Genomic DNA, 57,671 nt, shown 5'->3' with positions numbered 1-57,671 from the left:
CGATGTGTCATTGCCAACATTAAGAAATTGGCGAAGGGATGGGTAGTTGGAATTAAGTTTGCTAGTTCCATTGAGATGACTCACGAACTAAAAACAGAGTTACTGGAGCAATCCTTTCTAACCAGTAACGTCTGAACTTACTGCTCGCTAAAGCGCGTCGCCTCAAAGCTGTTGAGTATTCTGTGAACCGTATAGGTCACAAGCAGCGTCGCAACAATAGCAAACAAAATACTGCTCACGCGATACAGCGCACTGAACATTAAGTCACCATCCGGAGTAAGATATTGGCCGAACAAAATGCCTAATGTGGTTAAACCGCCAAATCCGGCTCCCGAGCCGCTAGACTCTTTCACGTGCATATAGCTGAACATCATAGCCCCAATCCAAAGCAATGGGACGATAAACAATAAAGTATCCGACCAATCGTATAATACAAGTTGTCCGACGATACCAAAGGTCACCCCCATCAAGGTTCCCATTGCTCTTTTTCGCGCATACCCTAAAGCACCGTTCCAATGCATAGGAAACAATAAAAGCAAGGTTGTCGCCTGAGCAGACATAGAGTCACTGAGGTCAAATAGCTGGAATACAAGGAAAGACATTGTAGCGATACTCGCCCCCATAAGGGCTTCATGACGCATTCGATGACTCTGTTTAGGCTGCGACGGTTTCGCTGGTGGCTGACGAGGTTCCGCATCGGGAATCAAAAATGTCACCACATAAGCAACGATCACTGAAATAACATTCGCTTGCAGGTTGCTAAATATTAGGTCATTTAAGTCAGTGGTTGGATAACTAGCAAAATGCAGCATGATGCTTAAGCTCAGTACGCTGTTCGCTCCAAATAAGAATAAGCTCCCTTTTGACATACAGGCGAATTTATATAGGAACAACCCGAATGCAATGATTGTCATCATGCCTGGGTGCCCACCAAATAACCCACCAAGCACCCCAACTTCTAATCCACACACAACCGCTGAAAAAATCAGTTGTCGTGCGGCATGTAGACTCATGACTGGCACCATTCCAAGTAACAGCATCGGGGTTACAGTAAAGAATACGCCATAGTTCCAACCAAATACTTTACATAAAGTGAAACCAATAGTCGCACCAGTTGCAATGCGCAAACACTGACGGAAGTCGTTTTCCGACATGGGGTGGTCCCATAACTTCATATCGCCTCCTCGTTAATAAATATAATGAAGAAGACTCAAGAATTGGATCTGGCACCTCGCTAACCAACCAGATAACGAGTTTTCTGGCAACAACTGCACGGTTGCTCGTGCCCCTGCTGGAAATGCGCGCTGCTGAGGTTCATCGATAGCTAAATGTAAACGTAAGCGCTGCGCATCTCTCACCCAACGGTTTGAGTCAGTTGGTGTTGCTAAGCGACCATCCGCATCGAATTGACCCGAGCTGACCCCGGCATCCACACTCGTAATACGAGCTTCAAATACATCACCAGGTAAGCTATCAAAAGCCACTAACGCACGGCTGTTCTGATTAAAGTGTCGTAAACTCTTTTCACGAAAGTCGGCAATGATATCCACGTCATCGGAGACTAAAGCGACAAGAGGTGTACCAGCTGCCGCATAGGCCCCCGTCTCCAGCTGCAAGTTAGCGACAACGCCATCATGTTCCGCCGAGACTTGAGTGTAAGACAGATTAAGTTCCGCTTGTTTTAGCTGGTTTTGCGCCACGCGGATATTCACATTCGTCGCGCCTAAATCACCGCGGTTTACTTCCAACTCTTTTAAACGAGCACGTGCGGCCAGTAAGTTCGCTTTAGCTGCCGTTGCACTGCTCTGTGCGTCATCGCGCTGCTGTTGCGAAGTACCATTACGGTGAAACAGAGTATTAAGACGTTTTGCTTCGCGAACTTTTTGTTCCGCCACGATTTTGCTCGCTTCAACGTCTGCTTTTGCCGCAGCAATAGAAGCATCAAGTTGTTCGTTGTTTTGAATCACACGCTCAAGGTTAAGTTGAGCCTTTTCTACGGCGAGCTGATAAGGCTGGGGATCAATCTGAAATAGTAGATCGCCTTGGCTTATTTCTTGGTTGTTGGCAACATAAAGATGCGTAATCTGCCCACTCACACGGGGGGCCACTTTAGTTACCACACGCGTTGCCATTGCCTGAGGCGTCAACGGCATGGCGAGATCTGCAACTAGAAAATAGGCAAAGACAAGGACAAACGCGACGCAAGAATATTTGATCCAACGTGCGAATTTTTGATCTGGAGTCATAGGCGTTTACTTCTCTTTTTATTCGGTTTTCTGACTTATTCGCTAAGTGAATCAAGCGCATTGTGAGCAATCTGATCAAGAATCAATGAAAGCTGCTGAAGTTCCTGGTCGTTGATGTCCGTTAGGAGCTTGCTTCGAACTTGAAGAATCCGAGCCTCCATTTGCTTTAGTAGGGTTTTCCCCTCTTCTGTGAGGCTAACAATACGTGCTCGCTTATCGTGTTCACAGCAATGGCGAGTGATCAGAGATTGCTCTTCTAATAATTTTAATGTTCGCATCAACGACGCTAACTCGATCTCAAGCGCTTCAGCCAAATGCTTCTGACTGATGTTGTCACCCATTCGATAAAGCTTCCATAACGCAGTCCAACGCGGATACGTCAGGTTTAAAGGCTCTAACTCGCGATCTGCAACCATTTTCCACAAACGAGCAACACGAGATAATTTTTCAGCCAGAGAAAGGTCTCGCAAACTGTTGATGTCTTGAATCATAAGATCTACTCAATTACTTAGCGTGCTAAGCAATATAAAATAGTTAGCACGCTAAGTAAATATCTTTTTGTGATTGAAATCACGCTGGGTGTGTCAGTGAAGGGGCAGAAATCTAAGTAACACAACACTATGTTTGAATTTGAAATGCAGCGATGTACACAACAAACGTCGAGACCAATAAAGTCTGATTTGTATAAGAGTAAAAGGGTCAGATACAAAAAAGCACAACCCACAGTCATGGTGTTGTGCTTTTCAGATAATGAATAATTGGGTTATCCCGTAGTGAGCCAATTATTCATGTTCGCTCGACTAAGAACCGCTGCTTAAAATCCACAAATGCTTCATGGAGCGCATTTTCTTTAATCGGCTTGAGAAGCACGTAATTCGCACCCGATTCCATAAAGGCGTCACTGGTTTCTTTCGCGGTGTCAGCAGTACACGCATAAATTGGCGTGCCTAGTTTTAGCTTTTGTCGGATCTCTTTGGTCGTTTCAATTCCACCAAGATGCGGAAGTTGGTTGTCCATCAGTATCAAATCGTAAGTATGATCTTTTAAGAATTCCATTGCTTCTAACCCATCTTTCGCCCAATCAACCTGCATTTTGTACTTGTTACAAAACGCTTTTAGAATGAATGCGTTAGTATGGTTATCCTCTACCAACAACACTTTGAGACTCTCTGCAAATAGTTCACCTGGCTTAACTCGCAAACTCGAATCAAGAGGGGTGAGTACTCGCTCACGATCTTTCACTGGCATTGTAATGACAAAAGTCGTTCCTAAGCCTTTCTGACTGCGGACTTGAACATCACCTTCCAGCATGTCGACAAGGCTCTTCACAATGGTCAGCCCTAAGCCACTGCCACCGTATTCTCGAGTCGTTGTTGCTTCTTCTTGAACAAAAGGTTCGAACATTTGGTCGAGTTTGTCAGACTCGATGCCGATACCTGTATCCGTAATTTCCACGACCAGCACGCTATTGTCAGCACCATAGAACTGCTCCAGTTCAGCATGCAAGCGCACGCTACCCGAGGGCGTAAACTTTACTGAGTTACTGACTAGGTTGAATAAAATTTGGTTCAGACGAACTTGGTCAGTAAAGATTTCAACATTGGGATCTATTTTGTTTTCAATGACAAGGTTGACGCCTTTACTTTCACAAATAGGACGATAAATGTTTTCTAACGTTCGAATTGTATCAGTGAAAGAAAACGGGTGCTTTTGGATATTAAACTTACCCTGCTCAATCTTCGAAAAGTCCAAAATATCATTCAAAACAGCAAGTAAGTGCTCACCACTATGTCGAAGTACGTCAATTTGGTTATTCTGCTCTTCTGTTTCCACAGAGTCTTTTAGCAATTGAGCAACCCCTAAAATTCCATTGATTGGCGTTCGGATCTCATGGCTCATTTTAGCCAGAAAGTCGGCACGGGCTTGAGCAGATTTCTCTGCTTCTTTGCGCGCCAAGTTACTCTGTTTTTCCGCCTCAATTAGCGTGGTTATATCCTGACCTTGAACAATAATACCGCTAATATCTCCATCAACTCGAATCGGCGATAAGTTCCAGCGATATACTTTGTCTCCAATTGGCACATTAACGCCTGTCAACGTAGCTCCCTGAGCCGCCATGCGAAGGTGTGGCATCAACTTTTCTTTGAAACCTTTGAACACTGGGTGCATGGTTTCAATATCGTTTTCCATGACTAACTCTTTGCGTGCTGCCGGATTGATTTGGATAAGTACACCCGATTCAGACCACACCATAATAGGTGATAACGCAAAGTTAAACAGGTCTCGGAAAGACCGCTTTTGTGCTTCAAGCTCTTCAAAAGTGTTTTCTAGTGTCGAACCAATATGATCGAATTCCTCAATATCTGACCCCTCAAAACGCTCAAATCCTTTTTCTTCACGAGCCGAGCGGGTATATGCCATCAGGGATCCTAACTCTTCAACTACTCGATTCTCGATCCATTCTTTAGTCATTAGCGCAATCATAACCATACCGATAACTGAGGCTAGCATTGCTAGCAGGTGTTGGATTTGCAATGTCACCACGCTCTGATTGTCTTGCACAGTAAGCAAGCACAAGTCAGTCTCGGCGGCATTTACCTCAATAGGGGTTTTGATGATAAATAATTGGTCAAGCTTGTGCTGGGACTCTCGTCGTTTGAGTACGTCAAATATTTGATAAGCCTCATCTCCTACTAATGAGCTTGCCAATGGTGTGTTGTTAGCGACCAACACAACATTGTCGACGTTGCCTTCATTTTTTAACCTTTCCATCAACCCAAAGTTATTATCTAAAACAACAACATTGTAAGAGTACCCCATCACTTCACCGGTTTTAGGTTGTAAAACGGGTACACGACGAAGTAAAAGATGGCGAGTTCCCATCGGGGTCTGTGAGGGTAGATAATACCAGTTGTTGCTAAAGGTCACTTGACTGGCAAGTCGGCTAAGTATCAGGTTGTTGATGCCATAGAAATGCGCGTTGCCATCGTCCCAAATAATACCTTGATGATCGGTTAGGAAACGAAACTCCGGTGTATGGGAAGGATCACTCTGGTCAATACTCATGAAAAAGTAATTGAGTGCCTCTTCATCACGTTCTGTATAAAAATCCAATACAACATCACTTTTCGAATTGCTGTTGTGATGAATCTGAATCGCTGCAAAATGGCTATCAAAAATGTTCAGGATCAGGGCAGAGGTCTGCTGCTTGGTTCGGTCGACTTCCTGCCAAATAATCTGCTTCGAGAAGTAATAACTCTGAACAAAGATGCCTAGAATGATCGGAGCAAGTACGAGAATAATTATTTTGGTAATAAGCGTCGACAGTGAGCGACGCTTTCTTGTTTTTGATGTAGTTGTCATCAATTATCTGAGTATCTAAATGCACGTTTTCTTAATGCTTCAATTCTTTCTGGAGAGTCCGATTTGGTAACGACTTCAAAATCACCAGAGTAAACAGTGGGAACTGGCTTTCCTTCTAAATCCCACTTAATGGCCTCAGCCATTGCAATACCTGTATCATCGTTCATACGCATAACGGTAACGTCTAACTCCCCTTTAGAAAGCGCCTCTAACTCTGCTGAACCGCCGCCCCAACCATTGATCATGACATCATCACGACCTAACTCTTTAAGAGCGTCAACAGCACCTAATGCTACATCGGTAGAACACGCGTAAATGAAGTCAACGTCCGGATACTTCTCCAAACTGGCTTTTGCAGCTTCATACCCAGATTGCTTTGTTGCTTTGGTGTAGTAAGCAGATTGTAGTTCAAATTGATTATCGCGGTTCACTTGGTTGATAAAAGTGTTGCCTCTGATGTCACTAATGTAGCCCTCTGAGAAGTAGAGAACACTATAGTGGCTATGTTTAGGGAAACGCTTGCCAAACTCAACGGCCAATTCACGACTTCCTTCTGCGTGGTCGAAACCAACATAAAGAAACGGCTGATGATGTTCCCAATCCCTAACAGGTGTGGTGATATTTTGTAAAATTAACTTGGTTTTCTTTGAATCTAAGACATGCTCAACAAACTTACGATGTCTTGTGGTATCTAGAGTAAAGATCAAGTAATCGGAGTTGCTTTTCAGCGCCTCCATTAAAGACAAACTTTGCTGCTTTATATCTGCATTAGGACGAGTAAACACTTGATTTAGCTGATAGTCGATATCAAGCTTATCTAGGCGTTTTTCAAACGCGTCGATGTTTCGAATCCAATAATCAGAGATCTGCTGCCCTGGATAAACAACAGAAATTTTCAGTGGACGCTTTTTGTCTTTTGCTACGGGTACAGGGGTTTCTCTTACCACTTCAGCCAACGCACTAGTTAGCTGCTTCTGTTGTGGAAACTGGTCTAAAAACTCTTGATATGCCCAATACCCATTAAGAACTTGGGTGGCCTGCACATTCGGCGCAAAAGCGGCCATTGAAATCAGGGAGAATACTAACGCTTTTTTCATCTACTGCTCTTTTAGCTTTTTTATGAGCCTAATTCAGCTCTATTCATTACCTAGCCGAGTCATCCTATACTCTTGTAATCTACCTTCCTCTTAGTGCCTGTTTCAATAGTAAATTAGTTCTTGGTCTGAGTGGATGCAAATGAAAGTACATTGAGTCGCTTCCTTTGTCTCGATGACGCAAAGACATTTCGCGCTTTTCATATTCAGGACCTGTAAACAGAACACCAGCCCATTATGCGTCAGTTTATTCCTACATGGTACTCCAAAAACAAAAAGAAACCGCCAATGTGGCATGGGCGGTTTCCGTGTATCTTTGCGTAGCAAGGGCTTATCAGAGTGCCACTATCTCTAACATCATTTGTTGATGTTCGTCGACGACAATATTTGCTTTTGACATAACGAGCAGCTCTTTTTTCGCTTTAGTTAGTTGCTTAATATAGTACTCTGCTCGCATGGCAAGCGTCTTTGAGTCAAAATCCAATGACCATTCCAATACCAAAGGGCCTTTTCCCTTCAAAGCTTTCGCTCCTTTTCCGGTTTGGTGCTGATTGAATCTTCGTTCAACATCATTGGTAACACCACAATACAACGCGTTGCGGTTATTTCGTATCAGGTAGACACTCCAACGCTGCGTTGTATTTTCCATCATGAAAGCAGTGACTCAACCTTAGCTTTTAATTCATCCAGCTCTTCTTTCAGCTGAGCGACTTCGAGCTCTAGCTGACTTACTCGATCGGAGCTCGAGCTTGCAGCAGACACAGGCGCTGCAAGTTCGGACGCATCAACATCACCACAGAACAAATGCATATAACGCGACTCCCGCTTACCAGCCTCACGTGGTAATTTGACCACTAATGGTCCTTTCTCTTCACTTGCTAAATGCTCAAGGACCATTTCCACTTCTTTTACATCATGAAATGTCGCGAGACGATTAGTACGAGTACGAATTTCCCCAGGTGTTTGAGCACCGCGCAAAAGCATACAGCATACAATGCCCTTCTCCTGCTCTGTCAGCTTTAAATCACCAAATTCCGTATTACAGAAACGGTGTTGATACTTGCTGACGCGGCTGTTGAACGCACTTTCGTCACTGACGAGCCTGCGCTCAATAAGAGCATCAACGGCATCGAGTACGTCTGACTCTGAGAGTGACATCACGGGATCACGGTTGCTTTTTTGATTACACGCGTTGGTTAATGCGTTTAGGCTGAGGGGGTAAAGATCTGGGGTAGTGACTTCTTTTTCGATCAAGCAACCAATAACTCGTGCTTCAATTGCCGTTAGCTCAACTTTCATAATGCATTTCCTTATTATTTTTGCATTTGACTTTGTACCTAAATCGCTTCGAAATCATACGCCATAAATTCACACAGCAGTGCAAGAAGCGTTAGCGGTTCAGGTGTTGGTGTCAGGCTAAAGCATAGCTTAAGACCTGACACCCCTTACGAATAGGGTCAGGTATCAATGCTCCGAGAGAATCGGCACTCTCGTCAAATTGCCATCTTGGTCGACCATCATTATTTTTGAACGATTAAGCTCAACTTCGATGATTTCGAGTTGCTCGCGTGCGTTGATATACGCCGTTTTTAACTTTTCAGCCACAGAGCGAGTGACTTGCTCATTATCTTGACTATTTACTTGCTCCGCAGTGTTACCAGAGTCCATATCAAGTTCATCATTTTGCATTCAATGGTGTTGATAATATAGTGAAGGCCACGTTATGACAATGAATCGATGGATTCTACGATGCTGGCCAAAACTCGAAGAAAGCAGCACGATTATATGGACACAGCGCAATTGGTTGAGAAATGTTCAACTCTGCATTGCTATTGATCTAAAGACTGTTATGCCACTGGATGTTGTGCTTTAATCGAGGAAGATATTCATAAAATTAGGAAAGAGAACTATGAGTAGCGTATTTGAAATCGTTAACCAAGCTCGTCGTAAAAACAAACTAAAACGTGAGCTTCTTGATAACGAGAAGAAAGTTCGTGATAACCGTAAACGTGTTGATCTTCTAGAAAACCTTCTAGACTACATCAAACCAGAAATGACTCACGATGAAATCGTCGCAATCATCAAAAATATGAAAGCAGACTATGAAGATCGTGTTGATGACCACATCATTAAAAGCGCTGAGATCTCTAAAGCACGTCGTGACATCAGCCGTCGCATTCGTGAGCTGACTGAAGAAGACAAGCAAACTAGCGGCAAAAAATAAACGCGTAAGCTAGATTTTCGAACCCCGAGCAAGAATATCTTCCTCGGGGTTTATTTTTGTCTCTAAACTAACCGCCGTGTACAATCAATCTAACTCTTATTCCTAACGCATTCAGCTTTCTATGTCTTCAACTACGACAAGTACACAACCAACGCTTGCAAAACAATTATTTACGATGACCTGGCCAATGCTATTTGGCGTTCTGTCTTTAATGAGCTTTCAGCTTGTGGATAGTGCGTTTATCGGTCAGCTCGGCGTTTTACCGTTAGCCGCTCAAGGTTTCACTCTGCCTTTGCAAATGGTCATTATCGGTATTCAAGTCGGTCTAGGGATCGCAACGACAGCGGTCATTTCTAAAGCTCTTGGGGCGAATGAAAGTCGGTATGCCAAACAACTTGGCGGATTGGTATTGATGATCGGCTCAATTGGTGTCGCTATTTTTGGCGGGCTAATTTGGCTTTTGCGCTACCCCATTTTAGCTCTATTAAGCGCTCCAGAATCTGTTATGCCGATAATCGACAGTTACTGGCCTTGGTGGTTATTAAGCTCATGGACTGGTGCAGTTTTGTATTTTTACTACAGTATCTGCCGAGCTAATGGCAATACAATGTTACCTGGCACAATGATGATGATAACCAGCGGCGTGAACCTTGTGCTCGATCCGCTATTTATTTTCACGTTTGACTTGGGTATTAACGGAGCGGCAATAGCAACCATCGTCGCTTTTGGGTTTGGTATTTTAGTCGTCGCTCCTCGCGTGAAAAAGAATCACTGGGCAACGACACAATGGCAAGATCTTAACGTAGCCAAAAGTGTTGCATCTATCGGTAACATTATGGGCCCTGCGATGATTAGCCAACTGCTGCCACCGTTGTCTTCCATGCTAGCAACAAAATTATTGGCAAGCTTTGGAACCGCAGCAGTCGCCGCTTGGGCGCTTGGTTCACGCTATGAGTTCTTTGCTATCGTTTCGGTCTTGGCGCTGACAATGTCTATGCCTCCAATGGTTGGACGCTTACTTGGGGCAAAGAACTATGAAGATATCCAAAGGCTCGTCAGTATTGCCGTAAAATTCATTCTAGGTTTCCAACTTTTGATTGCTGCCATTACATTTGCCGTCGCAAACCCACTCGCATTATTGATGACAAGTGATGTGCAAGTGGAGCAAGTCTTGGAAATGCATTTACTGATAGTGCCGATCAGTTTGGGTTCATTAGGGGTTTGTATGCTAATGGTTTCTCTTTGTAATGCATTAGGCAAATCTTACACCGCGCTCACCATTTCAGCGCTGCGCTTGTTTGTCTTTTTCCTACCGTGCTTGTGGGTTGGCGCTCAAATGGATGGAATCCGAGGTTTACTCTTAGGCGCTTGTATCGGCAACCTGTTAGCTGGTGTTTCCGCATACCTAACCTATCGCCAAACCATACGCAAACTCGCAGGCGCGCAAGCCAACGCACAACAATGAATAATCAGAACTAAGCCCCTGAAGTGGGGCTTTATCGTTTTGACGCCTTGTCTAAGTTGAAATGTTAGCTAGGCGAGTTTTAATTCACTAAAGAGCTCAAATAACTGGTTCGATTTATACGGCTTAGGTAAATAAGCATCCATGCCTGCCGCAAAACAGTTGTGGATGTCTTCTTCCAAAACACTCGCAGTGAGTGCGATAATCATCGTTTTTTCACGTCCTGCTTTCTTTTCCCAACGACGAATTTCTTTCGTCGCGGTCAGTCCATCCATCACGGGCATCATGCAGTCCATTAAAATTGCATCGAATTCTTCTCCCTTTGTGATGGCTTCTAACGCTTCTTGACCGTTGCTTGTTATCAAATAGTCATAACCTGCTTTATCCAGAAAAAAACTCGCTATTTTCTGGTTCATCAAATTATCCTCCGCAATTAAGATCCTCCGATGAGAGCGCGACGCTCGATATTCAGAGCTGACAACATTATTGGTGACATTGTCACTTGATATAGTCTTTTCAACCTTAGCTAAATCATCAATGACATGCTTAAATCGATTGCCAAGGAAAGGTAATGTGAGTACGGCATGTACTTTTTCTGCATTTTCGTAGGGAGTGGATAAATGATGCTGGCAAATAATCACACGGCGAAGATCGTAATTAAATGATAGATTATCCAAGATTTCATCGGTATTAGCGTCGTTACTGTGGCACAGAAATATGACATCAAAGTCATCATTTATCGCTTGCACTTCATTCACATTATTAACACCAAAGAGATTGATTTTCGCTAAGCGACACTCTTTTAATACTTGGTCGGCGTAGTCGTAATTTGAGCAGATCAAAAGCCCTTTATTAATCATCTCCGAACGCCAGCCAAACACCGGAATTGCTTCAACCTCAATCGAGAATTCAAAGCATGTGCCCACTCCTTTTGTAGATGTTGCTACGAGCTTGCCCCCCATCATCGACACAAGCTGACAACAAATTGCCAAACCCAACCCTGTGCCGCCAAATTGCCTCGACACTCCTTCATCTTCCTGAGTAAAGGGTTCAAAAATCGTGGTTAACTTATCTTGATCAATGCCTATTCCGGTATCTTCTACTTTAAACTTCAGCACTCCACGTTCTTTCTCAAGTAACTCCTCATAACTAACATCAACGCATACATGCCCACTTTCGGTAAACTTAACCGCATTCGATACCAGATTCGTAACTACCTGTTTGACACGATGATCATCGACCATCACGCGAATGGGGATATTTTCAGCTAAATTAATACCTAACTTTAGCTGTTTAGATGTTGCTTTGGATTGGAATAAAATCATCGACTGATACACGACTTCTCGGATATCCGCTTCTACTAGTGACAGCTCCAATCGTCCAGACTCGATTTTAGAGAGATCCAATATATCGTTAAGTAAAGTAAGCAGTGTTTGAGATGAGGAGTCAATGTCATCAACAACTTCTTGTTGATGCGAAGACAACTCACTTTGAGAGAGTATTTCTGTCATGCCCATGATCCCGTTAAGGGGCGTGCGTATTTCATGTGACATGTTGGCAAGAAACACAGATTTTGCACGATTAGCCGATACTGCTGACTCTTTTGCATGCAGTATTTCTTCAGTTTGTCTCTGCATTTCTTCAACCACTCGATTCACTTGCTGAGCAAAAATGGTCAGTTCATCACTTCCATCAACTTTGACTTTTGTTTGCTTCTCTTCGGAGTTGATCAACGCGTTTAAAGTATGAATGATCGCATCGAGTTTGCTGTTAACGCGGAACCAAGTACTAAATCCGAGCCAACAAAGCAGGATAACCACTAAGGCAACGCCAAAACTGATCATGGCTATATTGGCCTTTTGTTCATGAACCTGCGTGAGAAGCGACTGCTCAGTTTGTTTGGTGAACCCATCGATGAGCACTTGTAAGCGCTGCACACGAAAATCGAGTTCTTTTAAATACGCGGCGTAGTCACTTTGTGACATGTCTCCTGATATTAATTGTCCGCGAGACGCCAAGTTTCTCTGATATCTCGGCGAAGTAAACAAGCCAAGCAATTTATCCACTTGCTCGTATGACCCACCTAAGTTTAAAAACGCATCCAAATTTTGCTGCTGTCGGTCAATCGCCTGATAAAACATACTTTGACTTAGCCGACTCTTAGGGTCTTGGACTAAACGGTTCGTCAGCCAAGCTTCTTTCTGTGTCCAAAAAGAGAGCTGAGCAAGGTAGGCAATAAAATTTTGCATGCGAATGCCATCGTCACTGCCATACCATTGATGATTTTGCAACAAAGAGCGCGACATATTTTGGAGCTGTTGAAATGCCCAATCACCCAGGTCGTCCATCTCACTCAATCTACCTGACAATACCCCCAGCATGGCTTCTTTCAGTTCATCAGCATACTCAGCAGTATTAGGGTTACTCACAAACTTTTGATGCAAAGAAGAAATAACTTCACCTTGTTCTTCAATATTAATGGCTGCAGAGACTTGAAGATCAGGCTGTCGGCGTACTTTCTCTATGGAGTAAATAAAGTGGGAGGCCTTGGATATCAATTGGAAACCTTGAATATTGCTAACCGTTTGATTGAGACGGCTCACGCGCAACGCATTATCAGAAAACTGCTGAACTGCAAATACCACGATTACCACAGCGGGTAATAGTGCGAGGAGTGCTAAGCGTGTTTTTATTGATAATCTCAACATCCATCAGCCTAATGGTTGATTTCATCCGTTTATTTAATATTAGACTAGTTTCCCGCATTGAAAGGCATATACGACATTGTTACTTTCAAACAACATTCACCTACCTAGATTATGGTTATTGTGAGTGTTTTATCATCGGCTAATGAAGTGGCAATTGTGATTCAAGTCATATTTTTTGATCTTAAAGTTGGATGCAAACAATAAAGTTTCACTCACAACTAAGAGTCGCCTCACTTTTCAGGAAATCATCTATTGTATGTTTACCTATTGAGTTGCCTTATCGAGTCAAATCACACAAAAATGCAAAATATCCATTTTTGTCAACAAAACTAATTTGAAAGCAAACGTTATCATCGCAAAAAAAGTAAGTTACTTTCTAAATGTCAATACGTGAAAACCACTGCTTTAGTCACATTAATCCACCACTAACGTCCCCTTAAGTAGTGTTTTACACTGGATTTAATTTTCCTAGCAGAATAAGGACTCCGACCTTAGAATCCGCACACACAACTATTACAACCCGATTACATAACCCACCACACTCTTGCACGCTGCCGAAGAGGCAACAGCAGAGAGTATGGTTAGCCCCCAAAACGTGAAAGGTCTAATACAACAATGAGTCCAGAGAAATATCTCCAAGACTGGCAAACTAGCCAAACGATTGCTGAATCTATTTCCCCTCTAATTGGTAAGCTATATCGTCAAAAAGGAATCGAAGTGGTTCTGTTTGGTAAAACGCTTATTAATGCTACTACTATAGACATTCTCAAAACTCATCGCGTTGCAAGACGTTATACCGGTAACCCACTTTCGCTTGAGCACACGATGCCTATTATTCAAGCGCTTTGTGAAATGAGCATTTCTTCATGCCGTGTCGATGTTGGCCAATTGGCAACTATGTACTGGAATGAACATGACGATACAAGCTCTCTAAACGATTTCCTTATCACTGCACTTGATGGCGCTCGCGACGCAGATTCTTCATTGAAAGCGCGTGATGTGGTTCTTTACGGGTTCGGTCGCATTGGTCGACTACTTACTCGCCTTCTCATTGAGAAAAGTGGTCCAGGTTACCCACTAAGACTACGTGCGATTGTGGTTCGTGGCGGTAAAAAAGGCGATTTGGAGAAGCGTGCTAGCCTGCTGCGTCGTGACTCAGTTCACGGCCAGTTCAACGGTAGTATTGTTATCGATGAAGAGCGTAAAGCACTGATCGTTAACGGCAACTACATCCAAATTATCTACGCAAATAACCCAAGCGAAGTAGACTATTCAGCTTTCGGTATCAATAACGCGCTAGTTGTTGATAACACAGGTGTTTGGCGTGATTCTGAAGGCCTGAGCCAACACTTAGCGTGTCAAGGCGCAGAGAAAGTACTGCTAACAGCACCAGGTAAAGGTGACATCAAAAACGTTGTATTCGGTGTAAATGAGTCGGTAATTAAAGAAGATGACACCATCATCTCTGCGGCAAGCTGTACAACAAATGCAATCACGCCAGTCCTTAAGGCTCTGAACGATAAATATGGTGTTCTTTCTGGCCATATTGAAACCGTGCACTCATACACAAACGACCAAAATTTGATCGACAACTTCCACTCTGGTGACCGTCGCGGACGTAGTGCTTCACTAAACATGGTTCTGACTTCAACAGGTGCGGCAAAAGCAGTTGCTAAAGCATTGCCAGAGCTTGCAGGCAAGCTAACAGGCAACGCGATACGCGTACCGACACCAAACGTTTCTATGGCAGTCGCTAATCTAAACTTAGGTGAAGACGTAGACCGTGATTCACTGAACGATTACTTGCGTGAAATGGCGTTGAACTCTGAGCTTTCGGCACAGATTGACTACACCGATTCAACAGAAATTGTATCAACTGACTTAGTTGGCTCTCGCCATGCAGGCGTCGTAGATGGTCAAGCGACTATCGCACAAGACAAGCGTTGTGTACTTTACATCTGGTACGACAACGAATTCGGTTACAGCTGCCAAGTTGTGCACTGTATGGAACAAATGATGGGTGTTCGTTACCAAACATTCCCTCGATAGGTGAACTTTGCTCCACAACGTTAACCACATAGCGTAGCGGACAATATCTCATATTTGTTCTAAATAATAAGCGCCATGCGCATTACTAATATTTTTCCCCGTTTATACGCCTGATCACCCTCAGGCGTTTTTTCGTTTCATTCATTTGACACTCTCCGGACAAAGTGAACGTCAGCATTCATGTTTTGTTCATGTTCACAGCATTAATCTGAGCACATAAATTACAGAGAGGTCATGATTATGAATCGGATTATTGTAACTGCACTAGCACTGATTACCGGCTTTTTTACGTTAGTATTTAGCTTGATCATTGCGATTCCGTTGACCATCGCAGCATTAATTACCGGCAAGCGTATTGAAAAGCGCGTCAAGAAAATGCAGAGAGAAATGCACGAAGAATATGAATTTAATACAGGTAAAGCAGATGCGATTGAAGGTGAATTTGAAGAGGTTCGCCGGTAAGTAAATAAGATTTAGATGAGTTTCTCTCCCCCGACCGCTCCTGAGAAACTTCTTGCTTTCACCCTGTCCTTAAAATGGCAGAGTGCTTTTTTGAAAAGCAGCCACACGGGCTGCTTTTAGTATTTCTGTCTTGCGAGCTTGTCTATACCGTTACGACCACTCTAAGAGCCAGCAGCATGAGTACTACCCCTGACAAACGATCAATCAACACTGCCTTAGAGCGAATTCTGTCAACGACTTTAGAGCTCGATAGCACTAGGGTAATAAAGGTGTACCAAAGCCCATCCACAACAAACGGCGTGGCAACAATGATCATCTGATTACTCAAATCATTACCGAGCGCGACAAACTGACTGAATAATGCGATAAAAAACAAAGCAATTTTGGGACTTAAAATCGAGATAAAAAAGCCTTCTCGCGCAGACTGGATTACCGTTGTTTCCTCACCTGACTCCAACTTCGCAGCCACACCACCTTTTGAACGCAAAGCATTAAACCCTAAATACGCAAGATATGCCGCACCCACAAGGCTAATCGTCTTGAACAGCATCGGGCTTTGCTGCAAAACAACAGCGAGCCCAATCAAGGTAATAAACGCATATATACCAATGCCAAACGCATGAGCCCAAGCCGTAGCTAATCCATTGATACGTCCACCAGCCAACGAGTGCTTAGCGACAATAGCTAAACTGGGACCTGGTGACATAGCCCCTAATAAACACACGGTAAAAAGTGATAACCAAACTGTTAGTGTCATAAGAATCTCCCCTCTTTGACGCTCACTCTATCAACGGAAGAGGTATAATTAGAAATCAAAGTTATTCATACTAATCATGACTTCAAGTCATGGCTAAACGGTGTACGTATTAGCGAATGGAATATTCAGAGATTTGCATTACTGAGCGAATCTCTTCTCGCACCCATTTATGCGCAGGATCCGTGTCGTATTTGGGGTGCCACATTAACCAATATTGATGAATAGGTGTTTCGAGTGGTAATGCTTTATGGGTTAAGTCCCAATGTTTAGCGAGGTTAACGGCAATATGTTCAGGAGCCACCATCAGGTGCTCACTTGCAACTAAGCGATTGATCGCAGCAGAGAAGAATGGAACCTTAAAGGTAACGTGGCGGGTGTGCCCTAGCTCTTTCAATGCTAAATCAGTGTAGGAATCTTTGTCTCCGCCGCCAGTCACTTTGATGTGTGAATATGAAATCAAGTCTTCAATACTGATCTGGTCCTGCTTTGCTAACGGATGAGAAGATTTCATCAAACAAACTGATGAATCCTCACCAATTTTAACGCTCGACACACTCTGTGGTTTTTCTGGATACATAGAAGACGCGATATGGATGCCCGTCTCATGAAGTTTATCAAGAAAGTTGGGTTGCCACAGTCGGTACGCCATATCTAACTGTGGCGCTTGTTCACCCAAGTGAGAGGCAATATCGGGCAATACGTATTGCGCCACGTAGTCACTAGAAGCAATAACAAGCTCACCTTGCCACTGCCGCGGCTCAAAAGGTTGGTCATCGAGTAAATGGTCAAATTCAGCCAGTAATGCATCAAGCTTTGATTTTAATGCTATTGCTCGTGGCGTTGGTATCAGTTGATTACCTTGACGAATAAGCAGTGGGTCACCACACAGATCGCGCAATTGTGCAAGCTGTCGACTGACGGCAGACTGCGTAATGTGCAAACGGTCTGCGGTCCGGCTGACATGACACTCCTCTAAAAGTACATGCAAGGATCTAAGTAGATTCAAATTAATGTTGTTTAACATATTCGCTCAGAAGGGTTTTCAACATGGCATCCATTCATGGTCACTTCACAAACAGGTTCCCAGTCGTGTTAAAGAATTCAGCTAAGACGGTATGAGTCATCAGGTTTCGAAGCTCTGGATATCGTTGAATTTGATCTCTGATTTCGTTCAAGCGAGCCATCGTAGGCACTTCGACAAAAACCATCATGTCCGTCTCACCGCTGATCGCATGACACCATTTTACGCCATCAATTTTGTATAATTCGTCCGCGTATGATTCGCAATAATACGTAGAGGTTGATTTATCGAACTTTAAGGCAAAATAGGCGCAAATCGAATCCCCACCCGAAGGCGCAATTTCAGCGTGATACCCTAGAATCACTTTGTCATGCTCTAGCTTGCGAATACGGGCCGTTACCGCAGAACGAGAAAGGTTTACTTTATCCGCAATTTCAGTCACCGACAGCCGAGCGTTGTGCCTGAGCAGATCCACAATCTTATGATCAAACTTGTCCATACCGTTACCAAGCTTTCCTTATTTTTCTCATTCTATACCGATTCTAACTGCATAAGAAACCAACATTTTGTTGGAATTATTTAAAACAACCGTCATATTGACGGTTTAGTAAATCATTTTGTTATTAACATTTTGGATATGCTATTTGGCGGGCATGAGATGAGTGCTGTTATCCATTTCAACAGAAAATAGATAACACATTGAAATCAAATTCCCAACTTAAGTACTCAGCACATAAATAGCATCGCTTAAACACATAAAACGAAATAACCAGAAGCCACAAGCTTTTTCGTAATAAGCCTCATAACATTGGATGAATCAATTCGCATGGAAGAGCTCAAAAAAGACATTTCACTCACATCAGGTATCGCACAGTTATCCACCACATTAATGGGAACGGGGCTGTTTATGATCCCGGCTATCGCAGCAGGTATAGCTGGCCATTTTTCACTATGGGCTTGGATTTTATTGTTCATCGCGATTTGTCCTATTGCGCTGACTTTTGCTCAACTGGGTAAACGATACCCCAACGCGGGCGGAACAGCCTTTTTTGTACGCAAAGCCTTTAACACCAAACTGGAAAGTAGTGTCGCTTGGCTATTTGTTAGTGTCATTCCGGTAGGGGTTCCGGCCGCGATTGCACTCGCCGCAGGCTTCCTACAACAAATATTGCCAGAACCTATTAGCAACAATCTGTTTGCACAAATTCTGACGGTAGTACTACTTGTGTTCGTCAACTTGATGGGCACAAAATCATCAGGTCATTTACAAACTCTTATTGCTTTGAGTGTCTTCGCACTTGTTGGCGCATTTTTATGGAAAGGCGACGTTAACAGCGCCGATCTTGTGATGCCCGCCATCACACAAGAGTCAATTTGGCCTATTACCGCAGCGTTAGGCGTGATGTTCTGGTGTTTTGTTGGCATAGAGGCTTTTGCCCATATGGGGGAAGAGTTCAAAAACCCTCAAAGAGATTTCCCTATTGCCATTGTTGTCGGTTGTTTTGTAGCAGGGGCTACCTATTGGGCATGCTCTGTCGTTATTTTAAAATTTGGCGCGTATGGTAACGCTCAATTTGATAACGCATCCATCCCCTGGCTTAGTGCCCAACTACTAGGCGATGGAGCCAAATGGATAATCAGCTTGATAGGTTTCTCCGCTTGTTTCGCGAGCGTTAACTTATACACACAGAGCCTAGCGCGAATGGTCTGGGCTCAAGCTCGTGAACATCGTCCTTCTAGTCCACTAGCCAAGATTTCACGTCGTGGTGTCCCTTTCTCAGCCACCATATTAGTTGGCGGCATATTATTGATATCTTGTGTGATAGGAACCCTATCACAGCTCGATCTGGAGTTTTTCCTAAAACTCGCAAACAGTGTATTCGTTCTGGTTTACATGTTGGCGATGTTAGCCGCTTTCAAATTGCTTCGAGGATTTGGTAAAACACTCGCGGGACTGTCCCTACTGCTTTGTACCGGTGTTTTTATATGTTTAGGCTGGTCAATGTTTTATGCACTTGGCATTTTTACTCTACTTTTACTGCCTTGGAAACAGTGGCGACATAAGCGACAAACACGTGTAGTTGAATAGTCATCGCTTCCCATTTCGAAATATGTGAGCTAAACGTTGGATACCAGCGTCTATGTTCTCTAACGCGATATTGCCGTAACCAAGCACGGCACCATGCCAGTGACGTGCTTGAAAATCTGGGTGTTCATAATAGCTCAAAGGTCGCAAGATGATCCCTTCATGCTCTGCTAGTTTTATAAAACGCTGCTCATCCATACCGTCTTGCCATTTCAACGTAACATGAAGCCCCGCCGCTTGGCTAACGACGCAAACACGGTCGCCAAAATGCTGTTGAATGGATACATGCATCTGTTCATGCTTAGTTTTGTACAGTCGACGCATTTTTCGAATATGACGTAATAACCCACCTTCAGTAATAAAGTCTGCCAATGCTTCTTGTGTATGCGTCGGCGAATCACCACTTAACGCATCCTTAACCACTAAGCATTGCTCTACTAAACGTTCAGGAACTACAAGGTAGCCAAGCCGCAATCCGTTAAACATCACTTTACTGAAGGAACCCACATACAACACACGATCATCTCGACCCATTTGAGCTGCTAGCCCCTGTAAGCTGGTATAGGGACGATGAGCAAACTGGAATTCGCTGTCATAATCGTCTTCGATGATCCAACGTGACTGTTCGACTGCCCAGTTGATGATCTTTCCTCTTTGCTCAGTATTGAGTGTGGTGCCCATCGGATATTGATTGCTTGGGGTGATATACAGGGCATCGGCATCGCTTGTGGTCACAGCTTCCACATCAAAGCCTAGTTTCTCTCGGACGAATAAAGGCTCAAATTTATACTGCTGGAATTGAATCAACTTCCGCATTTGCGCGTAACCTGGTTGCTCCATCAGAACCTTATCACCTTGTTTGAGCACTACCATCGTCGCAATCGACAACGCTTGCTGCGCCCCAGAGGTAATAATAATGCGCTCTGGAGAACAATTCACTGAACGGCTTGATGCGAGGTAGTCAGCTAAAGCACAGCGCAATGCCCAACTACCCTGAATATCTTGATTCCCCAACAAGCAAGTACGAGACATATGGCGAGTGAGTAACTTTTGCCATTGCGCCATCGGAAATGCGTCCAAATCCGGCACACCCGGTGCAAATGCGCGGTTGATATCAAAGTGAGCTTTCGGTGATGAGTCTCTCTGAACTGAACTAGGTTCAGGCAAGTACTGCTCTGGCAGTTCTACGGCAACATAAAAGCCAGAACCTTTTTGGCTGTTCAAGTACCCTTCCGCCACTAACTGTTCGTAGGCAGAAATCACGGTATTCCTACTTAGATTAAGCTCTTGTGAAAGCTTCCGCGTAGAAGGCAGCTTCCCATTCTTCACCCACAGTCCTTGAACAATTTTCTTGCGAATAGCCAAAAACAACGCTTGCTGACGCGTTCCTTCACTGTCTTTTAAATGCAGGTCACCGATATCAATCAAAGACAAACTGGATCCATCCATTAGTTAAAACTGGCTCTCTTTAAGCTACCAGTTAAACGCTACATTGCAATCAAAGAATGAGGATCAATCGCTCGTAATCGTGAGCAAACAAGGAGAGAAAATGCTATCCAACACCAATAGAACGGAAATTAAGAAAGGCGCACATAAAGCCGTCTCTGATGTTAGCAAACTGCACGCCATCATAGATGACAGCCTAATCGCTCATATTGCGATAACCAACGAGTCAGGCCCTGTGGTCATCCCTATGCTGGCATGGCGTGTCGATGATTACGTGTATATCCATGGTGCCAACAACAGTCGACTGTTACGCTCACTCAAACAAGGAGTGCAAACGTGCTTAACCTTTACTTTGTTTGATGGTTGGGTATTGGCTCGAAGTGCGTTTCACCACAGTGCGCATTATCGCAGTGCTGTGGTCTTTGGCCAGTTTGAGGTGGTGGAAGATAACCAAGAGAAAGACAGGTTGCTGAATCACTTTATTGAACAGATCGCTCCGGGGAGAACAGAACAAGTCCGTTTGAGTAATGAAAAAGAACTCAAAGCCACCATGCTACTGCGTATCCCGCTCACGGAGGCATCAGTGAAAATCAGCAATTTTGGCGTCAACGACGATGCGGAAGACATGGACATCCCTGTTTGGGCAGGTGTCCTACCCTACCGAACCGTCGTAGGTCCACTGCAAGCTTGTGACGATTTGTATGAAGGTATCGCAGAGCCAGACTACCGCAGTGCCTACTCTAACCGTTGGCAGGAATAAGCACCGTAAAACGTGCGCCGCCTAAGTGACTCTCGCCGACAGAAAGCTCCCACCCCAGTTGCCGCGCTGCACTGGTAGCGATGGCAAGCCCTAAACCAAAGCCTTTCATGTCGGCGTTGCGGCTTTTGTCTAAGCGCGAAAATGGCATAAATACTTCTTCTCGCATCGCCTCAGGGATGCCCGGACCATCGTCCTCAATATCGATGCTCCAGCAATCCGCTACCGTTCGAATCGTCACCTCAACGCAGGACTCACCATAACGCTTGGCGTTTTGCAGTAAATTATCGAGGACAAGGTTACCCAAAGTAGGCTGAAAGTGAATCAATTGGTTCGCGAGTTCATTTTCTGCTCTCAACATGGCGGACTCTAAGCCTAGGTAATTCATGCGGCTTTTACACCAAAGTGGCAGTTCCATGGTTTCAACAGAATCGATCCATGAGTGGTTTTTCACACTCAAGCGAGACAGCATGACGATGTCGGATGTTAAATCCGTCACTACATCAACGTATCGTTCAATATCGTCATGTAACTCTGCCTGCATTTCACCACTCGTGCGTCGAGCTAAATCCGTCGCTAGCTGAATACGACTCAGCGGAGTGCGCACTTCATGAGGAATAGCTTGAGTAAAGATGTGTGTTTGGCGCACTCGTCTCTCAATCTCTTCAGACATGCAGTTGAAGCCTTGGGCGAGCTCTTTCACGGGTTGCGAAAATTGCTTTAGCTCGACTCGCGTATTCAACTCACCAGAACCAAATTGTTGTTGCGCAGCCGTTAGTTGCCGAATTTGGCGGTCAAGACGTCGTACAGGTATGTAAACCATAATGCCTAAACTGCATACAACAACCAAAAGTAGAGTAAGTATAAATACAATCTCAGAATCTTCATTCCAATCAACGTGTGGGCTAAAGAAATCCGTTTTTTCTTTGAAAACTAAACTCTTCGAAGTGTTAGGCAAAGGGAATACCGCAGCATAGGTACTGCCATCAATAAGATAAACAGGTATCCCTTGCATACGGTACAGCAGATTACAATCTCGACAAGGCGGTGATCCGTCCCAGTTTTCAACCAATGTTAAATCAAAGATAAAGAAATCTTGCTTGCCGTTTTCGGTTAACTTCTTGTAGAGAGAATCCGGAGTGCCTCGTTGCTCAATGTATTGATCGACAAAATAAGCACCGTCACTCAAAAAAACACCGACTTCTGTTTTGCGCATGTACTCTTCCCCCATAAAGAGAAACAAAGCAACAGTCAGCGCAAGGCCGGTTACTAACCCCACATATAGACGAGTAAACAGGGAAAACACGCGTCATTTACCTGTCAGCATGTAGCCGTGGTGACGTATGGTTTTAATGGTAGCCGTATGGATATGAGCCTTGGAGAACTTCTTCCTTAGCGAGGATATACGCATATCAATCGAACGATCAGTAATGCAGTATTCAATGCCTCGGGCAAGACGACAAAATGATTCACGAGATACTGGCTTATCGACATTCAGCATCAGGAGCTCTAAAATTTCAAACTCAGAACTCGTTAAACCAATATCTTTTTGCAAATAAAATGCTTGGGAGCGACGAAGACAAAGACTAATGCCATATCGGCTCAGCTTTTCTTCTTCAACGATATCAACTTGACGACAATAGCGACGCAACGCTGCTTCAATACGGGCGAGAAGGATATTGCCTTTTATCGGTTTGGTAAGGTAATCATCAGCACCGAACTTAAATAAGCTCACCTCGCTCATTTCATCATCGGTCGCAGTCAAAACAATGATAACACCATGATAAAACTTACGCGCCTCTTGGCATATTTCTGCGCCATTCTTTCCTGGTAACATCAAATCTAACAGCACTAGGTCAGGCTTGAGTCCCCTAATCGTTTCTAATGCATTTTGACCGTTATCGATGACAGTTACCGTATACCCTTCGGCTTCGAGGTACATTTTGGTTAATCGAGCAATCTCTGAGTCGTCTTCTACCAGTAAGATTGTATTACCCACCATGAATCATTTACTCCACCAATATGATGGAGGGAGTATATCGCTCGTCCTATACTGCGCAACCTACTTAAATGATAATTTTAAAAAAACGCAGGCTTACATACGCTTACAAACCATACATATATGATAATCCTAATCATTCTATACCCCTAAAACCATGCAATAACCTGAGGTTTTATTCATTATCAGAATATAGCTTCACATAGAAAATAAAATTCGGAATAAAAATCCACTATATTTTTAAATGTATCGAATAATAGGTCTTACCAAAAAACAATATCAACATATATGACTTAGTTTGCTTATATAGACAGGACTTTATGTTGCTTCTAAGTTTCTTGCTCTAATAAAGTCTACGAGTAACATGAAATGAGATATTCCAAATTAACACCTTTAGCCATATTTTGCGCGATAAGTCTAACTGCTTGTGGCGGCAGTGAATCTAATCCGAAACCATCGAAAACAACACCTCCACCACCACCAGTGCCAACATTGAGCACTGTCACAATCCCAACTGTCGTTTCTACAGAGTTTCCAGCCAAGTTAAAAGTGGCTGCTGATGCTGGCTTCACCCACTATGTGAAAATCTCCCTTTCCGAAGCAAACAACAACGATACATTTCACATTGTGGCTGTTGATGACGGTGCGAATAATGAAAAAATCTTTCGTGCAGCCAAAATCATCCAACACCTTCTCACAAACCAACCAGACTCTAAGTACGGTGCTGACAAGTCTCGTATCGCTAAGACATTAGCCGAGCGTGATGCCACACTAATGCTGACCGAAAACGACGAACAGAATGATGAGATGTTAACCAAAATCTTTATCAACGAACTGATTCGCCAAGACAAACTGAACGACGCAGTTACAAACTCGGGCTTAGCACACTCTTTTGATACGAGTTCTCTAGAAAAGTTTGTTGTAAGCATGATGGTACTTAACGAAGATGATATGGATACACTTGTCACATCTATCGCGTCAACATTAGTAACTAGTAAAGAAACACCAAACTGGCTAAGGAATAGCCAATCTTTAATGTATCGAGAACTGACAGTTGAAGGCGATTGCCATTACATGAGTAATTTTGCCGATTACTGCGCCAATCTTGGCAAAAAAGCCGAACGAGACGCCGCTTTTGAAGAAATTTTACACTTGGTCCAAGCGCAAGGTATTGCACCTAACACGGCGACTGCGGCACTGCAAAATGACATTCAAGCTCATGCGTTAAGCATCTATAACGATATTCAATCGGGCAAACCGACGGTGTGGCGCCCTACTCAGTATGACTGGGACGATTGGAAATCGGACGACTTCGATCCTGAAAGTGTTAAAAAAACGGGCCCTTCATATTCTCACGAATATTTTGCTGCCGCTTTTGAAGCTTACATGGGTGTAGCAAAAGCAAACGGACATGGTTTAGATGGCTACCAAGCGTTAACGCGTGAAGAAATGCAAACCCAAGATCCACAAGCCGTTGATTGGATCAGTGGCTTATTCCACGGATACTTGCAATATACCGCGAATATCGACTCTGCGGGCGTCAAGCTCTACACAGAAAAGACAAGTCCAGGCACAGTACCTACCTTCCGTATGGCTCCCAACAAAGACGGTTTGATAGAAGCGTACACCTACAAATCTCAGTGGCTAACAAAAGTGAAGATCATTGGCGGCGACGCGATGAATGTGATCGGTAATGATCAAAACAATACTTTTGAAGGCAACAGCAAAGACAACAGCATTTATGGTGAAGGCGGTATCAACACCTATATAGTGCCACACAAACTGGCGGAATGTACTGTTATCAAAGCAAAGAGCGTTTCTGTTGAGTGCCCGAGTACAGGCACTGACGAGTTGTACGACATTCAGAACATCCAATTCACCGACCAAACCCTAGATGTAACCAAGCTATAAAAAATGAAAAACATGAAGAAACTTATTCTATTCGCTCCCTTGCTCCTTGCTGGTTGTGGTGGCCTAGCCGTCATGGATCGTACTGATGCCGTAAAAGCACAACCAGAAATGCTGATCAAAACCGACGGTGATTTTTGGGGATTCGGTGCGGATGGCCATTTTGATTTTGCTGGTAAGTACAAAGGCAAGTATTCACGCAGTGCTTCTAACTCAAGTTGGTTTAACCGTATCTCTTTCAAAGAAGGTTCAATGGGCGCAGAAGTGACTCGTATCGACAGCGGGGAAACTTGGCTTTTGAACTGCACTGGAGGCGGTATGTCGGTTAACTACATGGGCGTCGATTTTGGTGGGAATGATCCTTACACCTGTGACATTACTCAAGATGGTAAAAAAGTCGGTGAGTTTGCGATGGAGCCAAAATCCGCTCTCATCGACATCAGCTTTGAGAAAAAAGAGACAGGCGTAGTGCGTATTGGTAGCACCCACTTTAATGTAGAAACTGTACATACTAGTCCTGACGCCATGATGGCGGTAGACATTCCATTGGGTTATAGCTTTAAGGAAGGCACACAAGAAATTGCCGCAGTGCAGACGAACGGTACCATTGCGGTACAGATGCTCCCTGAACTTAGCGAACAAAAAAAGGATGTAATTGCCATCGGCGCTGTTGCAAGTGCACTAAGTTGGCGTCCTAAGAAATAGCCACCACATAAAACGACACAAAAAAATAACAAAGCCCTCAACTTTGAGGGCTTTTATTGCTTGTACTCATAGAGATAAGTGGAGCACTACTTCTCTAATCTTCCCGTATACTGCTTGGGCGTTAATCCACGATGTTTCTTAAACATACGATTGAAGCTCGCCACATTGGTGTAACCAAGGCGCGTGGCAATGTCATCAATACTCACGCGCTTACTCAACAAACCAGCTGCAATATTACTCAATACATAGCCAGAAACCGTCGAAAAATTGAGTCCTAATTTATGCAAACGACGTTGAAACTGCTGTTCAGATAAATCAAGCAGAGAAGAAACGCGCTCTAACGTTGGCAATCCATAATGGCTGCTGTAATTCACCACTTCATAAATCACTTTCAACTCATCTTCTGGGTCGGGCATATTAAGCAAATCATCCAAATCGGAAAAACTCATCGCTAGACGGTTGTCTTCTCGATGGCTCACTTGGCGAGAAGCTAGTCGGTCATCTCCCGGGATCCATATCTCTGTTTTTGGCTGACTCCATTCCACGTCGCAGCCGAAATATTCCCGGTATCTCTCAGTATTTTTTCTCGAGCCTGAAACCTTGACACGTAAAGGCTGGTAATCTTTGCCAAGAAATTCGCGTAACACCTTAATCATAAATACCGCACAGCGGATACTATCGTGCACCTTTACTGACGTTTCTATAAACGGGTTGTGGTAAGTCCATTTGATGATTTTACCCGACTGTTCGCCAGCAAAAAACGCCCCTGATTGTAGGTTGCTCACACCATAATTCACTCGCCGAATGGTACTGGCTAAATCATTGCCGGAGAATAACCAGCGTCCCACTGGCCCTAGCTTTTGCAGTTCAATACCTCGGCTGAGACTCAACACCACATCCGGGTCACCACTGGCTTGTTCAACACAACGGTACCATTCCGCAACGGCTTTTAGCGGGATCAGTGTCATTGGGTTACGAAACACCGATGCTGGGATCCCTAACTCATCCGAGTCCAAATTGTATTTAGATAACGCGAGGTTATGCATGTTTAGAATGCCCATCGCGCGAATAAACCGAACCGTTTTCATAACCAATCACATCAAATTTAATCCTGTAGTGATTGAATCTGTCACAAAGAAAGCCGCAAATCAAATTCAGATCACAATACGCCAACAGTTTGATAGAGGAGCGTTTAATGAGTTTACTGAGTGTCCCATTTGTCGGTACAGGCGCAGATACAGCGTTACATGTTGTTGCTGCTGTCGTTTTAATCGCGAGTGTCGCGGGCGCGTGTTACGGCTTTTGGAAAATCCATGAATTACCTATCAATAAAGCACACAGCAAAGATCATCATCAGATAGGGCTCATCACTGCGCTGACCTGGATAGGGTTTATCTGGCACTGGGTTTGGGTGCTAGCCGTGATCTTTGCATTTGTTGATATGGAAAAAGCCATCATCAATCTGCGTGATACATGGAAAAGTAAACCGCAAACAGAAACACAGCCAAAAGAGGAAGCATAATGTTAGAAGGTTTAGCGGTATGGGCACTCTTCATCTATCTGTTGCGTTTGGTTGGCATGCCTTGGAACAAAGCAACCAAATCGTTCGCTTATCTTGGCGGCTTGGGTTGGCTAATGTTCGTCTGGGTAGGTTTGATTAACTTCACCCCGATGGATTTATCCGGCGGTTCTGTCGTGCAGTCACCACACATCCAATTGCGTCCAGATTCAACCAATGTAAAAGGTAAAGTTGACCACATTTACATTGAGCCGAATCAGCAAGTTAAAGAAGGTCAGCTCATTTATGAACTTGACCCAACGCAATACAAAATCGCATTAAATCAAGCGAACGTATCCGCTGATTCTGCTCGCGTTGCATTAGCTACAGCAAAAGGCGACATCGAGATTGAAGAAGCTAACCACGAAGCGCTAGTGCAAGATCTAGAAACATCAAAGAGCCAGTTGGAAGCGGCGAAAGTTGACTACAAATTGCAGAAAAAAATGCTAGATCGTTATGTTGAGCAAAACCGAGTGGTGCACAACACCATCACGGAAAGCGATATCGACAAACAATCGAGTGCGGTTGATATGGCACGTCACAACGTGTTGACCCTTGAGTCTCAAATCAAGAAGAAACAAGTCGATATTTCCCGTGCAAAACTGGCGATTCATAAAGCGGAACTTGCAGTTGAAACTAAACAAGCCGAACTGCGCCAAGCTGAAGAGCAAATTGCAAAAGCGCAATGGGATTTGAATAGCACAAAAGTTCATGCCCCAACAGATGGCTTTGTCACCAACTTTATCCTGCGTGAAGGTCAGCGTGTATCGATGATGCCGCGTATCAACATGTACACTAACGAGAAGTACGTGCTGATGCGAGTCAACCACCAGGCGATTCGTAACATCAAACCGGGTCAGCCAGCGGAATTCTCTTCGTCCGTTTACCCAGGTAAGATCTTCTCAGCGACCGTCGAAGGCATTGTTGAAGCAACAGGTGAGTCACAAGGTAATCTACTGGGTTTCGATGATTCCGTACGTGTCACCACTGGAAAGAACTTACAGAACAAACACCACTTTGTTCGTCTTAAGATTGATGAGCCAGAAGGCTACGACATCCCTGTTGGCTCTGTTGGCCTCGCATGGGTCAGCGGTGAAAAACCGATAGGCTTTATGGCCTTCTTAGATGTGATTCGCGGGATCATCATCCGAATGAAGTCTCAACTGTACTTCTTCTACTCTATCTAAACTCGCAAACCGCCAGTTACGCTGGCGGTTTTCTTTTCATTTGTATCCAAACATATCCTTTTCCCGTATAACAATTAGTTAGTAAATAGCGGAGAAGATTCATGTCGGCAAAGGAAAGAAGCCTACCTACCCATCGCATCTCAAGATTCAGCAAGTTCGCTTCACTTGCTACCCGTGTCGCAGGCAATGTGATTGCAGAAGGCACGAAGCAGATAGCCAAAGGCAACAAACCAAAAGCGAAAGACCTCTTGCTGACGCCACAGAACATCGCGCGTTTAACCGACCAACTTGCTCATCTACGTGGCGCTGCAATGAAGCTTGGACAAATGCTATCAATGGATGCTGGTGATGTTTTAGAACCTCAACTCGCCGATATTCTTTCCCGTCTTCGTTCCAACGCAGACCCAATGCCTGCAAAACAACTCAACGCAGTAATGGAAAGTTCGCTAGGAACGAATTGGAAAGCTGAGTTTCTGTCATTTAACTTCAAACCAATCGCCAGTGCATCAATAGGACAAGTGCACCAAGCCTACAGCGATGCGGGCGATAACCTAGCCGTCAAAGTGCAATATCCGGGCATACGGAAAAGTATCGATAGCGACGTCGATAATGTCGGTACACTGCTCAAGGTCGTTGGGTTGATTCCCGAGTCTGTCGACTACAAAGGATTGCTCGAAGAAGCGAAAAAGCAGCTACATGACGAGGCCGATTACGCACGAGAGGCACAATTTGCCATTCGTTATCATGACGCTTTGAAGGAGCACCCTCATTTTGTGGTGCCCAAGATTCATACTGAAAGTTGCTCAGACTCCGTTCTCGCGATGGAATTCATTGATGGCAGTCCGGTTGAGCAAATCGAACATTATGATCAGAGTACGCGAGATTTTGTCATGCACAGCCTACTCGAATTACTGTTTCGAGAGCTGTTCGAATTTAAGATGGTACAAACCGACCCAAATTTCGCCAACTACTTATATATCGAAAACACTCGTCAAATCGGCTTGCTAGATTTCGGGGCCACTCGCGAGTACAGCGAGCGGTTCAGCACTGGTTATCGCCAAGCTTTCGCATCTGTCGTTAACAATGACGAACAAGGCTTGAATGATGCGCTTGAACAAATAGGCTTCTTCAGCCAAACCATCCTTCCAGACCAACGCCAAGCGATTCTCGATCTAGTGAAAATGGCATGTGAACCTATGTTGGTCGATGAGCCCTATGATTTCAAAGCCAGCGGCTTAGCACAAAAGCTTCGCGAGGCTGGCACCATTCTAAGCATGGAGCAAGAATACTGGCATACTCCACCAGCAGATGCCCTATTTTTACACAGAAAAATCGGCGGAATGTACTTGCTGGCAGCCCGTATTGGCGCAAAAGTGAACATTCGCCAATTGGTACAGCCATATCTCACCATCAACAGCGAATAGCCTATTGTTTTTCTGTTACTTTCAAGTACCTTGAGCAAGGTTAAGATGCATAGTTGTGCATCTCAATAACATGCCATACTTCCATAAAACGAATTAACTATCGGGGTACTCGGTGAGCAAGTTTCAAGATCTCTCCACTCTAATCCAGCAAATTGGCCAAGCCGAAGAAGCGGATCAAGTCGCAACGCTCAATGAATCTATTGAAGCGGGCCTCGAGCCCGGCGCGGTTGCCCTGATTCTAGAAGCATTTCCAATCGACGATCGTGTTCGCTTATGGCGAGCTTTACCACTAGAGCTACATATCGACGTGTTAACGGAAATGCGTGCGGACGTACGTTTCTCTATCATCAATGCGTTATCTGAAGTCGAGCTAAAGCTCACTCTCGCTAAACTCGACAACTTGTCGCTCATCGAATGGGCCGATTCGTTGCCAGAGTCGATCATCAACGAAGCGCTCTCGTTGATAGAAAAAGATGAGTTGGAACTTTACGATCAAGCAAACGAGTATGCTGATGAAGAACTCGGCCACTGGGCTGAACGTAAGATCATCACCCTGCCCTTCAACATTACGATTGGGACAGCTAAGCAGTTAATGGAGCGCTATAGCTACGACACGCCTCAACAGGTGTATCTGATTAATCGTAATAAACAGTATCGTGGAACGGTCAACTACTTCGATATCTTGCGTGGTGACCCCGATACTCGCTTAAAAACACTCGTTATTGAGGCTGTGACGGTGCTAGACAGTAAAATGATGCTTCCTGAAGCGGTAGAGGCATTAGAACACAGCACACTGCCCGCTCTCCCTGTAACTGATGCAGACCAAACACTGATCGGTGAAGTCGATTGGCAGTTTGCATTGAGTACACAGCGTGAAATCTACGAAGCACGTTTGATGGCCGGTACAGGTATGGATGAAGGCGATGACTTGTTTGCGCCAGTATTAAAAAGCTCGCAAAAGCGCGGTGTTTGGTTAGGCATCAATTTGCTTACTGCGATTTTGGCGTCTGTCACTATCGGACTATTTGAAGATGTAATTGCGCAGGTGGTGGCTTTGGCGGTGCTCATGCCAATTGTTGCATCCATGGGGGGCATTGCTGGCAGCCAAACGCTCACTCTAATGATTCGTGCGATGGCGCTTAATCAGATCACCCCAGGTAACCGTTTCAAGCTATTGAAAAATGAGTTGGGTATTGGCTCTCTGAACGGCATTGCTTGGGCGTTAATCATCGGCGGGCTCGCCGGATTGTGGTTTCAATCTCCGGTTCTAGGTGGGACCATCGCGCTGGCCATTATCGTCAATATTATTACCGCAGCTTTATTTGGTGTGCTGATTCCCATCATTCTGGATAAGTTTAAATTGGACCCCGCTTTGGCTGGCTCGGTGATTCTAACAACAGTGACAGATGTAGTTGGTTTTTTCGCCTTTTTAGGAACGGCGAGTTTAGTCATGCTTTAAAAGGTTCATTGTTTATTAATCAATCATTAGCATAATAGAGTCAAATTGCATAACGCAGTTGCAAATTGCAAACATTACTCAAACTTTAAGCAACGCATGTCACAGAAACTACGTATTTTAGGGCATATTAAAGTTGGCACAGTAACTGCATTATATAAATCGACCCTTCTTAAGCCGAGGGTCACCTAGCCAACTGACGTTGTTAGTGAACTTGATTTTGTTCACATGTATATAAGCCAATCGCACTCTTTGCGGTTGGCTATTTTTTTATGTGGCTATTGCCCTCTTATCCTCTGACCGAGCTCGGTTGTACTTTTCTTGCCCACAACAGATTGTTTACTGTTTATAAAGTTCAAATATTCGCCCAATAAACCATTAGAAATACTAGTTTCAACAAAAATAAATCACCTACACAAAATAAAACCAAGAAAACATACCCAAGAAAAGAACAAATAACGTCCAAACCAAAAAACTCATCATGAAAACGTTTTCTTTTCATAGAAATCGACTGAACAATTCAGAGTTATAGATAAATTCAATCCATAAAAACAAATAGCAATTCAAAACATTCATTTTACATAGAAAATCTGTCTATAAATCATAGAAAACACGTAAAACCAAACTTTTCACTTTTACAAATTAAAAACTAAGCCATTGTTATTAAAGGAAATAATAAACACAAAAAACTAAGCAAACGTTTAAATTGCAATTTTATCATTGACTATTAAATTTACATCACGATAATACGCGCCGTTTGCCTGAAATCAGGTGCTATAATTTAATGTTTCAATGTGCGGAGGTAATAATGGCTGGAGACAATAATTACAGTCTTGGACCAGTTCCCAACACGGCCAGAAAAGGCGTGGCATCACTTACAATGGTGATGTTAGGACTCACTTTTTTCTCCGCAAGTATGTGGACTGGGGGTTCTCTCGGTACTGGGCTCTCCTTTAATGATTTTTTCCTCGCTGTTCTCATCGGTAACCTAATCCTCGGTATTTACACTTCTTTCCTCGGTTACATCGGCGCTTCTACTGGTCTCTCTACTCACCTTCTTGCTCGTTTCTCTTTTGGTTCTAAAGGCTCTTGGCTTCCTTCCGCTCTTCTTGGTGGTACTCAAGTCGGGTGGTTTGGAGTTGGTGTCGCGATGTTTGCGATTCCGGTGCATAAAGCAACGGGCATCGATACCAATACTTTGATCCTCGTCTCCGGTTTGCTCATGACCGCGACCGTTTACTTTGGAATCTCAGCACTGATGGTGCTGTCAGCAATCGCCGTTCCTGCCATTGCACTACTTGGCGGCTACTCTGTCATCGAGGCAGTAAAGAGCGTTGGCGGTATTGGCGAACTACAACAAGTTCAACCAACCGAGACACTCGATTTTTCAATAGCTCTCGCGATGGTTGTCGGCTCTTTTGTCAGTGCTGGTACATTAACGGCGGATTTCGTACGCTTTGGTAGAAAGCCGCGCAGCGCCGTGATGATCACCATGGTGGCATTTTTCATCGGTAACTCGTTCATGTTTATCTTTGGCGCGGCAGGAGCGTCGGTGACGGGTCAATCAGACATCTCTGAAGTGATGATTGCACAAGGTTTATTGATTCCTGCCATTATCGTACTTGGGTTAAATATTTGGACGACCAACGACAACGCGCTCTACGCATCGGGTCTTGGATTTTCCAACATCACGGGCTTACCAAGTAAATACATCTCAATGGCGAACGGTCTTGTTGGCACACTTTGCGCTCTCTGGCTCTACAATAACTTTGTTGGCTGGCTGACCTTCTTATCGTTGGCAATTCCACCGATTGGCGGTGTGATCATCGCTGACTTCTTCACGAACCGTAAACGCTACGCAAACTTTGAAGCCGCCCAATTCCAAAACGTTAACTGGGCTGGCATTATCGCTGTCGTGATTGGCGTTGGTGCGGGACACTTCCTGCCTGGCGTAGTGCCGATTAACGCTGTACTTGGCGGCGCAATTAGCTTCCTGATTCTTAATCCTATTCTTAACAAAAAAGCACTGGCTACACAGCCAGCGTAAGGAACCATCATGACAACACTACTGATCAAAAACGTAACGCTAAAAGGACAAGAAGGTCTGCAGCAAATTTTGATTGAAGATGGTCAATTCAAGCGCATTGAAAGCAACGATGTGGAGCTTAGTCATAACGGTGACATCATCGATGCTGAAGGCGGTATGGCGGTTGCGCCTTTCTGCGAGCCACACATTCACTTAGATACAACTCAAACCGCAGGCGAGCCAAGCTGGAACATCTCTGGCACATTGTTTGAGGGTATTGAACGTTGGGCTGAGCGCAAAGAAATGCTGTCGATTGAAGACGTGAAAGCGCGCGCAAAACAAACCTTAAAATGGCAGATAGCAAACGGCGTACAACACGTTCGTACCCACGTCGATGTTTCAGACCCTACCCTAATTGCCCTAAAAGCGATGGTAGAAGTGCGTGAAGAGATGAAAGAATGGGTAGATATCCAAATCGTCGCCTTCCCGCAGGAAGGAATTCTCTCTTACCCAAATGGCAAAGAGCTGCTAGAAGAAGCCGTCAAATTAGGTGCGGACGTGATTGGCGCGATTCCACACTTTGAATTCACACGCGAATATGGCATTGAATCGCTGCACTACGTATTCGAGTTAGCGCAAAAATACGACCGCCTGATCGACGTGCATTGTGATGAAATCGATGACGAACAATCTCGCTTCGTTGAAACACTGGCAGCATTAGCGCACAAGTTTGATATGGGGAATAAAGTCACGGCCAGTCACACCACAGCGATGGGTTCCTACAACGGTGCATACGCATCTCGCCTGTTCCGTTTATTACGCATGTCCGGTATCAACTTCGTGGCAAATCCATTGGTGAACATTCACTTACAAGGCCGTTTTGATGATTACCCAAAACGTCGCGGCGTAACACGAGTGAAAGAGATGCTGAATGCCAACATCAACGTCTGCTTTGGACACGATGATGTATTTGACCCTTGGTACCCACTAGGCACTGCAAACATGCTGCAAGTGCTGCATATGGGTCTGCACGTGTGTCAGGTGATGGGTTACGACCAAATCAACAACTCACTGGATCTGATCAGCACCAATTCAGCACGTACACTGAACATTCAAGACAAGCACGGCATTGAAGAAGGCAAACCAGGTAGTTTACTGATTCTTCCCGCAGAAAATGGTTTTGACGCAGTACGTCGCCAAGTGCCGGTTCGCTACTCTGTTCGTCACGGTAAAGTGATCGCAGAAACACAGCCTGCGACAACTCATATTCATCTTGAACAAGCAGAGCAAGTAACGTTCAAACGCTAAAAAGATCGGCGAAAAGAAAAAGGCCTGACGACATCGTCAGGCCTTTTTTCTACTGGTAAACATCACTGCTCGCTCTGTCTATTCTTGTCTCATAAACCGCTGAACACATTGAAAGGCCATATAAAACGGCTCAGTACCAAACGTTGCACAAGGTTCTGGTGGCTGAATCTCAATTACACCATCGCACTTGGAAATTATTCTAAGCGTTGGGCATACTTCTGACTTCATTTTAGTTGTAGATATGAACCATGACGTCATTAAGCCAGATAGAACCGCAATTTTTGGAATTTATGCAGCAAGAGATGCAAGTGGATGCAGCTCATGATCTTAAACACGTAAAACGCGTGGTCAAAACAGCGAAACAGCTCTGCAAAGAAGAAAGTGCAGACATCGCGATTGTATTACCGGCTGCCTATTTGCATGATTGCTTTACTTATCCGAAAGATCACCCAAATCGCAAAGAGAGCTCAATCATCGCAGCCAAAAAAGCGGTCGCATTTTTAGAGAGTATCGATTATCCGCAGCGATATCATGATGCCATTGCTCATGCGATAGAGGCACACAGCTTTAGCGCAAACATCAGGCCAAATACGTTGGAAGCCAAAATCGTCCAAGATGCCGACCGTCTGGACGCTTTAGGCGCAATTGGCGTGACGCGATGCATTCAAGTCAGCACTCAATTTAACGTGCAACTTTACAACGACAGCGATATATTTGCCGAAGAACGTGAACTTAACGATAAACAATTCACTCTGGATCACTTTAAGACCAAGTTATTCAAAATCGCTGAAACTATGAACACAGAGTCAGCAAGACGCGAAGCGCAAAAACGCAAAACCTTTATGCAAACGTACCTAGAGCAGTTACACGACGAGGTAACAGCGTAAATGTCAGAAAGCTATACGTTAATTAAAGAGCTTAAACGCCAACTAAAGTTAGCTGGGCTGCATTATGCCGATGTTGCACAACACCTTGATTTAAGTGAAGGAAGCGTCAAACGTTTACTCGCTGAAGGTCAACACATTAGTCTTGAACGCTTAGAACGCATTTGCCAATTGATTGGTTTAGAAATGGCGGAACTGTTTAAGCTTGCGGCTGCGCACAATAAAGGCCTAGAGTCGCTAACGTTAGAGCAAGAAAAGCAGTTGGTTAACGATAAAGCCCTGCTACTCGTGGCAATCTGTGTTGTAAATGGCTATCAGTTTGAACAAATCGTTCAGCAATACACCTTCAATGAGTTGGAACTGGTGCAAAAGCTTGCTCATTTGGATCGTCTGAACATCATCAACTTGCAGCCAAATAACAAAATTCGTTTGCGTATATCTCCGACATTTAAGTGGCAGATGGGCGGCCCTATTCAACGGTTCTTCCAACAGCAAGTTCAAGACGCCTTTTTCCAAAGCTACTTTTCTGGTGAAGATGAAAAGTTCTCCATGGCAACAGGATTGATGAGTGTACCAACCAACAAGAAGCTACAACAGAAGCTGCAAAAGGTCATCGATGAGTTTTATCAGGCTTGCCAAAGTGATAGCTCTCTCGATATGGACGAAAAACACGGCACCTCTCTGATTATTGCGATGCGTCGCTGGACGTTCCCTTTATTTGAACCATGGGAAAGAAAACTCACCAATAAGTCTCGCAATTAGTAACTCAATAAACAAATGGAAATAAAAGTAACGAATTTCGTTACTTTTGGTGGCATACAACGTCACTAGAAAGAGAAAGCTGGTTTAATCGTTCATTGAGCATAAAGTGCTCCCATCTCATTCGACTTTGTTTAATCGGGGCCCGTATGTTTTTCTCAAAACGCTTTTTTCCTTACTTTGTGACGCAATGCCTTGGCGCACTCAATGACAACATCTACAAAAACGTTCTGTTATTGATGGTGACATACAGCCAAATTGATAACCTACCAATATCTGTCAATCTATTCGTTAATTTGGCGGCAGGCTTATTCATCCTACCTTTCTTTCTATTCTCAGCGCATGCTGGTGCCGTCGCTGACAGCATGGACAAAGCCAAATTAATCCGACGTCTAAAGCTCATCGAACTAGCTATCATGTCTTGCGCAGCAACCGCTATTGCCACCCAAAGTGCCATGCTGATGCTGGTTCTGCTGTTTATGACAGGCACTCAATCGGCCTATTTTGGTCCCGTGAAATACGCCTTGTTACCACAAGCGCTCAAACCAAATGAGCTTGTTAAAGGAAATGCTTGGGTTGAAATGGGCACGTTTCTTTCGATTCTTATAGGTACGCTTAGCGCAGGCCTGCTGCTAGCCATTCCTAATGGTACCTTGATTGCTTCTTGTACCGTGATTGCCTTGTCTTTGCTTGGGTTCATGAGCAGCGTGAATATTCCAACGATGCCTAGCCAATCGAATGACAAAGCGAAATTTGAACCGATTTCTGGTTTAAAGAACACGTTAAAAGTGGCAAAAAAACAGAGAGGCATTTGGATGTCTATTCTAGCCATCAGTTGGTTCTGGTTCATGGGTGCGACTTACCTGACTCAATTCCCTAACTTCGCACGCGAACATTTGTTCGCAGATAGCACTGTCGTTTCTTTACTGTTGGCATTGTTTTCCATTGGTATCGCTAGTGGCTCTTGGTTGTGTGAAAAACTTTCTTTCAACCACGTTGAGCTTGGTATTTTGCCATTCGGTATCCTTGGTCTGACAGTCTTTGGCGTCGACTTGCTATGGGCAGTCCCAAGTTATCCATCACTTCCGGTGCACTTTTATGATGTGCAAAGCTTCGTTGCTGAATCAAAACATCTGCGCGTCATGATTGACCTGTTCCTTGTTGGTGTAAGCGGCGGTGTCTTTATTGTTCCTCTTTATGCGTTCATCCAATCGCGTTCAAACAAAGGGGAGTGTGCACGTGCCATTGCTGCTAACAACATCATGAATGCGTTGTTTATGGTGGTGTCTGCTTTGGTTTCGATCGTTGTACTCAGCGTACTAGAGCTTTCTATTGTGGAACTGTTTGCCATGATGGCAATAGGTAACTTCTTCGTGGCGATCTATGTCTATCGCCAAGTACCGGAATTTACACAACGCTTTATCAGTTATTTACTCAGCCATTGTATGTATCGTGTGTCCGTAAAGGGGCGCCAACATATTCCTGAACAAGGCGCTGCGTTAATCGTGGCTAACCATGTTAGCTATGTCGATGCATTGATTTTGATGGGAACCTCTACTCGCCCGGTTCGTTTTGTGATGGACAAGTCCATCAGCGAGCTACCTGTTCTTAAATATGTATTCCGTCATGCCGGTGTTATCCCGATCTGTTCTCCACGTAAGTGTGCCGACACTTACCGACGAGCATTTGAGCAGATTGAACAAGCACTTAACGACGGTGAGGTTGTCTGTATCTTCCCTGAGGGTCGTTTAACGTCTAACGGTCAATTGGGTGAGTTTCGCTCTGGTGTAGAGAAAATCCTCGAACGTAACCCTGTACCTGTCATCCCTATGGCGTTAAAAGGGCTTTGGGGTTCTTTTTTCAGCCACAAAGGCGGACATGCTCTCACAAAACGACCGACTCGTTTTTGGTCAAAAATGGATGTTGTTATCGGTGAAGTGTTAAGTCCTGCGTCTTTAAATCGTCATCAATTGCAACAACAAGTACAGGATTTACTGGGCTGAGTCGCTTGCTACAGCAGTCAAACTTTGCAGCAAAACGTAAATATGCACCACAAAGCACAAGTAGTTCTTTGTTAATTAGAGTAGGATATCTACGACGTCATAAATCTAGGAGGTATTATGAAAATCATCATCTTACATGGTCTTTATATGCATGGGCTGGTCATGCAGCCTCTTAGCCAAAAGCTGAGAAAACTCGGATACGAAACGCAAGTACTCAGCTATAACACTGTTGCTATCGATGAGTCTTCACTGTTTGATTCTATTGATCATTCGCTTAATCCACTGACCACAAACGTGCTCGTGGGACACAGCTTGGGAGGCTTGATGATTAAGCGCTATCTCGCCAACAGAAAACCGAGTACTAACTTAATCTCTCATGTTGTCGCTATCGGTTCGCCTCTTAAAGGCGCGTCCATTGTAGGTCGAATTCAAGATCTCGGATTGGGTGCAATTTTAGGCAATTCGCCACACCACGGATTAAACAAACATGATGACGCCTGGGATTTCCCTCAAAAACTCGGCAGTATCGCAGGAACGATGCCGATTGGCGCTCGCCCATTGTTGATCCGTAATGACAACACCATGTCGGACGGTACCGTTACCGTAGAAGAGACAAGACTGGACGGTATGCAAGATCATATCGAAGTGAAGCAAACGCATACGAGCCTGATTTACAACACCTTCGTGCCGCAGCAGATTGATCACTTTATTCGCACAGATTATTTCCGTCGATAGCACACTTTTCCATCATACAGATGGAATCGACTTTCCAAGCTATTCAGTTCGCAGTACTATCCTAGCTCCACTTCTTCACAACTTGGATGAAGTGGTACATTTTTAATTGTTCTCAGGGCGGGGCGAAATTCCCCACCGGCGGTATACTTTTTCAAGTGAGCCCGCGAGCGCTCGATTCGTCGAGGTCAGCAGATCTGGTGAGATGCCAGAGCCGACGGTTATAGTCCGGATGAAAGAGAATAAGAATACACCAGCATAGCGAGTCAGATCGCTAAGAATGCTGGTGCACTTCTTTTTGATCGTATTTTACGGCGATCTCTCATACCGCCCTGATTCTGGTGAAATTTAGGAGTTAACCATGAATCAGTCATCACTACTTGCCGAATTCGGCGACCCAATTACTCGCGTTGAAAACGCACTTATCGCTTTAAAAGAAGGCCGTGGCGTACTGCTTCTTGATGATGAAGATCGCGAAAACGAAGGCGATATCATTTATTCAGTCGAGCACCTCACTAACGAGCAAATGGCATTGATGATCCGCGAATGTAGCGGCATCGTTTGTTTGTGCTTAACAGATGCTCAAGCAGACAAACTGGAACTGCCTCCAATGGTGGTAAACAACAACAGCGCAAACCAAACCGCATTTACGGTTTCTATTGAAGCGAAAGTTGGTGTAACAACGGGTGTTTCAGCAGCAGACCGCGTAACGACCATTAAAACGGCGGCAAACCCGCACGCAAAACCGGAAGATCTTGCTCGCCCGGGTCACGTATTCCCTCTGCGCGCACGTCCAGGTGGTGTAATGACTCGCCGTGGTCACACAGAAGGTACGATTGATCTGATGCAAATGGCAGGGCTTCAACCCGCTGGCGTACTGTGTGAAGTGACCAATCCAGATGGCACGATGGCAAAGGCACCGGAGATCGTAGCATTCGGTCGCCTGCACAACATGCCGGTACTGACGATTGAAGACATGGTAATGTACCTGAACCAGTTCGAGTTGAAACTGGCATAGTCAGATCTCAGCTCTTGAAAAAGCCGCGCATTTGTGCGGCTTTTTTGATCGATCCTCTTTGCACTTAAGTAATTATACTTATTGAAAACAAGGGGAACAACACCATGAAAGGATTACTGAACTTCGCCGCTCTCGTTAGCTTTCTCTCCATGAATTCGCTTGCTCTTGCATCTGAGTGCCCTGATATTCTTCAAGGTAAGCAAAGGTTGTTAAACTCAACGGAAGAAGTCGATCTATGCGAAAGCTTTAAGGGAAAGACACTACTAATCGTCAATACAGCAAGCCAGTGCGGCTTCACTCCTCAGTTCGAACAGTTAGAAACCCTCTATCAAACTTACAAAGACCAAAACTTCACCGTTATCGGTTTCCCGAGCAATGACTTTCGACAAGATAGAGGAAGCGAAACAAACACAGCGAAAGTCTGTTATCTCGATTACGGGGTCACCTTTCCAATGATGGCTCGCTCTTCAGTATTAGGTGTAGATGCGAACCCAGTCTTCAACCAAATTACCAACCAAGCAGGCATAAAACCAAAATGGAACTTCTACAAGTTTCTAATTAGCTCTGAAGGTAAAGTTATTGCGACTTTTCCAAGCTCCACATCACCGACAAGTACTACGCTTACCAATATGATAGAGCAACAATTGTAAGGTGACGACCATGACAACACGCTCAACCATGCTACAACTCGGTTACTTAGGCCTGGTTCCATTTGTGTTTAGTTTAGGGCTGATTTTCACTGACATCTCACTCTTCAATTTAAGTGGTCAGCAATTTTTCATCGCATATAGCGCCGTTATATTAAGTTTTTTATCCGGCATCCTTTGGGGTAATGGCATTGAGCATTACTACCACCGCCTTAGCCGAAATATATTAATTCTCAGCAACCTTTTTGTCTTACTAGCTTGGGGCGCACTACTGCAGGGCCACAAACATTACGCAGTCGCAACCCTACTCTTAGCAATTGGGTACCTTGCTGTTTGGTATGCAGAAAAGCTCGTGAGGAAAGTCGAACAAGACGCCGAGCCCAAGGGATATCAAGGAATGAGGAGCAAACTGACCTTCGGCGTAATCGTAATGCACGGATTGGCCTTAGTTTCATAACCTGGTCTGTCCAGTACTAAGATCACAAAAAAAACGTCTTTTTATAAAACAATGTTCATTTCGTGAATGCACACATATTTTGAACACTGTTTTGTTTCATTTATGAATCAATCCACATATAAGTAATTCAAAGCATTCACAAAGGATATGAATATGTTTTTTCGCAAACTTTTGTTTAGCACTGCGATGATCAATGCAACGACAGGTTGCGTGTCTTACCAGGCACAACAAGCCGCCGCTCAAACAGTAAATAATACAGGTGCCGTGCTTACCAATGTGATTAAAACCACGATTGCTCAGCCATGTAATGTTGCAATCACTGCTGCTAGCTTGTTTTATCCGCATGCCATATTTATGACTAGTGTTCCGACTCAAGCATGTACAAGCGTTCTTAGATAATACGAGTGTGATAAGCATAAAAAATGGCGACTCTACCGTCGCCATTTTTAAGCATCAATGCTATTTACAGTTACAGCGTCAATAAGTAATTAACTAATTGATTGTACTCGTCGTAAGTACGAATTTCGTTGGCCAAAACAATGTATTTATTGTTCACAACCACACCCGGAACCCCTCTTAACGTGCTGGCAGAGAATTGCTTATCAAAACCTTTCTGCATTGAGTTTACGGCGAAACTGTTGTACGCCGCATCAAACTTCTTACCTTCTACGCCATTATCAACGAAGAGTTGTTTCAGCTCAGCTTCGTCTTTTGGCGCTTGTCGCTTTTGATGAATTTGGGCAAACATGGCAGGAATCATTGTATCTTCAACTCCTAGCGACACCATCGTCGCGTAGGACTTGGCCATCGGAATCGCCATATCTCCGCCCATGAACCCCACATGCACCTTTTCAAACTTTGCCTCTTTTGGCAGAGCAGGTTTTAAACGCTCAATAAGCGACTCAAACTTGTAGCAATGTGGGCAATAAAAAGAAAAGAATTCCGTCACAACAGGTTTCGATGCTTTCTTTACATCCAGAACTTTGTAGTGCTTCCCTTCTTCAAATTGCGCTGCATGAGCGGTAAAAGTCAGTAAAAGTGCACTACATAAGGCAAGTAGTTTTTTCATTGTTTATTTCCTTGTGGCATTCAAATGCCAAATCATTTCATTTGGTAAAAAGGGGTAAACCCCAAGTAATTTGAGATGAGGAATTAAACAATCGGAGGACGATAAAGCTTGGTGATCACTGTCACTACTTTTTCGACTAGAGGCCTACCAACCAAGGCAAGGCTATAAGGAAGAAGCAGTAAGTCGTTTTGAGATAAGTTGGCGGGAATTTTGACCATGCAGGAAGAGCTACAACTCGTGTGAGATTGTTGTGCCTTATTGATGGCTGACTCATCGTGATGTGATTCTACGCAGTCGTCATTGACGCCAAGTTGTTTGTGCAGAGCAGCCTGTTGAACAATAAGATCGCGTACTTCAATTGTTTTCATCGGAGCGGAAGCCTGCGCCACAGGAGCGACACTACTCAAAAGCATAGCAACTAAGCAAACTATCGCAGTCAACAATGTACGGTTCAACTTCAACATAGCTACATCAAGGAAAATGGTGATTTAAGATAATACATAATAACGGTTTGACTTCAAGATACGGACTCTCGGCTCGCTAACAAACTCTGTTCTTTGACCATTTTAGGCTAGTGAATTTTCTCTCTAACGATCCCTCAGTACACGAAACCAGCACAACGAACTATTCACCGTTCGGATACTCCCCTCATCAGATACCAGCAACAATTCGATAAAACTTGAAATCATTATGAAACACGAGTAATAGTTAGAACAGTTTTTGTACGAACAAGGAAAGATCAATGCTTAAAAAGAGATTCTTTAAGACAAAAGATGAAGTCGAAGTCACGTTCGAGCTAGATAAAGATCAGTGGGACTCTGTCCAAATTGCTGGAGACTTCAACAACTGGCAACCAGAACCGATGAAATTAGTGAAGAAAAGTCGTCAGTTTAAATTTAAAACCCGCTTACCTAAAGCGCAGAATGTTCAGTTCCGTTACTTGCTCGATGACGCAAAGTGGGAAAATGATCCACAAGCTGATGCTTACGTTCCAAATGCATTTGGCAGCGATAACAGCGTCGTATGTACCACCGAATAAGCGGTAATTTCGCTTTAAGATTCCATACCTAGGCGCAAACGTTGCGCCTTTTTACATCTCTCGAAATGTGATTGGTGATTAGATTTAAATCATTAATTGGCAATTTTATCCAGTTAACTCATCCGATAACCTTATTATGAGAAAGCTTTATTTGAAATAATTCGTAAATTTGTTTAAGTTCCATTGATATTAAATATTGTATACATCACTTAAATGAACGCACAACAAATCAAACCATCTCTAATCATTGTGGAAGACGATCCCAAATTACAAACTATGTTGGGAGAGTATTTTGTTGAACAAGGTTTTCAGGTCAAATGTATCGACAATGGGACGGACGCACCCAATGCGATTATTGACACACAACCAGACGTGGTGCTGTTAGATTTGATGCTACCCGGGCAAGATGGTCTGAGTGTATGTCGTCAAATCCGAGAATGCTACAAAGGCAAAGTGTTGATGCTGACAGCAAGTGATGATGACTTCGATCATGTCGCCGCATTAGAAATAGGCGCAGATGACTTTGTTACTAAACCCATCAAACCTCGCGTATTGCTGGCTCGTATTCGCATGCTATTAAGAAGAAAAGAGGCGGCGCCTACCGAGTCCGAAAACGGCCTACAAATTGGTGTTCTGTGTTTAAACCGATTGCGTAAATCGTGCGTAATGAACCAAGAAGAAATTGCGCTGACAGACGGCGAGTTCGATTTGTTGTGGGTTCTTGCAACGCATGCTGAAAAAACACTATCACGCGAGTGGCTGACCAAAACACTGCGTGGTATTGAATACGATGGAACAGACCGCACCATTGATAATCGCATAGTGACACTGAGAAAGAAGCTAGGCGATGCTTCTTGCTCACCACAAAAAATCATTACCGTTCGCGGCAAAGGCTACCTATTTATGCCTGATGCATGGAATGAATAATGAGACGGATTTATCTGGAAAGCTTTGTTGGCCTTATCATTCTGTTTATGGCTAGCTTGTGGGGATACGAGTTCTTAGTTTATGAGATCAACACAGATTATGACTACCTATTACAAGAGCATGAGGGGCAAGCTTTTCACGATCTGATCTACCCTATCTATAAAGAACACGGATTAGAATATACTCAACAACAGTTGGAACAATTTGCCACATCAAGCCATCGTTTGTTGGTGCCTCATACGCTTGAAGAGCTTCCAACAGACATCAAAAAGGCGTTTGAAAGTGATACCTCCGTTAACGTCGCTTACGATGAAGAAAGGGATATCTGGTTCCGCCTAGATGCGAGCACGCCTATCTTTAAAATGAGCGATAATCCGAATAGTCCTGTGGTTAAAGCAGCCAACTTTGATGACAATATCGTTTGGTTGTTCTTTTTAGCTGGATTTGCTCTGTATTGCATATTGTTGATCTGGTTCTTAAGCCGTCGGATTCGAGAGCTAGAGAGAGTGACCGTTGAGTTTGCCTCAGGTAACTTCAAGGCTCGAGCTAGTACCTCAAGCGCTAAGTCTGTTGGGACGTTAAACAAAAGCTTTAACACGATGGCCGATAAAGTATCTCGCTTGATCACTAGCAATAAAATGCTAACTAACGCCGTTGCACATGAATTGCGTACCCCAATCTTCCGCTTACAATGGCAAGCAGATTTGTTATCGGATTCAACCTTAACTGAACAACAGAAAAAGTATGTTTACAGTATCGTCGAAGACATTGACGAGATGGAAGAAATGGTTGAAGAATTGCTTTACTACGCAAAGATGGAGCGTCCTGACACAGCATTACAAACTCAAGAAGAAGTCGTCCTATTCAACTTAGTCAAAGAGTTACGACAGAGATGGCAAAAAGAGACTACGCTCGCTATCTCGCTTCAAGAAGTAAACTCAGAAAACGTTCTTGCGTTTGCTGACCCAAAATTGTTAAAGCGAGCCTTAGATAACTTGCTGCGCAATGCAATGCGGTACGCAGATAAGCAGATTTTAGTAGAGATAAAACACGATCAGCACCGCTGCTTCATCAATGTTCATGATGATGGCATAGGTATTGAAGAAAAGCATTGGCCTCATCTATTCGAACCATTTTACAGCGCGGATGAATCTCGCAACAAAAAGACGAGCGGGTTTGGGCTCGGTTTGGCGATTGTCAGACAGATAATGGAGCTTCAACGTGGAGAAGTTTCGATTTGCCATAGCCCACTTGGAGGAGCTTGCTTCACACTTAGCCTCAAAAAATCAGACAGTTAACTTAACCTTCCTACCCCGTTTACAGAAGACGACACTTCAATACACTCAAGCGACAGAGCCCAACAATAAAACAGTGTACATTTAATCCATAAGATTCACACACTAAATGGATAGTACTCATGTATAAATCTTTTATCCTGATTATGGCGCTTACTTCTACGCTTACAGCTTGCGCCTACAACCAAAAACCTGTCGTCGACATGACCAATGTTGACCCTAGTACATATGAACAAGACTTTCTTTACTGCCAAGGCTATGCAGAAAATGTCGACAAATCAGAGGCAGCGAAATCTGAAGCCACTAATGGGGCAGTTACAGGCGCATTGATCGGCGCAGCTGCTGGTGCGCTAGAAGACGGATTAGGTGGAGCGGCTGTCGGTGCTGCTGCCGGCGGAGCTGTAGGAGCTGGAGCTGGTGCTTTGAGTGGAACAAATGATTCAACCAAAACCCAATCTCTCGTATTGCGTAAATGTCTCCAGCACAAAGGCTATACCGTCTACGATCTTGATTAAATAAGCACTTTTCTTAAATTATCGCGCGATGGATTCTATTCACAAATGTTTCACGCTGTAACGATTAATCTCGTCACCTCTCTGGGATATGTGTTCCATCCCAATGCTTAAATAGTAAGGTCATATTTTGAAGCCAGGTAAAACAGGTATACGCCGTGTCATGGATGCGACCGGCTATTCATTTCAAGGATTGAAAGCCGCATGGACACACGAAGCCGCTTTTAGACAAGAATTGATTCTCGCCTTGGTACTTTCCGTCTGTGCTTTTTTCCTTCCTGTCACCACATACGAAAGAGTGCTGATGATCAGTAGCCTGTTCTTGGTATTGATCGTCGAACTCATTAATTCCGCCGTAGAAGCGGTTGTCGACCGTGTTAGCGATGACTGGCACGAGCTCAGTGGTAGAGCCAAAGATATTGGCTCAGCAGCAGTATTTGTTGCGTTAACTCTTGCCCTTTTTATTTGGGCTTCGTTCTTGCTCTAATTTTTATTCAAGACACTCATTATGAAGACACATGATTTACAACAGAGAGGTATCTCTTACGTTACCTTTACTTTCCTGTTGGCGCTGTATTTCGCTCTCGTCGTAAATATCCCTATTTATAAAGAACTGATCGGCATCTTTACACACTTAGATAATGTCAAGATTGGATTTATTATCACAATACCAATTTTCTTTCTTGCCGCGCTCAATTTCCTTTTTAATTTATTTAGTTGGCCTTGGATCGGCAAGCCGTTCTTTATAATTTTAATCATTGTTTCAAGTATGGTGAGCTACGCAAGCTATAACTATGGCACACTTTTCGATTCTGGAATGATTGCCAATATTGTTGAAACCGATTCGAGCGAGGCGAGTTCTTACCTGAGTGCTCACTCTGTAATTTGGACGCTGATTATGGGAGTTATCCCAGCGATCATTGTCTTTAAGGTCAAGCTGCAATCTCAACGTCACCAATTACTGTACTTCTCTGTTACCAAATTAGTATCGATGCTGTCGTCGCTAGCTGTCATCGCCGTCATTGCCAGCGTGTACTATCAAGACTACGCATCTGTAGGGCGCAACAATAGCCACCTAAAAAAAATCATCATACCCACCCAGTTCGTTTACAGCGCGACCGGGTATGTGAAGGAGAAATATTTCACCACGCCAGAGCCATATCGAGAAATCGGCACAGATGCAAAGCAGTCAGATAGCGCCGTACAGCAAGCACAGCGCAAACCTACACTACTGGTTTTTGTCGTAGGAGAAACCGCTCGAACGCAGAACTACCAACTCAATGGCTATACACGAGAGACAAATCCTTATACTAGTAAATTGGATGTTATCTCATTTCAAGACGTCGCATCTTGTGGCACCGCGACTGCTGTATCTGTGCCTTGTATGTTTTCACAGCTCACGCGAAACGAGTTTGAACGCACCAAAGCGGATAACCAGGACAATGCTCTCGATATAATGCTGCGCGCTGGGGTTGACCTCATTTGGAAAGAAAATGACGGTGGGGATAAAGAAGTAGCCCACAAGATCAAGAAAATTGAAGTGGATCGAAAGCAAGTAAGCCCTATGTGTAATGGCCAAACTTGTTACGACATGGCGCTATTAGATCATTTTGATCAGGAAGTCGCGGATATGCACGGTAACCGAGTGGTCGCCATGCACCTTATAGGAAGCCACGGTCCGACCTATTTTCAGCGTTACCCAAGAGACAACGCCTTCTTTAAACCAGACTGTCCACGTGCAGATATCGAAAACTGTAGCATCGAGCAAATAGTGAACACATATGACAATACAATACGCTACACCGATCTTGTATTGGCAGAAACCATCAAAAAACTTAAAGCGTTAGAGTCTGAGTATAATACCGCGCTAATTTACATATCGGATCACGGTGAGTCACTAGGCGAAAACGGATTGTTCTTACATGGTATGCCTTATGGCCTTGCACCAGATTTCCAAAAACGCGTTCCTTTGATTATGTGGCTGTCTTCGGGCTTTAAACAAGCGAAGCAGATCAATACCGACTGTTTGTATAAACAAGCACAGAATGCAGGCCAATACTCACATGATAACGTGTTCCACTCTTTATTAGGCATTATGGATGTACAAACTCAAGCCTACGATAGCAAGTTAGATATATTCAAAGCCTGCCGAGCCGTTTCCTAAATCATTCAATAAAGCCTGGCTCAAAGTGTGAATCAGGCTTTTTCTAACAAGGTATTTAAACTAATCGCCGCGCCAAGCGTTATACTGACAGTCCGCGATCCATACATCGAGATAAGGACTAGGATGAAAATTGGTATTATTGGTCTAGGGGATATCGCTCAGAAAGCATACCTTCCTGTTATCACTCAGCTTCCAAATATCGAACTTGTATTTTGTACCCGCAACCCAAACACACTTGAGAGCCTGGCTAAGCAGTATCGAATCTCAGAGATCTGCCAAGACTACCAGCAACTTCTGCACTTTGGCATCGATGCCGTCATGATTCATGCGGCAACAAGCGTACACCCTCAAATAGCGGCATTTTTTCTGCAGCATGGAATTCCAACCTTTGTCGACAAACCATTAGCGAACAGTGCTGATGACGTCGAAAAGCTGTACGATATTGCCGAAAAAGAGAGACAGCCACTCTATGTGGGCTTTAACCGTCGTCACATTCCACTTTACAACCAACATACGCCACAAGTGCAGCAAGGCAACATATCTGACTTAAAGTCGCTACGCTGGGAAAAGAACCGTCACCAACTACCGGGGGATGTTCGTACCTTTATATTTGATGATTTTATTCACCCATTAGACAGCGTTAACGTCACAGCCAAAGCCGATCTAAAAGATGCTTATGTAACTCATCAACTTGAAGGTGGTCAGTTGGCGCGTTTAGATATTCAGTGGCAACATGGAGATACTTTGCTCCACGCATCGATGAATCGCCACTTCGGTATCACTACAGAGCGCGTTCAAGCTTGTTATGCAAACAAGGCAGTTGAGTTCGACTCCTTCGTTGAAGGCAAACTATGGCAAGCTAACCAAGAGCAAAAAATCAATTTGAAAGACTGGACGCCAATGCTGACGAGTAAAGGTTTCCATTCGATGTTGCTCGATTGGTTTGGCGTCGTTGAGTCTGGAAATATTGCTGATGAAGTAGTAACACGCAACGTTGCCAGCCATCGATTGGCAGAGCAAATTTGTCAATATCTCGAGAAAGTTGTCTCTAGATAATGCGATTCTTGGCTATATGCTTGATTGAGTATTACGCTCTATACTAAAAAGACTTGCCTTAGGGAAGGCATTCATTCTCTGTTAAGACTACGGCGATTATTCTATCAATCAGGTCAATGAGGGCACGAAAGCACACATCGACAAAACAGACGGTTTAGATTTGTTTTACGCTGCTCTCACGTATCTGAATCATCACATTCAAGAATAAAGGAAATAGAATGAGAACACTTGGTAACATCATTTGGTTTGTATTTGGTGGCGTATTTATGGGGTTGCTATGGTGGTTTTTTGGTATTTTGGCCTTTATTAGCATCATCGGAATACCTTGGGGGCGTGCGTGTATCGTTATGGGTAATTTTTCCTTTTTCCCATTCGGTAAAGAGGCCATCTCACGCGATGAATTGACCAATGAAATGGACATTGGCACGAGTCCGCTCGGCGTTATTGGTAACGTCCTTTGGTTTGTGTTTGCAGGCCTTTGGTTAGCTATCGGTCACGTACTTTCTGCAGCAGCATGCTTTGTCACCATAATCGGCATTCCGTTTGCGCTCCAACACCTCAAACTAGCGGTTATTTCACTCGCACCAATTGGTAAAACGGTTGTATCGTCTGAAGAAGCTGCAATGGCTCGATATAACATCAATCGTTAGCGATCGGCTAATGCACTTTCTATCCTCTGGGCAGTCATGCTCAGAGGGTAACGCCCGTCAAAAGTAAGCCTATAATCGCTATCGCATATTCAATAATGGCTGATTGTATATTCATACCGTCACCTTTACGTTGAAGTTTATCCTAGCTCAGCACTGCTTTACTTTTATAATTAATACGCCCAATCGAGTTCAAGATGCTAGACTCATAGCGTCGTCACTGACTCAAACTCCAAGAACGACGTAACGAAAAAGCGAGCTATCCTATGCTCGAAATATGGGTTCTTTCCCCCTCGAAGTAGAGTTCAACAACAAAAAGACGAACTATAATCATAGCCAAGATTAATGCTTTTCGACCTAAAATATCTCACATCAATCAAAGAAAGCTTCTAAGATTTTCTCTTTTTGAGTAAATATAGACAGTTACAGTAGCGAAATTCTTCTCGGTAAAACTCCCCACTCAATCTCATGATCAGTTTTTTTAAAAAACAACAAAAATTCGTTGTTATCTAGAGTAATTATTTTATTTGTCGCAGAGCAATTCCATCAATATCATTTGCGACATCGGAGTGCTAGAGCATTGAACTTTTTAGCATTTATCACAGGTATAGAACGTAAAAAACCTTTTATTACTTATTTTTCTTTTTACATATGTTCTAACTCAACGTCTATTCAGACAGGAATATACCGTGGATAAATATCAAGCAGCTTATGCTAAGCGTCTAGAGAAACTAAATGGGGATCCATCTCCTAAAACGATAGCCCGCCTTTCGGCTTGGGATGCGTTTTTTAACAAGGAGTACGAGCTCCAAGACTTGGAATACCAGCTATCGGACGCTGCGCACCAGCACTATGAACAGTCGCATGCGAAGAGCGACATTAGCTTCAAAGAATTCAAACGAGCGTTCTATAATGAATCCATCAAAATTTACAATTTAACTGATGGCGCTTCTATCCAGAAAGTATTCACCCCATTACTTTTGCTTACAACGCTCTGGATAGTGTTTGTATGCCTATTTAACAAGTGATCATCAAACTATTCCAACAACGATCAGTATGGGACTACAGGTATGGCTCTATGTAAGGGGGCTAATTCGCTCAGTCTCCTTCACTAAATTAGCGACTCAATTACCCGCAATTCCATAGGCTAAAAGTGACAAGGGCATCCGTTGATGCCCTTTTTATTCAAAGGAACGCAACCTAGACCTTTGGCCCACTTGGGTATAAAACCATTATGCGTTAAGCTGCACGCTATTATCCGATTGATAAAGAGTGGAGCGAAGTGATGGAAAAAGTAGGCTCTCGAGCATTGATTGTCGAAGGTGGAGCCATGCGAGGCGTATTTTCATGCGGCATACTCGATCATTTTCTTGCTAGCGAGTTCTCTCCATTTGATAGCTTTTGGGGAGTGTCTGCGGGTGCTAGCAACTTGGCTGCCTACTTAGCTAAAATGCCCGGACGTAACTTAAAAATCTACCTCGATTACAGCTTAAGAAAAGAATTTATCTCTCCATCTCAACTTCTACGTGGTGGTGATATGATGAACTTAGACTGGATGTGGAATGTCACCCTCGAAGAACTTGGCATCGATAAATCTGCGCTCAAAGCTGATTCACGACCTTTCTTTTTAGGCGTGACGCGTCAAGACAATGGGCAAGCGGAGTACCACCTTCCTGATGTCGACGACTTGGCAGAAACAATGAAAGCCAGCAGCGCACTGCCTGTACTTTACCGAAATGGCGTATCACTGAACGGAATTCAATACGTTGATGGTGGCGTCTCAGACGCACTTCCTGTTGCAGAAGCAATAAATCGAGGAGCCAAAAAGATTATGGTTTTACGCAGTCAGCCCGCAAGCTATCAAAAGCCAAGAGGAAGATTCAGCGCCCTAACTAAGAGGATGTTGAAAGAAACGCCCGGATTAATTGAACCGATGTTGACACGTGAAGTTCGCTACAATCAGACCTTAGCGCTGATCAACAACCCTCCACCTGGTATCGAAATCATTCAAGTGTGTCCTCCTGAAACATTCAAGTTGAAACGGCTGAGTCGATCGCCAGCGCCACTGCGTCATGCTTATGAGTTAGGAATTGAAGCAGGAAAGGAAGCCATCATACGATGGAGTCATAAGTAGAAAAAAGCCACGTGGATTAAACGTGGCTAACGCAAATTCGATGGCAGTGGATTATCGTATTTGCTTCTGGTCGAGCCCAATATCCAGGCTCAAAACTGTTTTAATTTGCTCGCTAACTGAAAAAGCGAGTAGGCTGTCAAAACTAGTAAGTTTCAAACAACCCAGAGTTGTAGTCTTGGATGGCTTGTTCTATCTCTTCCATGCTATTCATGACAAAAGGGCCATAATGCACCACGGGTTCATTAATTGGCTCACCAATAAAGATCAGTGCACCACTCTCTTTTTCGGCCTGCAATTCAACCCATTCACCTTTCGATAAAATAGCCATTTCGCCTTGATTGATCTCACGACCTTTTAATTGAATACGACCTTTATAGATATAGAGCATCATGTTGTTGTCTTGCTCCGTGTTCAAATTCAAAGCTTGACCACCCATTGCTCTCCAATCGGCTACCGTGGCGACAACACCTGTCTCTGTTAGCGGCCCCTGAATTCGTTCGTTGTTTATAGTCATATGACCCGCAATCAAACGTACAACCCCCGTATTCGGAGTATCAAACTCAGTGATCGTTTCAGGTTGAAAGTCATGATATTGAGCTGGCTGCATCTTATTTTTCGCGGGCTGGTTAATCCAAATTTGGAAACCATGCAATTCGCCTTCCTTCATAATAGGCATTTCGCTATGGATGACGCCTCTTCCTGCCGCCATCCACTGTGCACCACCGGAACGAAGCTCACCAACATTATCCATATGATCACGATGCTGGAAATGACCTTTCAACATATAAGTAAGCGTCTCAATACCGCGGTGCGGATGCGGAGGGAAACCGCCGATATAGTCAGCGCGGTCTTCTGATTTGAGTTCATCCATCATCAAAAATGGAGAAAAGCTAGCATGATTGAAACCCGCTACACGGCGAATTTTCACTCCATCACCATCAGCAGTAGGTTGCGCAGGAATAAGCTGACGAATTTCTCTGAATGTACTCATACTAGTTCTCCTAGTTTATCTTTGTGACCGCTTGCAAATCGCATGTTCAATCTATGGCTATCGATAAGGTTCTATTTTAGGTTGATGAGCTAAAATTATGAGCCATACTATTCGTTCTACTTATTCAACTTTTTCGAACAATACAATTTATCGAGTTAATAATGAGCACATTTAATTTATCTAAAATAAATGTAGCTATTTTCTAAACAAGGTGTATAGTGTGCCTTGGCTCTTAGAAGAGAGCTGTTAATGCAACATTTAGTTTAAGTTTCCTCTCAGTAAAATCTTGAATCCCCAATTCAGACACCTGCGTACAACTTCCTCTTGATTGAACATTCAATAGCTTAGAAAAGATCCACAAAACAAATCATAATTTTAATGTTTAATTCAAAGGTATTTTTATGTCTAAAGTAACTGGTTCAGTAAAATGGTTTAACGAAACTAAAGGCTTCGGTTTTCTATCTCAAGACAACGGCGGCCAAGATGTATTCGTACACTTTAACGCTATCGTTTCTGACGGTTTCAAAACACTGACTGAAGGTCAGAAAGTAAGCTTCAATGTAGAGCAAGGTAAAAAAGGTCCTCAAGCGACGGAAGTAACTCCTCTATAAGACTGCTTTTCTTGGTGTAGCATGCCCATGCTGCACCAAACCTCTCTCCTTCAAAAATATTCTTTCATCAATCACTCAGCCTAATTTTAGGCATTGCTTTGTGCTATCTAAAATAAACTGAATAGTACTGCTTAATTTATTATTTATAGGAAAAATCATGTCCTCAAAAAGAACTGGCCGTCAAAGGCATTGGTATCAATTACTTAACAAAGAGAAAATCACTAAAAAACAGGAGAATAAATGTTAGAAATTGAATTTAATTTAGAACAACCTCAAACCTCTTGGAACGCTAAAATACATCAATTAAATGGTGATATTTTACGAAGGCACGTATTACCGAAACTTCTTTCTCATAGCTTCATGATCGATTTTGAATATTGTGAGAAAACGCAATCTGGAACTATTCTCTGTGATTCAGGTTCAAAGTTAGGAAGTTTTACTGTTAACTGATTCAGTTTTCATGCATTAATGGATAATGCAACTAATTTGGAAGGTATCCAATGGCTAGAAAAAGTAAGAAGCAGTCAGAAAAAGACAAAAAAGAGTCTGAACAAAACGCGGCGGCGGTAAAGCAGAAAACTCGACGCCGCATAGAAGACATTATGGAACAAAGAGAATTTGATAAGTTATTCGATCTATAAATGCTCTCTAGTGCTTTCTCTGCCTTTATCGTTGTGCAAGGTACCGCCACCTACCTTTGCTCAAACGAATCTCCACTCTTTTAGACTACTCTTCTAATTACACGTGCCTCTCACACACGCAAAAACAACTGGCTCCTCTATACTCAAGTGACTTGCAAATAGTCGTTTCGCTCACAGGAAACCCCGTGACTAATGACAGTTAGGTTATTTGCGTATAGCCAAAGCGATATTTTTGCGTATAATCCCTCTCGTTTGCTTCGTATAACCCCAATGATATGGTTTGGGGGTCTCTACCAGTTCCCGCAAAGTGCTGATTACGAAGAGTTGAGATCATCGTGGGTCTTACTCTTTGTGATAGCGTTCGATTTATTTCTATCTATACCTATTCTTAGAGTAACTGCATCCACAATACACACAAGGTGGAATATGAACGCATTTATTCAAGGTCTTCCAAAAGTAGAGCTGCACTTACATATCGAAGGTTCACTTGAGCCGGAACTCTTATTCAAATTAGCAAAACGAAACGGCATCGAGATCCCTTACTCTTCTCCGAGTGAACTACGCAGCGCATATCAGTTCACAGACTTACAATCATTTCTCGACCTCTATTACCAAGGAGCGGGAGTTCTGCGTACTGAGCAAGATTTTTACGATCTCACTTGGGAATACTTACTGCACTGTAAAGAAGACAACGTTATTCATACCGAAATCTTTTTTGACCCTCAAACACACACAGGACGCGGCATAGACTTTGACACTGTTATCAATGGAATCGCTCGTGCGCTAAAAGATGGTCACGAAAAACTTGGCATTACCTCGCAAATTATTGCGTGTTTTCTCCGTCACCTTTCAGAAGAGAGCGCCATAGAGACCCTACAGGCTATTCTGAAACACCGTGATAAGATCATTGGTGTTGGGCTAGATTCTTCAGAACAAGGTCATCCGCCAGCTAAATTCAAGCGCGTATTTAAACAAGCAGTAGAAGAAGGCTTACTTACCGTTGCTCACGCAGGTGAAGAAGGCCCCGCACAAAATATTAGCGATGCAATTGAAATGCTTTACGTGAGCCGTGTGGATCACGGTGTTCGCTGTGTTGATGATGAAGCATTAGTTGAATCCTTAATCGAAAGCCAAATGCCACTGACAGTGTGTCCGTTATCGAATCTTAAGCTATGTGTATTCGACGATATGAAAGATCACAATATTGTGGATTTGCTACGAAAAGGTGTCGCCGTAACGATTAACTCAGACGATCCTGTGTACTTTGGTGGCTACATGACGGATAACTTTCTGGCCGTCAACAACGCACATCCAATGAGTAAGAGTGAACTTGCCCAATTTACAATGAACGCGATTGATGCCAGCTTTATCGATAACGAGTTAAAGGCGAAATATCGTCACCTTGTTAGCCAATACGTAAACCAGCACGAAGCGTTGCAATAAAGGCATCAGTGCCACTCCTTAGGTCAAACGCGTAGGTATTAAAACCCTACAAAAACTCTGTGGTTAACCGCATTTATAAACGCTAGACTGAGAAAGCTAAACTAGCACACAAAAAGGAATAGAATCATGATTCAACAAGGCCAAGCTCTACCAGTTGCAACTCTAAGTGAGTTGACTGCCGATGGTATGGTGAACCACGACGTTACAGAACTGTTTGCGAACAAGAAAGTCGTACTCTTTGCTGTACCTGGCGCATTCACCCCTACCTGTTCAGAAGCTCATCTACCAGGCTATGTGGTATTAGCTGATGAGCTAAAGGCAAAAGGTGTTGATTTAATTGCTTGCGTTTCTGTAAACGATGCATTTGTGATGCAAGCGTGGGGCGAAGCTCAAAACGCTTCTGAGATTCTGATGTTGGGTGATGGCGACGCTAGCTTTACTAAAGCATTAGGTCTTGAAATGGATACAGGCGGCTTTGGTGGTATTCGCTCACAACGTTACGCGATGATCATTGAAAACGGCACAGTGACTAAGCTTAACGTTGAAGAGCCAAAAGAGTTTGAAGCAAGCAAAGCAGAAACGATTTTAGCGGCGCTTTAAGCTTACTCCTAAATACAAAAACGGAAGCCATCGCTTCCGTTTTTTGTTGGCTAACGCATTCTCACAACACTCGTTTGTTGCTTACGCTGCATTTCCGCAAAAGTCAGCACAAACGGGGATGACTGCTTTACACGGCTTGGTAATGAAGAAAGCGCATTGTAGGCATCCTGTTTCGTTTTAAAATCACCAACAGTTACCGTATACCAACGCGTGCCTCGGCTGTTTTTCCAGTTAACCCAAACCGGATGCTTAGGATCGATATAGCGAATATAATCTTTCACATCTTTTTCTTGCTTTAGCGCGAGTACCTGCATTGTGTAATGGTTTGGGTTTAAATAACCATATGCATCCTGAGAGGTCATGACTCCAACACATTGGCCGCTATCGACCTCCTGCTGGTAAGGCATAGCGCAGCCCATGAGCGATAAAATCAATGTCAAAGATAAAATCTTGTGCACGTGTCACTCCATTCTTGTTCTAGTTTCTTTTCTCTCGCACCCAAAAACACAAAACGCTCTTGGTCAGGTAAAAACACCCCCTTACAAGAAGGCCTGCGTTTTAACGCAACGAGTATTCCAAAAACGTAAGGCGACCACGTTGGTCGCCTTAGTAAATTGATTTAATAGAACATTAACAAGATAGAGTGATATAGACAGAAGTTCGCTACTGTTTAGAACCAGCTAGCGACCAATTGTTTAAACCAGTCTAAAATTCGCTTGAGTAAATTACCACCTTCTAAAGAAGGTGGCTTTGTGTGAGCCCCCTAAAAGGGGGCCTTTGTTTAGTCCAGCGCCAA

The 57,671-nt window shown here is 43.8% G+C and carries 58 protein-coding genes and 2 riboswitches (1 of these 60 running past the window's edge); of the genes, 38 read left to right on the top strand and 20 right to left on the bottom strand.

Annotated features, from left to right (window positions below; genetic code table 11):
* A protein-coding gene (locus tag R7Q39_RS14335; RefSeq protein ID WP_054577766.1) for a flagellar brake protein crosses the window boundary here: on the top strand, positions 1-135 show its 3' end. 528 nt of this gene lie to the left of the window's left edge; the window shows 135 of its 663 coding nt (coding positions 529-663); its start codon lies beyond the left edge, outside the window; it ends in the stop codon at positions 133-135.
* A 2-nt stretch (positions 136-137) separates the two neighbouring features.
* On the opposite strand, the gene R7Q39_RS14330 is transcribed toward R7Q39_RS14335, so the two are convergent.
* The 8 genes from R7Q39_RS14330 to R7Q39_RS14295 form a co-directional block, all read right to left on the bottom strand.
* Positions 138-1,175 carry a DUF2955 domain-containing protein gene (locus R7Q39_RS14330; RefSeq protein ID WP_017635179.1) on the bottom strand — a complete coding sequence of 346 codons (1,038 nt, stop codon included), beginning with the start codon at positions 1,173-1,175 and terminating at the stop codon, positions 138-140.
* Between the two features lie 12 nt (positions 1,176-1,187).
* On the bottom strand, positions 1,188-2,246 hold the full coding sequence (locus tag R7Q39_RS14325) for an HlyD family secretion protein (RefSeq protein WP_017635178.1): 1,059 nt from the start codon (positions 2,244-2,246) through the stop codon (positions 1,188-1,190).
* Between the two features lie 35 nt (positions 2,247-2,281).
* On the bottom strand, positions 2,282-2,737 hold the full coding sequence (gene slyA, locus R7Q39_RS14320; protein WP_005373589.1) for a transcriptional regulator SlyA: 456 nt from the start codon (positions 2,735-2,737) through the stop codon (positions 2,282-2,284).
* A 295-nt stretch (positions 2,738-3,032) separates the two neighbouring features.
* Positions 3,033-5,609 (bottom strand): quorum-sensing autoinducer 2 sensor kinase/phosphatase LuxQ, encoded by a 2,577-nt coding sequence (gene luxQ / locus R7Q39_RS14315; protein WP_318076395.1) that lies wholly within the window; start codon positions 5,607-5,609, stop codon positions 3,033-3,035.
* Positions 5,609-6,706: an autoinducer 2-binding periplasmic protein LuxP gene (locus tag R7Q39_RS14310; RefSeq protein WP_005385634.1), complete on the bottom strand. Its 1,098-nt coding sequence runs from the start codon at positions 6,704-6,706 to the stop codon at positions 5,609-5,611. Before R7Q39_RS14310 ends, luxQ begins: the two co-directional genes overlap by 1 nt.
* Positions 6,707-7,037: 331 nt before the next feature.
* Complete coding sequence (locus R7Q39_RS14305) at positions 7,038-7,355, bottom strand: GIY-YIG nuclease family protein (RefSeq protein WP_132937186.1); 318 nt, start codon at positions 7,353-7,355, stop codon at positions 7,038-7,040.
* Positions 7,352-8,002, bottom strand: a complete 651-nt coding sequence (locus R7Q39_RS14300; RefSeq protein ID WP_138940087.1) for a YceH family protein — start codon at positions 8,000-8,002, stop codon at positions 7,352-7,354. Before R7Q39_RS14300 ends, R7Q39_RS14305 begins: the two co-directional genes overlap by 4 nt.
* Before the next feature lie 165 nt (positions 8,003-8,167).
* Positions 8,168-8,392, bottom strand: coding sequence for a hypothetical protein (locus tag R7Q39_RS14295; RefSeq protein ID WP_005385630.1), 225 nt, complete (start codon positions 8,390-8,392; stop codon positions 8,168-8,170).
* A gap of 220 nt (positions 8,393-8,612) precedes the next feature.
* Between R7Q39_RS14295 and R7Q39_RS14290 the strand changes: the two genes are divergently transcribed.
* Both R7Q39_RS14290 and R7Q39_RS14285 read left to right on the top strand, forming a co-directional pair.
* Positions 8,613-8,927: a DUF496 family protein gene (locus R7Q39_RS14290; RefSeq protein ID WP_005373603.1), complete on the top strand. Its 315-nt coding sequence runs from the start codon at positions 8,613-8,615 to the stop codon at positions 8,925-8,927.
* 121 nt (positions 8,928-9,048) lie between these two features.
* Entirely contained in the window at positions 9,049-10,392 is a 1,344-nt protein-coding gene (locus R7Q39_RS14285) for an MATE family efflux transporter (protein ID WP_025767935.1), read from the top strand.
* 68 nt (positions 10,393-10,460) lie between these two features.
* Here the strand turns inward: R7Q39_RS14285 and R7Q39_RS14280 are convergent, their stop codons facing one another.
* The gene (locus R7Q39_RS14280; protein WP_262649135.1) at positions 10,461-13,097 is read right to left on the bottom strand and encodes an ATP-binding protein; all 2,637 of its coding nucleotides are present in this window, start codon (positions 13,095-13,097) and stop codon (positions 10,461-10,463) included.
* A gap of 615 nt (positions 13,098-13,712) precedes the next feature.
* On the opposite strand from R7Q39_RS14280, the gene R7Q39_RS14275 reads away from it, so the two are divergent.
* Positions 13,713-15,146, top strand: coding sequence for a glyceraldehyde-3-phosphate dehydrogenase (locus tag R7Q39_RS14275; RefSeq protein WP_005373606.1), 1,434 nt, complete (start codon positions 13,713-13,715; stop codon positions 15,144-15,146).
* A 240-nt stretch (positions 15,147-15,386) separates the two neighbouring features.
* A complete protein-coding gene (locus tag R7Q39_RS14270; RefSeq protein WP_005373607.1) occupies positions 15,387-15,608 on the top strand; it encodes a hypothetical protein in 222 nt (73 codons plus the stop codon).
* Positions 15,609-15,750: 142 nt separating this feature from the next.
* On the opposite strand, the gene R7Q39_RS14265 is transcribed toward R7Q39_RS14270, so the two are convergent.
* From R7Q39_RS14265 to R7Q39_RS14255, 3 genes are all read right to left on the bottom strand, one after another.
* Complete coding sequence (locus R7Q39_RS14265) at positions 15,751-16,365, bottom strand: LysE family translocator (protein WP_005373611.1); 615 nt, start codon at positions 16,363-16,365, stop codon at positions 15,751-15,753.
* Between the two features lie 109 nt (positions 16,366-16,474).
* A complete protein-coding gene (locus R7Q39_RS14260; protein ID WP_017819875.1) occupies positions 16,475-17,389 on the bottom strand; it encodes a LysR family transcriptional regulator in 915 nt (304 codons plus the stop codon).
* 40 nt (positions 17,390-17,429) lie between these two features.
* The gene (locus R7Q39_RS14255) at positions 17,430-17,885 is read right to left on the bottom strand and encodes an Lrp/AsnC family transcriptional regulator (protein ID WP_005373615.1); all 456 of its coding nucleotides are present in this window, start codon (positions 17,883-17,885) and stop codon (positions 17,430-17,432) included.
* A 327-nt stretch (positions 17,886-18,212) separates the two neighbouring features.
* Between R7Q39_RS14255 and yjeH the strand changes: the two genes are divergently transcribed.
* Positions 18,213-19,475: an L-methionine/branched-chain amino acid transporter gene (yjeH, locus tag R7Q39_RS14250; protein ID WP_226083296.1), complete on the top strand. Its 1,263-nt coding sequence runs from the start codon at positions 18,213-18,215 to the stop codon at positions 19,473-19,475.
* Here yjeH and R7Q39_RS14245 read toward each other — a convergent pair whose 3' ends face one another.
* The gene (locus R7Q39_RS14245) at positions 19,476-20,921 is read right to left on the bottom strand and encodes a PLP-dependent aminotransferase family protein (protein WP_318076394.1); all 1,446 of its coding nucleotides are present in this window, start codon (positions 20,919-20,921) and stop codon (positions 19,476-19,478) included.
* Between the two features lie 100 nt (positions 20,922-21,021).
* On the opposite strand from R7Q39_RS14245, the gene R7Q39_RS14240 reads away from it, so the two are divergent.
* Complete coding sequence (locus R7Q39_RS14240; protein WP_054701822.1) at positions 21,022-21,678, top strand: pyridoxamine 5'-phosphate oxidase family protein; 657 nt, start codon at positions 21,022-21,024, stop codon at positions 21,676-21,678.
* Here R7Q39_RS14240 and R7Q39_RS14235 read toward each other — a convergent pair.
* Positions 21,659-22,981 (bottom strand): ATP-binding protein, encoded by a 1,323-nt coding sequence (locus R7Q39_RS14235; protein ID WP_017819871.1) that lies wholly within the window; start codon positions 22,979-22,981, stop codon positions 21,659-21,661. The genes R7Q39_RS14240 and R7Q39_RS14235 overlap by 20 nt on opposite strands.
* Positions 22,982-22,984: 3 nt before the next feature.
* Entirely contained in the window at positions 22,985-23,677 is a 693-nt protein-coding gene (locus tag R7Q39_RS14230; protein WP_054701819.1) for a response regulator transcription factor, read from the bottom strand.
* A gap of 366 nt (positions 23,678-24,043) precedes the next feature.
* On the opposite strand from R7Q39_RS14230, the gene R7Q39_RS14225 reads away from it, so the two are divergent.
* On the top strand, positions 24,044-25,585 hold the full coding sequence (locus R7Q39_RS14225) for a hypothetical protein (protein ID WP_318076393.1): 1,542 nt from the start codon (positions 24,044-24,046) through the stop codon (positions 25,583-25,585).
* A gap of 12 nt (positions 25,586-25,597) precedes the next feature.
* Positions 25,598-26,287: a hypothetical protein gene (locus R7Q39_RS14220; protein WP_031778833.1), complete on the top strand. Its 690-nt coding sequence runs from the start codon at positions 25,598-25,600 to the stop codon at positions 26,285-26,287.
* 86 nt (positions 26,288-26,373) lie between these two features.
* Here R7Q39_RS14220 and R7Q39_RS14215 read toward each other — a convergent pair whose 3' ends face one another.
* Positions 26,374-27,375, bottom strand: coding sequence for an AraC family transcriptional regulator (locus R7Q39_RS14215; RefSeq protein ID WP_213909480.1), 1,002 nt, complete (start codon positions 27,373-27,375; stop codon positions 26,374-26,376).
* Positions 27,376-27,482: 107 nt separating this feature from the next.
* Here R7Q39_RS14215 and R7Q39_RS14210 point away from each other — a divergent pair, with 107 nt between their 5' ends.
* The 14 genes from R7Q39_RS14210 to R7Q39_RS14145 all read left to right on the top strand — a co-directional run bounded on the left by R7Q39_RS14210 (position 27,483) and on the right by R7Q39_RS14145 (position 42,145).
* On the top strand, positions 27,483-27,809 hold the full coding sequence (locus tag R7Q39_RS14210) for an MFS transporter (protein ID WP_054577756.1): 327 nt from the start codon (positions 27,483-27,485) through the stop codon (positions 27,807-27,809).
* Positions 27,809-29,032 (top strand): HlyD family secretion protein, encoded by a 1,224-nt coding sequence (locus R7Q39_RS14205; RefSeq protein WP_054577755.1) that lies wholly within the window; start codon positions 27,809-27,811, stop codon positions 29,030-29,032. The genes R7Q39_RS14210 and R7Q39_RS14205 overlap by 1 nt, the downstream gene beginning before the upstream one ends.
* A gap of 101 nt (positions 29,033-29,133) precedes the next feature.
* The gene (locus tag R7Q39_RS14200; RefSeq protein WP_318076392.1) at positions 29,134-30,456 is read left to right on the top strand and encodes an AarF/ABC1/UbiB kinase family protein; all 1,323 of its coding nucleotides are present in this window, start codon (positions 29,134-29,136) and stop codon (positions 30,454-30,456) included.
* A gap of 112 nt (positions 30,457-30,568) precedes the next feature.
* Entirely contained in the window at positions 30,569-31,915 is a 1,347-nt protein-coding gene (locus tag R7Q39_RS14195) for a magnesium transporter (protein WP_005373641.1), read from the top strand.
* Positions 31,916-32,720: 805 nt separating this feature from the next.
* Complete coding sequence (gene codB / locus R7Q39_RS14190) at positions 32,721-33,959, top strand: cytosine permease (protein WP_213870049.1); 1,239 nt, start codon at positions 32,721-32,723, stop codon at positions 33,957-33,959.
* 9 nt (positions 33,960-33,968) lie between these two features.
* A complete protein-coding gene (locus tag R7Q39_RS14185; protein ID WP_025767946.1) occupies positions 33,969-35,246 on the top strand; it encodes a cytosine deaminase in 1,278 nt (425 codons plus the stop codon).
* Positions 35,247-35,494: 248 nt separating this feature from the next.
* Positions 35,495-36,133 carry an HD domain-containing protein gene (locus tag R7Q39_RS14180; protein ID WP_318076391.1) on the top strand — a complete coding sequence of 213 codons (639 nt, stop codon included), beginning with the start codon at positions 35,495-35,497 and terminating at the stop codon, positions 36,131-36,133.
* On the top strand, positions 36,134-36,892 hold the full coding sequence (locus R7Q39_RS14175; protein WP_047102733.1) for a helix-turn-helix domain-containing protein: 759 nt from the start codon (positions 36,134-36,136) through the stop codon (positions 36,890-36,892). It begins immediately after the preceding gene.
* A gap of 146 nt (positions 36,893-37,038) precedes the next feature.
* Positions 37,039-38,892: an MFS transporter gene (locus R7Q39_RS14170; RefSeq protein ID WP_318076390.1), complete on the top strand. Its 1,854-nt coding sequence runs from the start codon at positions 37,039-37,041 to the stop codon at positions 38,890-38,892.
* Positions 38,893-39,009: 117 nt separating this feature from the next.
* Positions 39,010-39,627 carry a hypothetical protein gene (locus R7Q39_RS14165; RefSeq protein ID WP_005373653.1) on the top strand — a complete coding sequence of 206 codons (618 nt, stop codon included), beginning with the start codon at positions 39,010-39,012 and terminating at the stop codon, positions 39,625-39,627.
* 104 nt (positions 39,628-39,731) lie between these two features.
* Positions 39,732-39,872, top strand: a riboswitch (FMN riboswitch).
* A 113-nt stretch (positions 39,873-39,985) separates the two neighbouring features.
* Positions 39,986-40,642, top strand: coding sequence for a 3,4-dihydroxy-2-butanone-4-phosphate synthase (gene ribB / locus R7Q39_RS14160; RefSeq protein WP_005373655.1), 657 nt, complete (start codon positions 39,986-39,988; stop codon positions 40,640-40,642).
* 104 nt (positions 40,643-40,746) lie between these two features.
* A complete protein-coding gene (locus R7Q39_RS14155; RefSeq protein WP_005373657.1) occupies positions 40,747-41,292 on the top strand; it encodes a glutathione peroxidase in 546 nt (181 codons plus the stop codon).
* Positions 41,293-41,302: 10 nt separating this feature from the next.
* Entirely contained in the window at positions 41,303-41,746 is a 444-nt protein-coding gene (locus R7Q39_RS14150; protein ID WP_005396352.1) for a DUF3429 domain-containing protein, read from the top strand.
* Between the two features lie 153 nt (positions 41,747-41,899).
* Positions 41,900-42,145, top strand: a complete 246-nt coding sequence (locus R7Q39_RS14145) for a hypothetical protein (protein WP_005373664.1) — start codon at positions 41,900-41,902, stop codon at positions 42,143-42,145.
* Positions 42,146-42,215: 70 nt separating this feature from the next.
* On the opposite strand, the gene R7Q39_RS14140 is transcribed toward R7Q39_RS14145, so the two are convergent.
* Positions 42,216-42,815: a thiol:disulfide interchange protein DsbA/DsbL gene (locus R7Q39_RS14140; RefSeq protein ID WP_005373667.1), complete on the bottom strand. Its 600-nt coding sequence runs from the start codon at positions 42,813-42,815 to the stop codon at positions 42,216-42,218.
* 83 nt (positions 42,816-42,898) lie between these two features.
* Positions 42,899-43,279: a hypothetical protein gene (locus R7Q39_RS14135; RefSeq protein WP_065275172.1), complete on the bottom strand. Its 381-nt coding sequence runs from the start codon at positions 43,277-43,279 to the stop codon at positions 42,899-42,901.
* Positions 43,280-43,557: 278 nt separating this feature from the next.
* On the opposite strand from R7Q39_RS14135, the gene R7Q39_RS14130 reads away from it, so the two are divergent.
* From R7Q39_RS14130 to R7Q39_RS14085, 10 genes are all read left to right on the top strand, one after another.
* The gene (locus R7Q39_RS14130) at positions 43,558-43,854 is read left to right on the top strand and encodes an isoamylase early set domain-containing protein (protein ID WP_005373671.1); all 297 of its coding nucleotides are present in this window, start codon (positions 43,558-43,560) and stop codon (positions 43,852-43,854) included.
* A gap of 213 nt (positions 43,855-44,067) precedes the next feature.
* Complete coding sequence (locus R7Q39_RS14125) at positions 44,068-44,781, top strand: response regulator (protein ID WP_005373673.1); 714 nt, start codon at positions 44,068-44,070, stop codon at positions 44,779-44,781.
* The gene (locus R7Q39_RS14120) at positions 44,781-46,079 is read left to right on the top strand and encodes an ATP-binding protein (protein WP_005373675.1); all 1,299 of its coding nucleotides are present in this window, start codon (positions 44,781-44,783) and stop codon (positions 46,077-46,079) included. The genes R7Q39_RS14125 and R7Q39_RS14120 overlap by 1 nt, the downstream gene beginning before the upstream one ends.
* 119 nt (positions 46,080-46,198) lie before the next feature.
* Complete coding sequence (locus tag R7Q39_RS14115) at positions 46,199-46,591, top strand: hypothetical protein (RefSeq protein WP_005385575.1); 393 nt, start codon at positions 46,199-46,201, stop codon at positions 46,589-46,591.
* 127 nt (positions 46,592-46,718) lie between these two features.
* Positions 46,719-47,075: a diacylglycerol kinase gene (locus R7Q39_RS14110; RefSeq protein WP_017635149.1), complete on the top strand. Its 357-nt coding sequence runs from the start codon at positions 46,719-46,721 to the stop codon at positions 47,073-47,075.
* A gap of 21 nt (positions 47,076-47,096) precedes the next feature.
* A complete protein-coding gene (locus tag R7Q39_RS14105; RefSeq protein ID WP_025767952.1) occupies positions 47,097-48,752 on the top strand; it encodes a phosphoethanolamine transferase in 1,656 nt (551 codons plus the stop codon).
* Positions 48,753-48,875: 123 nt separating this feature from the next.
* On the top strand, positions 48,876-49,808 hold the full coding sequence (locus tag R7Q39_RS14100; RefSeq protein WP_318076389.1) for a Gfo/Idh/MocA family oxidoreductase: 933 nt from the start codon (positions 48,876-48,878) through the stop codon (positions 49,806-49,808).
* Between the two features lie 218 nt (positions 49,809-50,026).
* Positions 50,027-50,458 carry a YccF domain-containing protein gene (locus R7Q39_RS14095; RefSeq protein ID WP_005373685.1) on the top strand — a complete coding sequence of 144 codons (432 nt, stop codon included), beginning with the start codon at positions 50,027-50,029 and terminating at the stop codon, positions 50,456-50,458.
* Between the two features lie 686 nt (positions 50,459-51,144).
* The gene (locus R7Q39_RS14090; RefSeq protein WP_017635147.1) at positions 51,145-51,483 is read left to right on the top strand and encodes a hypothetical protein; all 339 of its coding nucleotides are present in this window, start codon (positions 51,145-51,147) and stop codon (positions 51,481-51,483) included.
* Positions 51,484-51,740: 257 nt separating this feature from the next.
* Positions 51,741-52,589, top strand: coding sequence for a patatin family protein (locus R7Q39_RS14085; RefSeq protein ID WP_158173397.1), 849 nt, complete (start codon positions 51,741-51,743; stop codon positions 52,587-52,589).
* Positions 52,590-52,731: 142 nt separating this feature from the next.
* Here the strand turns inward: R7Q39_RS14085 and R7Q39_RS14080 are convergent, their stop codons facing one another.
* Positions 52,732-53,580, bottom strand: coding sequence for a pirin family protein (locus R7Q39_RS14080; RefSeq protein ID WP_170896905.1), 849 nt, complete (start codon positions 53,578-53,580; stop codon positions 52,732-52,734).
* 401 nt (positions 53,581-53,981) lie between these two features.
* On the opposite strand from R7Q39_RS14080, the gene R7Q39_RS14075 reads away from it, so the two are divergent.
* From R7Q39_RS14075 to R7Q39_RS14055, 5 genes are all read left to right on the top strand, one after another.
* Positions 53,982-54,191, top strand: coding sequence for a cold-shock protein (locus tag R7Q39_RS14075; protein WP_005373691.1), 210 nt, complete (start codon positions 53,982-53,984; stop codon positions 54,189-54,191).
* A gap of 240 nt (positions 54,192-54,431) precedes the next feature.
* Complete coding sequence (locus R7Q39_RS14070; protein ID WP_005373692.1) at positions 54,432-54,641, top strand: hypothetical protein; 210 nt, start codon at positions 54,432-54,434, stop codon at positions 54,639-54,641.
* Between the two features lie 50 nt (positions 54,642-54,691).
* A complete protein-coding gene (locus R7Q39_RS14065) occupies positions 54,692-54,832 on the top strand; it encodes a PA3496 family putative envelope integrity protein (RefSeq protein WP_017633782.1) in 141 nt (46 codons plus the stop codon).
* Positions 54,833-55,069: 237 nt separating this feature from the next.
* Positions 55,070-55,169: riboswitch (purine riboswitch) on the top strand.
* An 89-nt stretch (positions 55,170-55,258) separates the two neighbouring features.
* The gene (locus R7Q39_RS14060; RefSeq protein ID WP_213968698.1) at positions 55,259-56,275 is read left to right on the top strand and encodes an adenosine deaminase; all 1,017 of its coding nucleotides are present in this window, start codon (positions 55,259-55,261) and stop codon (positions 56,273-56,275) included.
* 126 nt (positions 56,276-56,401) lie between these two features.
* A complete protein-coding gene (locus R7Q39_RS14055; RefSeq protein WP_005373699.1) occupies positions 56,402-56,875 on the top strand; it encodes a peroxiredoxin in 474 nt (157 codons plus the stop codon).
* 50 nt (positions 56,876-56,925) lie between these two features.
* On the opposite strand, the gene R7Q39_RS14050 is transcribed toward R7Q39_RS14055, so the two are convergent.
* Positions 56,926-57,333, bottom strand: coding sequence for an SPOR domain-containing protein (locus R7Q39_RS14050; protein WP_005373701.1), 408 nt, complete (start codon positions 57,331-57,333; stop codon positions 56,926-56,928).
* Between the last annotated feature and the right edge of the window lie 338 nt (positions 57,334-57,671).

Origin of the sequence: Vibrio sp. 947 (assembly GCF_033339115.1) — a bacterium.
GTDB lineage: Bacteria > Pseudomonadota > Gammaproteobacteria > Enterobacterales > Vibrionaceae > Vibrio > Vibrio alginolyticus.
Note: the sequence above shows the minus strand (reverse complement) of the source record. Positions and strands in the feature narration are given on the sequence as shown.

Coding starts and splice junctions, on each gene's coding strand:
- R7Q39_RS14330 (WP_017635179.1), bottom strand. CDS start 1,175: ATGAAGTTATGGGACCACCCCATGTCGGAAAACGACTTCCGTCAGTGT.
- R7Q39_RS14325 (WP_017635178.1), bottom strand. CDS start 2,246: ATGACTCCAGATCAAAAATTCGCACGTTGGATCAAATATTCTTGCGTC.
- slyA (WP_005373589.1), bottom strand. CDS start 2,737: ATGATTCAAGACATCAACAGTTTGCGAGACCTTTCTCTGGCTGAAAAA.
- luxQ (WP_318076395.1), bottom strand. CDS start 5,609: ATGACAACTACATCAAAAACAAGAAAGCGTCGCTCACTGTCGACGCTT.
- R7Q39_RS14310 (WP_005385634.1), bottom strand. CDS start 6,706: ATGAAAAAAGCGTTAGTATTCTCCCTGATTTCAATGGCCGCTTTTGCG.
- R7Q39_RS14305 (WP_132937186.1), bottom strand. CDS start 7,355: ATGATGGAAAATACAACGCAGCGTTGGAGTGTCTACCTGATACGAAAT.
- R7Q39_RS14300 (WP_138940087.1), bottom strand. CDS start 8,002: ATGAAAGTTGAGCTAACGGCAATTGAAGCACGAGTTATTGGTTGCTTG.
- R7Q39_RS14295 (WP_005385630.1), bottom strand. CDS start 8,392: ATGCAAAATGATGAACTTGATATGGACTCTGGTAACACTGCGGAGCAA.
- R7Q39_RS14290 (WP_005373603.1), top strand. CDS start 8,613: ATGAGTAGCGTATTTGAAATCGTTAACCAAGCTCGTCGTAAAAACAAA.
- R7Q39_RS14285 (WP_025767935.1), top strand. CDS start 9,049: ATGTCTTCAACTACGACAAGTACACAACCAACGCTTGCAAAACAATTA.
- R7Q39_RS14280 (WP_262649135.1), bottom strand. CDS start 13,097: ATGTTGAGATTATCAATAAAAACACGCTTAGCACTCCTCGCACTATTA.
- R7Q39_RS14275 (WP_005373606.1), top strand. CDS start 13,713: ATGAGTCCAGAGAAATATCTCCAAGACTGGCAAACTAGCCAAACGATT.
- R7Q39_RS14270 (WP_005373607.1), top strand. CDS start 15,387: ATGAATCGGATTATTGTAACTGCACTAGCACTGATTACCGGCTTTTTT.
- R7Q39_RS14265 (WP_005373611.1), bottom strand. CDS start 16,365: ATGACACTAACAGTTTGGTTATCACTTTTTACCGTGTGTTTATTAGGG.
- R7Q39_RS14260 (WP_017819875.1), bottom strand. CDS start 17,389: ATGTTAAACAACATTAATTTGAATCTACTTAGATCCTTGCATGTACTT.
- R7Q39_RS14255 (WP_005373615.1), bottom strand. CDS start 17,885: ATGGACAAGTTTGATCATAAGATTGTGGATCTGCTCAGGCACAACGCT.
- yjeH (WP_226083296.1), top strand. CDS start 18,213: ATGGAAGAGCTCAAAAAAGACATTTCACTCACATCAGGTATCGCACAG.
- R7Q39_RS14245 (WP_318076394.1), bottom strand. CDS start 20,921: ATGGATGGATCCAGTTTGTCTTTGATTGATATCGGTGACCTGCATTTA.
- R7Q39_RS14240 (WP_054701822.1), top strand. CDS start 21,022: ATGCTATCCAACACCAATAGAACGGAAATTAAGAAAGGCGCACATAAA.
- R7Q39_RS14230 (WP_054701819.1), bottom strand. CDS start 23,677: ATGGTGGGTAATACAATCTTACTGGTAGAAGACGACTCAGAGATTGCT.
- R7Q39_RS14225 (WP_318076393.1), top strand. CDS start 24,044: ATGAGATATTCCAAATTAACACCTTTAGCCATATTTTGCGCGATAAGT.
- R7Q39_RS14220 (WP_031778833.1), top strand. CDS start 25,598: ATGAAGAAACTTATTCTATTCGCTCCCTTGCTCCTTGCTGGTTGTGGT.
- R7Q39_RS14215 (WP_213909480.1), bottom strand. CDS start 27,375: ATGAAAACGGTTCGGTTTATTCGCGCGATGGGCATTCTAAACATGCAT.
- R7Q39_RS14210 (WP_054577756.1), top strand. CDS start 27,483: ATGAGTTTACTGAGTGTCCCATTTGTCGGTACAGGCGCAGATACAGCG.
- R7Q39_RS14205 (WP_054577755.1), top strand. CDS start 27,809: ATGTTAGAAGGTTTAGCGGTATGGGCACTCTTCATCTATCTGTTGCGT.
- R7Q39_RS14200 (WP_318076392.1), top strand. CDS start 29,134: ATGTCGGCAAAGGAAAGAAGCCTACCTACCCATCGCATCTCAAGATTC.
- codB (WP_213870049.1), top strand. CDS start 32,721: ATGGCTGGAGACAATAATTACAGTCTTGGACCAGTTCCCAACACGGCC.
- R7Q39_RS14185 (WP_025767946.1), top strand. CDS start 33,969: ATGACAACACTACTGATCAAAAACGTAACGCTAAAAGGACAAGAAGGT.
- R7Q39_RS14180 (WP_318076391.1), top strand. CDS start 35,495: ATGACGTCATTAAGCCAGATAGAACCGCAATTTTTGGAATTTATGCAG.
- R7Q39_RS14175 (WP_047102733.1), top strand. CDS start 36,134: ATGTCAGAAAGCTATACGTTAATTAAAGAGCTTAAACGCCAACTAAAG.
- R7Q39_RS14170 (WP_318076390.1), top strand. CDS start 37,039: ATGTTTTTCTCAAAACGCTTTTTTCCTTACTTTGTGACGCAATGCCTT.
- R7Q39_RS14165 (WP_005373653.1), top strand. CDS start 39,010: ATGAAAATCATCATCTTACATGGTCTTTATATGCATGGGCTGGTCATG.
- ribB (WP_005373655.1), top strand. CDS start 39,986: ATGAATCAGTCATCACTACTTGCCGAATTCGGCGACCCAATTACTCGC.
- R7Q39_RS14155 (WP_005373657.1), top strand. CDS start 40,747: ATGAAAGGATTACTGAACTTCGCCGCTCTCGTTAGCTTTCTCTCCATG.
- R7Q39_RS14150 (WP_005396352.1), top strand. CDS start 41,303: ATGACAACACGCTCAACCATGCTACAACTCGGTTACTTAGGCCTGGTT.
- R7Q39_RS14145 (WP_005373664.1), top strand. CDS start 41,900: ATGTTTTTTCGCAAACTTTTGTTTAGCACTGCGATGATCAATGCAACG.
- R7Q39_RS14140 (WP_005373667.1), bottom strand. CDS start 42,815: ATGAAAAAACTACTTGCCTTATGTAGTGCACTTTTACTGACTTTTACC.
- R7Q39_RS14135 (WP_065275172.1), bottom strand. CDS start 43,279: ATGTTGAAGTTGAACCGTACATTGTTGACTGCGATAGTTTGCTTAGTT.
- R7Q39_RS14130 (WP_005373671.1), top strand. CDS start 43,558: ATGCTTAAAAAGAGATTCTTTAAGACAAAAGATGAAGTCGAAGTCACG.
- R7Q39_RS14125 (WP_005373673.1), top strand. CDS start 44,068: ATGAACGCACAACAAATCAAACCATCTCTAATCATTGTGGAAGACGAT.
- R7Q39_RS14120 (WP_005373675.1), top strand. CDS start 44,781: ATGAGACGGATTTATCTGGAAAGCTTTGTTGGCCTTATCATTCTGTTT.
- R7Q39_RS14115 (WP_005385575.1), top strand. CDS start 46,199: ATGTATAAATCTTTTATCCTGATTATGGCGCTTACTTCTACGCTTACA.
- R7Q39_RS14105 (WP_025767952.1), top strand. CDS start 47,097: ATGAAGACACATGATTTACAACAGAGAGGTATCTCTTACGTTACCTTT.
- R7Q39_RS14100 (WP_318076389.1), top strand. CDS start 48,876: ATGAAAATTGGTATTATTGGTCTAGGGGATATCGCTCAGAAAGCATAC.
- R7Q39_RS14095 (WP_005373685.1), top strand. CDS start 50,027: ATGAGAACACTTGGTAACATCATTTGGTTTGTATTTGGTGGCGTATTT.
- R7Q39_RS14085 (WP_158173397.1), top strand. CDS start 51,741: ATGGAAAAAGTAGGCTCTCGAGCATTGATTGTCGAAGGTGGAGCCATG.
- R7Q39_RS14080 (WP_170896905.1), bottom strand. CDS start 53,580: ATGAGTACATTCAGAGAAATTCGTCAGCTTATTCCTGCGCAACCTACT.
- R7Q39_RS14075 (WP_005373691.1), top strand. CDS start 53,982: ATGTCTAAAGTAACTGGTTCAGTAAAATGGTTTAACGAAACTAAAGGC.
- R7Q39_RS14070 (WP_005373692.1), top strand. CDS start 54,432: ATGTTAGAAATTGAATTTAATTTAGAACAACCTCAAACCTCTTGGAAC.
- R7Q39_RS14065 (WP_017633782.1), top strand. CDS start 54,692: ATGGCTAGAAAAAGTAAGAAGCAGTCAGAAAAAGACAAAAAAGAGTCT.
- R7Q39_RS14060 (WP_213968698.1), top strand. CDS start 55,259: ATGAACGCATTTATTCAAGGTCTTCCAAAAGTAGAGCTGCACTTACAT.
- R7Q39_RS14055 (WP_005373699.1), top strand. CDS start 56,402: ATGATTCAACAAGGCCAAGCTCTACCAGTTGCAACTCTAAGTGAGTTG.